This window comes from Bacillus sp. AFS012607 (assembly GCF_002558005.1).
GTDB lineage: Bacteria > Bacillota > Bacilli > Bacillales > Bacillaceae_G > Bacillus_A > Bacillus_A thuringiensis_S.
The window spans coordinates 115,344-173,014 of sequence record NZ_NTVM01000006.1; the positions used below are offsets into that span (position 1 = coordinate 115,344).

A 57,671-nucleotide genomic window follows, 5' to 3' on the forward strand; every position below is an offset into this window, starting at 1 on the left:
TAGGTTATGAAAATAATAATTAGGGATTGGGAAATATTAATAATTAACTCAATTTAACTTTTAAATTTGAAAATTAGGAGGTTCATAATGGGTAAACTATTAAATTTGTTTCGTGATATGAAAGTAGCAAAAAAGCTATTAATTTCATTCTTTGTAATTTTAATTGCGGCTGTGTCTATTATCGGAGGCATGTCTTATCAAACAGCCAAAAAGAATTTTGAATCACAAATTAAGAGTAGTGCCAACGACAATATAAAAATACTGGATAATTTAATCAATCAAATGATTGATGCAAAATTTAATGATGTGAATAATTTTGCACGGGTGATTCAGGGGAATATGTATCAAGGAGATAATCAGGATGAATTAAGAAAAATATTATCTCAATATATAAATTTAAATAAAGATGTTGAACAAGTATATGTTGCCGGAAATGATAAAAAATTTGTGCAAGAACCAAATATACAAATGGCAGCAGATTATGATCCAACAGCACGACCTTGGTATAAAGATGCAGTGGCAAAACAAGGTGGTATTGTTGTTACTGAGCCGTATAAGGCAAAAGGAAATGGACATATTGTCGTAACAATCGCAAAACAAACAGAAGATAAAAATGGGGTTGTTGCGCTAGATTTAAGTTTAGATAATTTATTAAAAACATCAAAGTTAATTAATATTGGTAAAAAAGGATATGCCTTCATTTTAGATGGAAAGCAAAAAATAATTGCTCATCCACAAGAAAAATCAGGAGAAAAAGCGGCTGATTCTTGGGCAAAGAAAATTTATGAAGATAATCACGGTGCTTTTTCATATTCTTATGGTGGTAGTGAAAAGAATATGGTATTTGCTACAAATGTAAAAACAGGTTGGAAAATTGGTGGGACTATGTACTCAAGTGAAGTAATTGAAGCTGCTCAACCTGTATTTTATAATATGTTAATTGTTATGCTTATCTCATTAGTAATAGGTGGAGCACTTATTTATTTTGTAACACTTTCAATTACGAAGCCTTTAAAGAGATTAGTTGTTACCTCTAAAGAAATAAGTGAAGGGGATTTAACGCAAACAATTGAAATTCATTCTAATGATGAAATCGGCCAACTTGCTAAAGGCTTTAATGAGATGACGAATTCGTTACGGACGTTAATCGGAAGAATTAACGATTCAGCTGGGCATGTTGCAGCGGCATCAGAAGAGCTAACTGCAAGTGTAAGGCAAGCAAGTGAAGCGACTGAGCAAATTACAATCGCAATGGATGAAATATCAAGTGGGGCAACGACGCAAACAACAAGCGTAGAAAATGGTGCTATGTTGCTATTTGATGTAACGGAAGGAATTCAGCATGTAGCAAATAGTTCATCATCTATTAATACGGCTTCCGCACATACTCGTGAAAAAGCAGAAGATGGTGGGAAACTAGTAGGAAGAACAGTAAACCAGATGCAGTCTATTGCAGAATCTGTGTCACAATCAGATGCAGTTATACAATTACTAAATAATAAATCAAAACAAATTGGTGATATTTTAGAAGTAATTCAAAATATTGCAGATCAAACAAACCTTCTAGCTCTAAATGCGGCGATTGAAGCTGCAAGAGCCGGTGAGCATGGAAGAGGTTTTGCGATTGTTGCAGATGAAGTACGTAAATTGGCAGAGCAGTCTAGCGTATCTTCTAGTGAAATTAGTAAATTAATATGTGAAATACAAGATGATATGGGTAAGACAGTCAAATCTATGAATCATGTAAATGAGGAAGTTCAATCTGGACTTGTTATCGCAAATGAAACGAAGCAAAACTTTGCTGAAATTTTACAATCTACAAATGAAATAGCTAATCAAATTAAGACGATGGTTGAAACGGCTAATGGAATGTCAAAAGGGGCAAATGAAGTATCTATTTCGGTAGGACAAATTGCAATGACAGCACAAAATAATGCAACAAGCACACAAAATGTTGCGGCTTCAGCTGAAGAACAGCTAGCTTCGATGGAGGAAATTGGATCCGCAGCGGGCACGTTATCTCAAATGGCTGAAGAGTTACAAGGACTAATTGACAGATTTAAAGTTTAACAGAGAACAGGCTGTCCCTAAAATAGAAGTATGTATTGGGAGAGTCTGTTTTATTATGTAAATTTAAATGTGGGATGTAGAGTCCTCTTATGACGTTTAAAATGGTATTTTGCATAATATTTGTCGAAAAATAGAGGTATTTGTTAGCTTTGTGTATAATTGTTAACCTATAGAATACAAATAAAAGGAGAGTATTATGGGAGTGTACTGGGGGACAAAAAGACATTCTTGGCTTAGTTACGTTTCATTTTGGCTAAGTATTTCATTTTTTATTGTTTTTCTAATTGAAGTGTTTATATTAAAAACACTTTCGAATAGCTCGGTGCAAATTGTTAAATATTTTTATTTTATACTTGTGCCAGTAAATATTTTTCTTAGTTTAAAGTTACTATTTAAGAAGAATGAAAAGAAAGCGTTACCTATTTTTAGTTTCATTGTCTCATTATTATTCGCAATTTTAATAATCGTATTAGTTTTAGCAGCTATAGGGAAGTTCTTTTAAGGGGAGTGGTATAAGTCACTCTCCTTTTTTATTTGTGTTAGTCTTACTATATGTAAAAGTGTGAATGCTGTAAGCTAATAAAAGCGGACAGTAGAGAATATTTGCATTGATTAAAGTCTGATGTTATTTGAACTTGTAAGAGAGTATGGAGTAATGAGGTAATATACATAATAATGGAGATAGAATTAGTTGTTTTATAAGTATGTATGAAGCAAATGAATACGGTAAGAACGGTGATATATGGTACAATAGCTATGGATAGTGATAGAGATAAAGGGTATATAAAATACTCATCGTTTTTAGTAAGAGAGGGGTTATCTTATGCTATACGAGGATTTGGAGACATTATTTCAAACAGCTCCGAAAGAAGATAGAGGCGGATGGAAATATATAATCCAAGAACAAAATGATACATATAAAATTGTTGATGAAATTCTGAAAAATCAAATGAGTGTCGAATTGTATTTTAATGAATACGATGAGGTGAAAATCACTTTATATAAAGATGGAATTCCCATTACGACTATGCAAAGAATTGCGATTTCAAAAGTTGAATTAGACGAAGATGAAGAGGGTATTCACTTTGTTTTAGAGCGCATGCCTAGTCGAATGATTCGGTTGCAATTAAAGCCATATTTAGCATTAGAAATGGGGCCGTACTGGGAAGTATGTGATGATTGTGAATGAACATAAAAAAGCATCCAATAACATGGATGCTTTTTTATGTTTTTTGAAGTTGTTTAAATGCAATGATTGGAAGTATAACAATACTTACCCATCCGATGATAGGATATAGAATGTGAAGTAAGTCACTGTAACCGATGTAACTAAAGCAATAACTAATTAGTAAAATAAAGAAAATAATATTGTTATTTTTCCACCCAGTAATAGATTGCATCTGTTTTGTCATTCCGAACACATTACCAACTAAAGTTGTGAAAACTTCACCGAAAATAATGAGAACGAAGAAGAAGTGAAAAGTTGCATTAAATCTTCTTATGACTTCAGCCATTGGGATGTTATATTGATAAAATTGATCGACTGATAAGATTGCTAAATGGCTGCATAATAAAATTAAAGAAAGTCCAGCACCCCCTAAAATCCCACCCCAAAAAATGGCTTTTCGATCCTTAACTTCACTGGCTAATGGGACGAGAACACTTTGGGCGAGAGAAAGATTTAAGGCGACATATGTAATAGGGCTAGTAATCCATTTCATATTCCAACTCTCTGCAGGAATAGTGTTATTAATGGAAGGTGTACCGTGAAAAAAGGTTGTAATAGCAAGTCCGATAATAAAAATCATCATAATAGGTACGACAAGTGTATTTACTTCAAAAACACCTTGTAATCCGCGGCTACTTATAATGAGACAAGCGATAACTGTAATGAGAATACCGAGTTGTCTTGGTAAGCGAAGTTGCTCTTCAAATACTGCACCAGCCCCTGATAACATAACGCTCGTTACGCCGAATAAAACGAGTAATAATAATGTGTTTACAACATTCCCAAATACATCCCCAAATAAATATTTGTTAAATTCTTGCGCTGAAAATGCCCCAATTTGCGATGAAAGTAACATCATCTTTGTGCCGAGCCAAATAAAAAAAAATCCACTTACACATATGCCAATTGTCCCATATAATCCATTCACTGTGAAAAATTCAACAATTTCTCGTCCAGTAGCAAATCCAGCTCCAACGACAGTTCCGATATAAGTAGCAGCTACTTTCTTTGCTACTTGCCATTGTTGATTGTCCATGTTATCCCTCTTTCTACTATGATGAGCTTGATGTACTATTATGCATATGTATGAGCTTGGACAATTAGACGTATGAAGTGTTTGAAAAAATACATGAATTAAATGATATTAGGGAAGTATTAAAGGTGTTAAAACTTTGTTACATATAAGCCGATTGTTCGAAAGGAAAGGGAATGTATGGTAAAATGTAATTAGGTTATTAAAAGATAAACATTACAAAATGATAAGAGGAGTGGGTTGTATGAGTACGAAAACAAATGTTGTTGAAGTATTAAACAAGCAGGTAGCAAACTGGAATGTGTTATATGTGAAACTACATAATTATCACTGGTATGTGACAGGGCCACACTTCTTTACATTACATGAGAAATTTGAAGAGTTTTATAATGAAGCTGGAACGTATATTGATGAGTTAGCAGAACGTATTTTAGCTTTAGAAGGTAAACCATTAGCGACAATGAAAGAATATCTCGCAACATCTAGTGTCAGCGAAGGGACAAGCAAAGAATCTGCAGAAGAAATGGTGCAAACATTAGTGAATGATTATTCTGCACTTATTCAAGAATTAAAAGAAGGTATGGAAGTTGCGGGCGAAGCTGGCGATGAAACATCAGCTGACATGTTGTTAGCAATTCATACAACATTAGAACAACATGTATGGATGCTAAGTGCATTCTTAAAATAACGATAAATATATAGAAACCCATTGAAAAATTATTTCAATGGGTTTTTTTATGATTTTTCAGTTTTCTTTTATGCTATAATATAGTAAAAAGGAGGCGATGCGATGTTTCGCTTTTTCAGAACTGGAAAAGAAGAGCGGGAAATTACGAAAGATGAATTAGAACAAGCGATGGCTCAGTTTTTAGAAACGAATGCTAATATTGTTTATACAGTATTAGTAAATGACGATTATACAGTGAATTATGATTTGTTAAAACCGTATTTACCTGCATTTCCAACAAATGATTTTCTCATAACGAAGGAAACGCTTGAGGTATTTGAACATACAGCAGAAAATTTAAACCTAGTGAAAGAAATTGATGTCGTACAAAAAGCAGTAGATCAATACGTAACAGAAAAAGAAATGTTCCCAATTGTTGAAGGTAGCGAAGATCGCCTCATATGCGGAATGAAACTAGGACCTTACTTAAATCGTAGCTTAAAAAGAGACTTATATATTTCAGAAAAACATTATTTAGTTTCAAGTAAACCAGATAGAAAAAAACAAAAGAGCGGGTAGATGTAATGAAAACAACAATACATATATTGTTGTCTTTTTTTGTTTGTTAAAATATTGATTTTTCAGTCTATTTTCATTTATACTAAATGTATTGGACAGGGAAGAGTAACAATTAAGCATCATTCTGAGAATAAGATATTGTTAGCGTAGGTTATACAAAGTGGTATAAAGATTCGCAAAAAAATATTATAAAAGGTTTCGGGGGAATTGGTACATGAAAAATAGTATGACTTACATTCAATTATTAAATGAAACGTTACGTTGTTATGCAAATAAAGGAAGTTTTGAAGCGTACAATTATATAATGGAAAATGCTACAGGTGTAATAGGGAATGAGGCGCAAATATATAATTTTAAGTATGCGCTCGCAAGTGCATCGGGACTTGAAAAAGAAGCATTACATTTAATGAGAGAGGCCATTATAGAAAAGGGATTCTGGTATGGAAATGAGTATTTAATTTCGGACGATGATTTAAAATCACTACATAAATTTGAAGAATTTCATACAATGGTTCAATTATGTAAAGAAAGAGAAGGATTAGCACATAAAACGGAAAGACCAGACGTGAAATATATATACAGCAAGAAAGAGGGAAATCTACTACTTACATTACATGGTGACCAAGAAAATATTCAAATAGTAGAGCCATATTGGAAATCAGTTTTGACACAAGATTACACGTTAGCTTTACCACAGTCTTCACAAATTCAGTTTTCAGATGGATTTGTTTGGGATGATCTAGAGAGAGGGAAAGGGGAATTAAAAGAGCATTACAATAAGTTTATAGAAAATCATACAGTAGAAAATGTAATAATTGGTGGTTTTTCTGCAGGGGCAAGAGTAGCTTTATATACGATTTTACAAAAAGATATAGATGTAGATGGTTTTGTTTTTATGGCACCCTGGCTTCCCAAGATTGAAGAATGGGATGAGTTGTTGAGTGTGCTGCAGGATAAACATATAAAAGGATATATAGTATGCGGGGATCAAGATGAAGATTGTTTCGAATCCGTGCAGCAATTTGTGCAACTATTAAGAGATAAGAATATAGAACATAAGTATAAAGTTGTGCCTGACTTAGATCATAATTATCCTATTAACTTTGATGAGCTATTAAAAGAAGCTATTGAATATATAGGAAATGAAAACAATAAGTAGTAAGAAAAAGAGATGCATCATATGTGATGCATCTCTTTTTAGAATTATAAATTAAAAGCATTTGCTAGTAAGCGATAAGACTTTAATTTATGTTCGAATTGATGAGTAATCGTGACAATCATAAATTCGTCAGTATTGTATGCTTTGCTTAAGTTTATTATTTTTTCTTTTACAGAAGACGGATCACCAACAATCATACGTTGACGATTTTCTTTTATACGGAATAAATCATAAGCGCTGTATGAATAATTTTGAGCAGTTTCAATAGAAGGTGTACCAGTAGTTCGTTTTCCTTGCTCTAATAATAAGATTGATAAATCTAAACTAGAAGCAATTTTTTCTGCTTCTTCATTTGTTTCTCCGCAAATAACAAAAATAGCAACGATTGACTTTGGTTTATCTCCTAAAAATGAGGGCTGATATTGTTCTTGGTAAGCCCTCATAACTTCAGGGCCTCCAAAGCCATTAATAAATTGTGCAAATGCGAAAGAAGCTCCGTTGTTTGCAGCAATTTTAGCGCTCTCTCCACTAGAACCGAGCATCCACATTTCAGGAGATGTTGGGATAACTGGAGTGGCTTTTAAGTTTGCATAGTGATGGTTTTCTGGTACTTGATCATGTATGTACATTGCAACGTCTGCAATTTGTTCTGGATATTGATCAAGTGAGACCATTTTCCCTTCTTGAAGTGCGCGAGTTGCTATTGGCATACCACCAGGGGCTCTACCAACACCGAGATCGATACGATTTGGATACAGTGCTTCTAAAACACGGAAATTCTCAGCGACTTTATATGGGCTATAATGCGGTAACATAACACCACCTGAACCGACTCTAATATGGTCCGTTTTTGCGGCAATATGAGAAATAAGTATTTCTGGACTTGAACCAGCTAAGCCTACGGAATTATGATGTTCGGATACCCAAAAACGTGTGAATCCGAGTTTTTCAACTTCTTGTGCAAGCGTAACTGTATGTGAAAAAGCTTGGGCTGCTGTGCTACCATCTGAAATAGGTGATTGGTCTAATACACTTAACTTGATCATAGAATATACCTCTCAATCTTAATGTACATCCTATTATATATTTACTTATGAAAAATGCGTAGTGAAATGCTCAAAATGAAAAGCGGATAATCTTATTTCCGCTTTTAATGAGAAAATCCGCGTTCATAATGATTCATTTCGACTAGATTTAAAATATATTCATAGTTGTCAATTTCACGTTTTAGCTGTTCACGTTCTTTTGCAGATAGTGTCATATTGCTAAGTTTTTTACATAAGTTTTGTTTCTTTAATTCTAAATGTTTTTTTGTAGCATGGTAGTCATAAGTATGTTTCATTTTTAACCACTCCTTCTTTGCAGTTGCTATATTATACGAAGCATAAAGAAATATGAAATCTGTCTCTTATGTATTTTTAGTGAATATTCAAATTGCAATGGTGTTATGTTTATGGAGATCTATGAATAAAATGCACTAAACCACTAACGTCCATTTGATGAAATAAGGGGTGGAATTGTGCAGAAAGATATAATGTATAACACTGAAATGGATGAAGCGTTAAAAGTTATAGATAAAGGATTGAAGAAGACGATAAGTCCAAAACAAATTATTGTAGTGGGAGCTGGTATGGCTGGATTAGTTTCAGCATCTTTATTAAAGGCTGCAGGACATGATGTGAAAATTTTTGAAGCAAACAACCGGGTAGGTGGCCGTATAGAGACAGTTAGAATGGAAGATACCGGATTATATTTAGATGTGGGAGCAATGAGAATTCCGTATACACATAGGTTAACGATGGCATATATAAGAAAATTTGGGCTACAGGTGAGTCCTTTTATTAATAGGAATGAGACGGATATTATTTATGTAAATGGACGGAAAACGACGTTGAAACAATATGAAAAGGATCCGAGTATTTTAAGGTATCCTGTGGAAATGAACGAAGTGGGAAAAACGTCTGAAGAACTATTGTTATTAGCAGTACAGCCGATAATAAATTTTATTAAAAGAAATCCAGAGAAAAATTGGGATGTTGTAGTGAAGGATTTTGGGAGATATTCCACAGGACAATTTTTAAAGTATCATCCTTATCAGTATAATACTTACTTTTCGCCAGTAACAATTGAGATGATCGGTGTTCTATTAGATTTAGAAGGTTTTTTAGAGCGGTCGTTTGTAGAGACTTTACGATTTCTATACATTATGCAAGAGGAGAGCGGATTTTGTGAAATTATGGGCGGGAATGATAGATTACCAAAGTCATTTTTACCGCAATTAGAAGAAAATATTATATATAATCAAAAATTAATGAAGTTACATCAACACGATAATGGTGTGACAGCTTTCTATCGGAACGAGGAAACTTTTGAATATAGTAGTATTACAGGAGATTTAGTTATTGTTACTATCCCGTTTTCGACAATGCGTTTTGTAGAAGTAGATCCGTTTGATTCTATATCTCATGAAAAATGGAAAGCAATTCGTGAATTGCATTACATGCCTGCGACGAAAATAGGAATTCAATTTAAAAGCAGATTTTGGGAAGAACAAGGGCAATTAGGTGGCAGAATTATAACAGATTTGCCAATTCGTTATGCCTATTATCCAAGTCATGGAATTGGAGAAAAAGGACCTGCTATGATGTTAGGTAGCTATACATGGTCTTACGATGCATTGTTATGGGATGGTTTATCAAAAGGCGATCGTATTTATTACGCCTTACACAACTTAGCAACAATATTAGGTGGTCAAGTGTATGATGAGTTCATATCTGGAATATCAAAAAGCTGGACATTGGATCCGTATGCGCTTGGAGGATTTGCGCTTTTTCAAGCAGGTCAAGAATCTGAGCTACAACCAGCGATTGTCAAACCAGAGGGGAGAATATTCTTCGCTGGAGATCATACAACGCTATATCACGGATGGATTCAAGGTGCGATTGAATCTGGAATTTTTGTAGCGATGGAAGTGAATGAGTAAAATGTTTTTAATTCAGAAAATTCTTTACTATATAAATTGAGATGGATATTATTATATATAAAAGAATTATAGGGAGTGTTTACAGTGAATCCGTTATTATTCGATTTTCCTTCTGAATTTTATACTGACAGGCTTTTTATTCGAATGCCGAAACCAGGAGATGGTAAAGTTGTATATGATGCAATTCAAGCTTCAATACAAGAACTAAAACCTTGGATGGCTTTTGCACAAAAAGAGCAAACAGAGGAAGAAATAGAAGAGAGTATTAGAAAATCGCATATTCAATTTTTGCAACGTGAGGATTTAAGATTACTAGTATTTTCGAAAGAAACAGGTGAATTTATTGCTTCTGCCGGATTACATCGTATTAATTGGGATATACCTCAATTTGAAATCGGATATTGGATTGATACAAGGTTTAGCGGAAAAGGCTATATGGTAGAGGCTGCGAAAGGTATAACGGATTATGCTTTTTCTGAATTGAAAGCAAACCGTGTAGAAATTCGTTGTGATTCTCTAAATAAAAAGAGTAGAGCGATACCTGAGAAATTGGGCTTTAAATTAGAGGGGATTTTAGAAAGTGCGAGTATTGCAGTAGATGGAAATGGATTAAGGGATATGTGTGTATTTGCAATGACGAGAAATACATATAAAAAAGAAGAGCTGTAAAGAAACAGCTCTTCTTTTTGTGTATTATGGTACAGGATGTCCATTAGAGCTTTCGAAAATTGTAAACCATTGTTGACGATCTAATTTAACGTTTGTAGCAAGAGCGGCCGTTTTTACACGATCTAATTTACCAGATCCAACGATTGGCATCATGTTAGCTGGATGCGCAAGTAACCAAGCATACATAACCGTATCGATACTAGTAACACCTAGCTCAGTAGCAACTTTTTGCACAGTTTCACGTACACGTACGGCGCGTTCTGATTGACCAGTAAAGATTTCCCCACCAGCAAGAGGTGACCAAATCATTGGATTGATTCGTTTTTCTTGGCATAAATCAATTGTCCCTTTTTCAAAGTGCTCAAGCTGCAATGCAGAAACTTCAATTTGGTTCGTAATAAGCGGGAAATCTAAGTAAGAACTTAACATATTAAATTGTGAAGGTAAGAAGTTAGATACACCGAAGTGACGAACTTTTCCTTCTTGTTTTAATTGTGAAAATGCCTTTGCCACTTCATTTGGATCCATAAAAGGGTCGGGACGATGAATAAGTAATACGTCAATATAATTTGTATGTAAATTTTTTAGTGATGCTTCTGCACTTTGAATAATGTGCTCTGCACTAGTATTGTAGTGAGCAACATATCGCTCTGGAAATTTTGGTGATGGGGGAGCGATTCCACACTTTGTAATAATTTGCATGTTTTCTCGTAAGGAAGGCTTTAATTGTAAAGCTTCGCCAAATAACCCTTCACACGTATATCCGCCGTAAATGTCAGCGTGATCAAAAGTAGTAATTCCCATATCCATACAATCTTCAATGAAAGAAAGTAATTCTTGTTTCGTCATATTCCATTCTGCTAAACGCCAAAATCCTTGAATAATACGAGAGAATTCGAGCGTTTCATTCATTTGAACTCGTTCCATTATAAGTACCCCCTTGATGAATGATTATTATTTTGAAAAGGCTTTCTTACTACGTATTATTATATAGTTTGGGGGGCGTACATACAATAAATATGTTTTGCTAAAAAAATGATTTTCTCTATATGCTATAATGTAGAAACATATAGCTATAAGGAGATGTAAGGAATGATTCCAGTAACAATATTAACTGGTTTTCTTGGATCAGGGAAAACGACTTTATTAAATCGTATTTTATCAGAAAATCACGGTAAGAAATTAGCGGTGATTGTAAATGAAATAGGGCAAATTGGCATTGATAATCAGTTGATTATGAATGTAGAAGAAGAAATTATGGAAATGACAAATGGCTGTTTATGCTGTACTGTACGTGAAGATTTACTTGTTGCTTTAAAACAGTTACTGGACGTAAAAGCAGAAGGGAAAATGGATTTTGATGGTTTAGTAATTGAAACGACTGGACTTGCAAATCCAGGGCCGATTATTCAAACATTCTTTTTAGATCCAGTCATTCAATCTGCATACCAAATTAACGGTGTTGTAACGGTGGTAGATAGTTATCATATACATAAACATTTTGAAAAAGGATTAGAGGCAAAAGAGCAAATTGCGTTTGCGGATGTCGTTTTAGTAAATAAATTAGATTTAATTGAAGAGAGTGAGAAAGAAAATCTCTTGCATGAAATTCAAGGAATTAACCCGACTGCAAAGTTAATTGAGGCGACTAACTGTGAGGTAGATATACCATCTTTATTACAAATCCAAACGTTTAAAACGAAAGATACGTTGCAAATTTACCCTCATAAAGAACATAATCACTTAGAAGGTGTGAAATCATTTGTATTACGTGAAGAACGTCCGCTGGATTTACAAAAGCTTAATGAGTGGATGTCAGCTGTCGTTCAAGAGCTAGGGGAATATTTATATCGTTACAAAGGAATTTTATCGATAGATGGAGTAGATAAACGTATCGTTTTCCAAGGTGTACATACTTTATTTGCCGCTTCGTACGATAGAGAGTGGCAAGAGGGTGAAGAGCGAGTAAGTGAAGTAGTTTTCATCGGAAGAGATATTAATAAAGAGTGGTTCCAAGAACATTTTCAGGAGTGTGTGAAATAAGTCTGCGTAAATTGCAGGCTTATTTTTTATGAACATTCTATTAGATTGCAAAACAGAATTAAATAAGGGAAAGAAATTAAAAATTGATAAATGTATAATAAAAAGCCTGTTTTCACAGGCTTGTATTTTCGTCTATTAGTAACTCCATTACGACACCTACAACTGGACCTTCATCATCAATATCACCATTTAAGCGGAAACCAAATGATTCATACAGTCCCATTGCAAGTTTGTTGTCTGGATGTAAACTTAAGTAAATTATTTTGCATTCAAATTTTTCTTGTAAGAATTGAATGAGTAAGCGAAGGAAACGTTTTGCGTATCCTTTTCCTTGATATTGTTGGTCAATCATAAAGCGATCGAGCCATACACTTTTATGTTTTACTGAATACCATCCATACATTGCATAACCTACAAGTGTTTCTCCATCATATAAACCTACTGACGTTCCGTTTCCTTCATATAATGATTCTGCTAAAGAAAACGCGTTACTTTCAATAAATTGTTGCTGATCTTTTGTGACGTTTAAAGCAACTACTGAACGCCAATTTTTTGCTGTTACTTCACAAATGTGAAGATTCATAATTCCAACTCACCTTCTAAATTAATATAGCTTTAAAGCTAATATGGATAATTTTACTTGTTATTTTGGTCAAGTCAAGGATAAATACATAAAAAGGCAGCTGAATACCAGATTCAGCTGCCTAGAAAATATAATGGATTAGTTTGTTGCTTCTTTCAATGTGTTTACGTTTTCTTCCATTAAAGTGAAGTAATCTTTATTATTTTTCGCATCATCTTCAGAAATAGTAGCTAAGTGATTTAAGCGTAAAACTTTTGTACCAGTTTCTTTTTGAATTACGGATGCTACTTTTGGAGTAGAGAACGTTTCGAATAAAATATATTTTAGACTATGTTCTTTTACTGTTTTTGTAATGTCAGCAAGCTGCTTTTGAGATGGTTCATCAGAAGCTGAAATTCCAGCGATAGGAATTTGTTTTAGGCCGTATCGTTGTTCCCAGTAACCATAGGCAGCATGAGAAACTAAAATTTCTTTCGTTTTTGCGTTCGCTACAGCTGCCTTAAATTGATCGTCTAAATCAGTAAATTTAGTTTGAAGTGCGGCGAAGTTTTTTTCGAATTCTTGTTTATGTTCAGGTTGTAATTCTACAAGTGCATTTTTAATTTTTTCCGCCTGTTTCATTGCTAGAGTAGGATCTAACCAAACATGCGGGTCTTTATCGTGATGATGTTCATCTTCTTTATGGCCATCTCCATGATCATGATGCTCTTCTTCAGTAGAAGCACGAAGCTCAATACCTTTAGATGCATTTACAATTTTAACATTTTCTTTTTGTAATGTTTTTTCCATTTTTTCAGCAAATGGTTCTAATTCAGCGCCGTTATAAACGAATAAATTAGCTTTTGCAACTTGTACTGTTTGTTTTTGACTTGGTTCAAATGTATGTGAATCTGCACCAGGTGGGTAAATTGCTTCAACATTTACATAGTCGCCACCGATTTTCTTTGCGAAATCAGCAAGTGGGAAAATCGTTGTATAAACTGTTAGCTTTCCATCTTTCTTGGCATTACTTTCTTTTTTATTTGAGCAGCCAGCGAAAATTAAGGTAAAAATAAGTAAGAATGAAAATATAGTCAATCTTTTAGGCATGAAGTTCTCCTCTTTTCTTTTTTACGGATATATTTTCCCCAATTATAGAAGAAAAATATCATTTTAATACAAAACGGAATAATTACGTTTTAGTTTGCGAACTTAGTATAATACATCTTTAATAAAGTTGCAATAAATAATAATCATTCCGATTTGTTTTTGTTATAAAGTTGTCAAATATAAGTGTATTATTTTTGCAAATGCATGCATATGTGACAACGCTGTTTTCATATATTGAAAAGGAGGTTAAAGAGGGGGGTGAGCGTTTGGGTTACTTAATGGAAGCTATTTTATTAATATTAGCGGTAGTATTGCCATTATCTTTTGTATTAATTTTTTTAAGAAGATTAATAAGTAATTTAGGGGACGCTACAACAATAACGAAATTACAAGAGAGAGATGAGAAAAAAGAGTAAGTAAAACACTATGCGTACNNGTACGCATAGTGTTTTACTTGTGGTAAAATAAGATCAGGAAACTCCTAAAGGTTGTATTTTACTGAAGGAGAGAAAAGTAAAATAAGAGGTATATGCATATATGAATAAGCGAACAGCGTTAATACTTGGTGCAAGTGGTTTAGTTGGACAAGAGATAACGCGTCTATTACTTGAATCAGATTACTATGATTCGGTTACTATTTTTGTAAGAGATCCAATGCAATGGCAACATGAAAAGTTACAGCAGAAACAAGTTGATTTTTCGGTATTAGAGGAATATAAAGAGTTCTTTGCTGTGGATGATGTTTTTAGTTGCTTAGGAACAACAATAAAAAAAGCAAAAACAAAAGCAAATTTTAAAAAAGTAGATTATGAATATACGTTACGAGCTGCTTGTTTAGCTGAAAAACAAGGGGTACAAAATTTCCTTGTTGTGTCTTCTATGGGAGCGAATCCTAAATCATTTTTCTTTTATTCACAAGTGAAAGGAAAAATGGAAGAAGAATTGCAAAAGTTAGTGATCGGTGGTATTCACATTTTTAGACCATCATTATTAGTAGGAAATCGACAAGAATTTCGTTTCGGTGAACGAATGGCTGAAAAGTTATCTCGTATTATTCCTTTTATCTTTAAAGGAGCTTTCAAAAAGTATAAACCAATTTCAGCTAAAGATGTGGCGAAAGGGATGTATATAACCGCGCTGCGAGAAGAATCGGGTATCCATACTTATAATTCAAATGAAATTACAACGATAGAATAAATAAAGCCGAGAAGAATGACTTCTCGGTTTTATTTATTCGTATGAATTTTTCCTGGTGCTCGCTTATATTGGTGAGGTTCTTGCAATTCAAAGCCAAGTTCATTGGCTGCTATTCTCGGGAAGTACGGGTTGCGAAGTAACTCACGTCCGATGAAAATTAAATCTGCTTCGTTATCATTTAAAATTTGCTCTGCTTGAGATCCAGTCGTAATCAATCCAACTGCACCAGTTGCAATCTTAGTATACTCTTTAATATGTTTGGCGTATTGTACTTGGTAACCAGGATACACATCAATATGTGCTGGTACAACTGCACCAGAACTACAATCGATTAAATCTATTCCCTGTTCTTTCATCCACTTTGTATACTGAACATAATCTTGAACTGTTAGTCCGTCAGGGTGATAATCATTTGCTGAAATACGAACGAATATTGGTCCGTCCCAAACTTTATTTACAGAGTCGATGATTTCGCGTAAGAAGCGATAGCGGTTTTCAGGTGAGCCGCCGTATTCATCCGTTCGTTTATTAGTAAGTGGTGATAGGAATTCATTGATAAGGTAACCGTGAGCGCCATGTAGTTCGATAACATCAAATCCGGCTTGTTTTGAACGTAACGCGGCCCTCTGAAAAGCTAATATAGTCTCTTTGATTTGCTGTATATTCATTTCTACTGGTATTTTCATCGTATCACTAAAAGGAATTGCAGAAGGAGCGAAAGCATTCGTACCTAATTCAGCTTTTCTTCCGGCGTGAGCGAGTTGGATGGCAGCTTTTGCACCGTTATCATGTATAAAAGTAGTCGTTTTATGTAAGCCTTCAATTAGGTTGTCATCCCAAATGCCTAAGTCTTTGTTAGAAATTCGTCCTTCAGCTAAAACGGCAGTTGCTTCAACCATAACTAAACCTACTTGGCCAGCAGCGCGAGTTCCATAATGAATGAGATGGAAATTCGTAACGCGGCCATCTTCATTCCCCGATGAATACATACACATAGGCGACATAACGATACGATTTTTTAGTGTAACGTTCTTAATTGTATAAGGTGAAAAAAGCTTGGAATTCATCAAATAGCCTCCTTGATTGAATTTTCTTATATTTTACCATTCTCTTTTTTGTTTCTCTAATAAAACGCTTATACGAAAAATTTTGTTTATTCGTGTTACAATGACTAATATGAACTGAATTGGAGGATGACATATGTACCAGGCTTATTATGAAAGCGAAGTAGGTTTGCTAGAAATTACAGCAAATCAAGAAGGCATTACGTCTGTTATATTTGTTGATGAACGACAAGAAGAGAATAAAAATGAAATGATAGAACAATGTATAAATGAGTTAGATGAATATTTTAAAGGGAAAAGAAAAGAGTTTACGGTCCCGCTGTCTGCGGAGGGAACCGCATTTCAAAAAAATGTATGGGATGCTCTTTATACTATTCCGTACGGCGTAAGTGCTTCATATTTAGATATTGCAGAGAAGGTTGGAAATACAAAAGCTGTACGGGCAATAGGAGGGGCAAATAGTCGGAATCCAATTTCAATAATCGTTCCATGTCACCGTGTAATAGGAAAGAGTGGAAAGCTTGTTGGATATGCGGGTGGTTTATGGAGGAAAGAGTGGTTATTAAAACACGAAGGTATTTTGAAATGACGTATGTATGGGAAGAGGGATTGTTTTGAAATGTATAAATTGTGGGCAACCTTGCGAGGAGGAACAGTTAAATTGTGCAAGTTGTCAGCGAAACTTGGATAATGAACAAGATGAAGGCAGCTCGTTAATAGATAAAGAACTAGAAGTATATGTAGGGAGACAATATCCGTATTACAAAAGGAAATGGGAGCTTGAGAATAAGCGGATTGCTAGGTGGAGCTGGAATGGTTGGGCTGCTATTTTCAATATAGGCTGGCTAGGATATCGTAAGTATTATGTACCAGCTGCTTTATTTATGTTGTTATTAGTAGCGTGTGATGCATTTTCGTATTATATGGGATTTAATGTAGCGTTGCCAATCATTAATATGGTACCTCTTACGTTTTTATTACTCATTTTTATTCTGTTTGGAATGGGGATTTTTGCAAATGGATTATACTATCAATTTGCGGAAAGACGTATATACCGAATAAAAGCAAGAGAAATAAAAGATAAATCAGTTGAAAACTATCTAATCAATGATAGCGGCGGAACGAGCAAAATGGGAGCGACAATTGTTACTATTTTAGCAGTTGCTAGCATATTTTTTAGTCATTTCTTTTTTCCGACTGATCGAGACGTTATTCAAAAGGTTCGTACAAGCTCGCTTTATGAATATCCTTTCTTTTCAATAGGTGAATCTTTCGAAAATTATTTTCAAAATTCAGGTTGGATATATTATCGTGGAACGGAAGGGTTAGAATTAGTAGAATTCCAAGGATATAACGCCGGAACGCCAAGACAAAAGGTGAAGATTCAATTTGTTGTCGATTATAAATTAGGTGAAGTGGAACCATACTCACTTATGGTTAATGGTGAATCTAAAACTGAAGAAGAGTTTTTGAAGCTGATGGAAGAAATATTTAAAGTTCAAAATCCATTTGATATAGAGGATGGATTACAAGTAAATGCTATTCAAGGAAGCGACTGGAAAGAAATTTCCGATCGCTTTTTTCTATGTTTGTTAAAATAAATATTTAAAATAATCAGAATCTTTTGTATAATAAAATATATTATATAGGATTTAACTTATACATATAGATTGGGGGAAGGAAGAATGAAGAGAAAGACAACAACAATTGCTGCACTTGCGTTAACGACGAGTGTATTGGTTGCAGGATGTGGGAATGGTGAGAAGGCTTCGACAACGAAGAAAGAATCGAATAAGGGAATGGCTGATAAACAAGTTTTAAATTTGCTAGAAACAGCTGAAATTCCTTCAATGGATACATCTAAATCAACGGATTCTGTATCTTTCCGTGTATTTGTAAATGCAATGGAAGGTTTATATCGTCTAGATAAAGATAATAAACCAACACCAGGTATGGCAAAAGATGTGAAGATTAGTGAAGATAAAAAGACATATACATTTGAATTACGTGATGCGAAATGGTCAAATGGTGATCCAGTTCGAGCACAAGATTTTGTATATGCATGGCAACGTACATTAGATAAAGCAATAGCGGCAGAATATGCATTCATTTTATTTGATGTGAAAAATGCACAGAAAGTAAATAAAGGTGAATTACCAGCAGATCAATTGGGTGTTAAAGCGAAGGATGATAAAACGTTGGTAGTAGAATTAGAGCAACCAGCACCTTATTTTCTTGAGCTTACGTCGTTCCCTACATTTTTCCCATTAAATGAAAAATATGTGAAAGAGCAAGGAGATAAATATGGATTAGAAGCAGATAAATTATTATATAATGGACCATTTACAATGAGTCAATGGAAACATGAACAAAATTATCAGTTAAAGAAAAATCCTAATTATTGGGATAAAGATACTGTAAAGTTAGACGAAATTAATGTAAGTATTGTGAAGGAAACAAGCACGGGAGTAAATTTATATGATAGTGATCAAGCAGATCGAGTTATTTTAACTTCTGAATTTGTTGATAAATATAAAAAGAATAAACCAGATGAATTTAAAACGAAGTTAGATCCACGCATATATTTCTTGCGTTTTAACCAAAAAAATGCAACATTTAAAAACCAAAAAGTACGTGAAGCAATTGATTTGGCATATGATAAAAAAGGAATTGCTGATGTCATTTTAAATGACGGTTCATTGCCAGCATATTTCTTAGTACCTGAAAAATTCACGACAGGTCCGGATGGAAAAGACTTCCGCTCTGTAAATAAAAACTTCCGTGATAGTAAAGATAATGCAGAGAAAGCAAAAAAATTATGGGAAGAAGCGAAGAAAGAGCTTGGTCAAGATACAATTACGGTTGAATTACTAAACGATGATAACGGTAGCCGTAAAAAAGTAGGCGACTTTATTAAAGAAGAACTAGAGAAAAACTTGCCTGGTATTAAAGTGAATTTGAAACAGCAACCATACAAGCAGAAGCTAGATTTAGAAAAGAAATTCCAATATGAATTCTCATTATCTGCATGGAGCCCTGATTATCCGGATCCAATGACTTATATTGATATGTTTGTTACTGGAAGCTCATTTAATGAAATGGATTATTCTAATCCGAAGTATGATGATTTAGTAGCGAAATCAAAAGGAGAGCTATTAAAAGATGATAAAGCACGCTGGAATGCACTTGCGGAAGCTGAAAAAATCTTAATTGGTCAAGACGCAGCAATTTCTCCTACGTACCAACAAAGTACAGCTTATTTAGAGAAGCCGTTTGTAAAAGGCATTGCTAACCATACGTTTGGCGGGGACTTCAGTTATAAATGGGCATATGTTACAAAAAAATAGTACAATAAAAGGTGAGTGAATTTTCGCTCATCTTTTATTTGTATAAGGAGGAATTATAGTTGTTAAGGGGAATCAATCATATTTGTTTTTCGGTATCTAATTTAGAAAACTCTATTATGTTTTATGAAAAAGTATTAGAAGGAGAATTATTAGTTAAAGGGAGGAAATTGGCGTATTTTAACATATGTGGAGTATGGATAGCGCTTAATGAAGAGACACATATTCCGAGAAATGAGATTCATCAATCTTATACGCACATTGCATTTTCTGTTGAACAAGAAGACTTTGAATATCTAATACAGCGATTAGAAGAAAATGATGTTCATATTTTAAAAGGAAGAGAACGTGATGTCAGAGATTGCGAATCTATATACTTTGTTGATCCTGACGGTCATAAATTTGAGTTTCACTCAGGGACACTGCAAGATCGTTTAAATTATTATAGAGATGAGAAACCTCATATGACATTTTATTAGGGAGGGATAGCATTTGCATGCACTTGTAATTGGTGGAACAGGAATGCTAAAGAGAGTTTCTATGTGGCTTTGTGAGCAAGGGTTTCATGTTTCTATTATCGGGCGAGATGAAGTGAAATTAGAAAATGTTAAGCGGATGAGTTCTACACTAGAAAATATTACATGCCTTTCGTTAGATTATCATAATGATGAAGATGTAAAGCTAGCTATTAAAAGTACAGTTGAGAAAAATGGCCCGATCACATTAGCTGTTGCATGGGTACACTCAAGTGCAAAGCATGCACTATCAAATATTTGTAAAGAACTAGATTTATCGTCTAAAACATATAGTTTATTTCATATTTTAGGTAGTAAAGCATCACGTATGACTGCACAAAAAATAGGGAGTACGCGATGTAGTTATCATAGAATTATTTTAGGTTTTATTTTAGAAGATACATATGGAAGATGGCTTACTCATGAAGAGATAGCTGATGGAGTTATAAAAGGGATTGAAAGTAAACGAGCGGAGTGGATTGTAGGGAGAGTTGAACCGTGGGAATTACGACCAACATGGTGAGGGGGAGTAAGAAATGAAAACAACTATATATGTAACAAGGCATGGTGAAACAGTGTGGAATGTAGTGAAGCGAATGCAAGGACGGAAAAATTCTGCTTTAACTGAAAATGGTATAGTTCAGGCGAAACAATTAGGGAATCGAATGAAAGATTTACCAATCCATGCGATCTATAGTAGTCCGAGCGAAAGAACACTTCATACGGCAGAGTTAATAAAGGGGGAACGTGATATACCCATTATAGCGGATGAGCATTTCTATGAAATCAACATGGGTATATGGGAAGGACAAACAATCGCGGATATAGAAAAGCAATTTCCAGAAGAAGTACATCTGTTTTGGAATGAGCCACATCTTTTTCAGTCAACATCAGGCGAAAATTTTGAGGCCGTTTATGAAAGAGTAATTGAAGGGATGCAGCTTCTTTTAGAGAAGCATAAGGGACAAAGCATATTGATTGTTTCTCATGCGGCAGCAGCAAAATTACTTGTAGGGCATTTCGCGGGAATTGAAATAGAAAATGTGTGGGATGATCCATTTATGCATAGTGCTAGTTTGAGCATAATAGAATTTGAAGAGGGTATTGGTAAAGTGAAACAATTTGCAGATATAAGTCACTTTCAATAAATGTAAAAAAGGCCGCAAAACGGCCTTTTTTTGGTGGTATAAAAACTAGCAGTTACGTTTTTTATACCAGAAGTGATCAAATTTCTTATTTTTGCAAGATGGGAATTTATGTCCGCCTTTGCAATCATTCCATTTGTGCCCATCATCGTGACAGTCTTTACCATGATCACATGAATCATCGCAAGAGCCGCCGTGTCCGTGAGGGAAGAATTCGCATTTTTTACAGTAACATCGTTTAGTCCAGTAAAATTTCTTTTCAAAACGTACACATTTTGTAACGAAAGTACAATGTTTTCTACGCGTACGTTTTGTAACTAAAACGCATTCTTTTCTACGTGTTACTTTCGTAACGAACGTCCATTTTTGAACGCGTACACGAGTACATTTCGTAACAAATGTCCACTTTTTAACGTGAGTACATTTTGTAACAAATGTACAATGTTTCACACGAGTACATCTTGTTCTTGGGCATTTACAATCGTCGCTACACTCAATTTTTGAAGAGCAATCGTCATCACATTCGAATGTGCTTGGATCTTGGTGTAAGAAATCCTCCATCCCAGCACTTTTGATTTCTTCAACAGCTTTTCTAATATCACGTTTCATAGAAATCCTCCTTATCATGTATTAAGTTGAAAAGGTATTCTTTTTCCTTAACATGATATGAGAGATGACGTCTTTCTGAACAGGACAAGAGTGTAATTTTCTATAAATAGATGATAGCGGATGTATGGACAAGACAAGGCGCATACATTGAATGAAGAGAACTGAGAAGGGATGAGAAAATATGTTACCTTCATATGATTTTTTTGTTCATCCAATGTACTTAGTGGAATTGAAAAAAGACATTTGGTCAGATAGTCCAGTGCCAGCAAAATTAACTTATGGAAAAAAGAAATATGACATTGATATCGTATACCGAGGAGCTCATATTCGTGAGTTTGAGAAAAAATCTTATCATGTTATGTTTTATAAACCAAAAAAATTTCAAGGTGCGAAAGAGTTTCATTTGAATTCTGAGTTTATGGATCCGTCTCTCATACGAAATAAACTATCGCTAGACTTTTTTCATAACATTGGTGTACTTTCGCCAAAATCACAACATGTATTTATAAAAATTAATGGTCAAATTCAAGGTGTGTATTTACAGTTAGAATCGGTTGATGAAAACTTTTTGAAAAATAGAGGATTACCGAGTGGTTCTATTTATTATGCGATAGATGATGATGCGAATTTTTCATTAATGAGTGAACGAGATAAAGATGTTAAGACGGAGCTCTTTGCGGGTTATGAATTTAAATATTCGAATGAAAATAGTGAAGAACAACTGAGTGAATTTGTATTTCAAGCGAATACTTTGACGAGGGAAGCCTATGAAAAAGAGATTGGGAAGTTTCTACATGTAGATAAATATTTACGATGGTTAGCAGGAGTTATTTTTACGCAAAACTTTGATGGTTTTGTCCATAACTATGCACTATATCATAACGATGAAACAAATTTATTTGAAGTTATACCGTGGGATTATGATGCGACTTGGGGGCGAGATGTACAAGGGAGACCGCTTAATCATGAATATATCCGCATTCAAGGGTATAACACGCTAAGTGCAAGATTGTTAGACATACCTGTGTTTAGAAAGCAGTATCGAAGTATTTTAGAAGAAATATTAGAAGACCAATTTACAGTTTCGTTTATGAGGCCGAAAGTAGAAGGATTGTGTGAATTGATTCGTCCATATTTACTACAAGATCCATATATGAAAGAAAAATTAGAAACATTTGATCAAGAGGCTGATATGATTTATGAATATATAAATAAAAGAAGAAAATATATACAAGACCACTTATATGAATTGGATTAATTTTGAAAGAGATTGAAACGTTATCAATCTCTTTTTTTTGTATAATAAAGATGTATCAATAAAAGTGAAGTAATATATTTGAAAGAGAATGGGGATGCGGATATATGACGATTAAATGGATTGATTGGGTAAAACAAATACAATCTATAACCCAAGCAGGTTTAACGTATTCTAAGGATGTGTACGATATAGAACGCTTCCAACAATTACGAGACATTTCGATTTCGATGATGTCACATTACACAAAAACTGATTGGGAAGTTGTAGAGAAATTATTTGCAAGTGAGACAGGCTATCAAACACCTAAAGTTGATATAAGAGCAGTTGTTTTTCAAAATGAAAAGTTATTATTTGTGAAAGAAAAAAGCGATGGGAAATGGGCATTGCCAGGTGGATGGGCTGATGTCGGTTATACGCCAACCGAAGTTGCAGCAAAAGAGGTTGTCGAAGAGACGGGTTATGAGGTAGATCATTTTAAGTTACTAGCTATATTTGATAAAGAAAAACATCAACCATCTCCATCGGCGACGCATGTATATAAGATTTTCATTGGATGCGAGATTATTGGTGGAGAAAAGAAAACTAGCATTGAAACAGAAGAGGTGGAGTTTTTTGGTGAAAATGAATTGCCTAATTTATCAATTGCTAGAAATACAGAAGACCAAATTAAAGAGATGTTTGCCTACATGAAAGACCCGCAGAAAGAGAAATTAATAGATTAATCCTGCTTGAATTGTACATATTGTTAAAATGAAGATATTGGCAGATTGCAGCCTTTATGTAATAATGGGATGGTATGTGAAGAAAAAAGGAGATAAAAAAGAACATGTTAGCAAACATAATAGATCAGTTATTGCAATTTTTTGCAAGCTTAGGTTACTTTGGAGTAGCTCTTGCTTTAATGATTGAAGTAATCCCAAGTGAAATTGTACTTTCGTATGCTGGCTTTTTAGTAGCGGATGGTAAAATTAGTTTTGTGGGTGCAGTTATCGCCGGAACGATTGGTGGTACTTTAGCCCAAATCTTTTTATACTGGCTTGGATACTACGGAGGGCGTCCGGTTGTAGAGAAATATGGGAAATATCTGCTTATTAATAAACACCATTTAGACATAGCGGAAGGTTGGTTTAAGCGTTATGGAGCTGGCGTAATATTTTCTGCGCGCTTTATCCCAGTAGTACGTCATGCAATCTCTATTCCAGCAGGACTAGCTAAGATGCCATTAAAACTATTTACGCTTTATACGGTTGTAGCGATCATTCCATGGTCAATTCTATTTATATACTTAGGTGAAAAACTTGGTGGGAATTGGCGACAAATTAAAGAGTATGCATCTGATTACACACATTACATAATTATAGGAGCTGTTCTTTTTATTGCTCTATACTTCGGTTTAAAATATTTGAAAAAGAAAAAAACAACACGCTAAAGTCAATGATAATTCATTGGCTTTTTTTATTTGTTTCGGTTCGGTTCTAAAAAAAAAGAGTTGTCCATAATGTATAATAATAAAGCGTAGCGGAGGAATGTGATGAAAGGGTCACCGTTTATACGTGGAACGATATTTTTAACGATGGCAACGATGATATCAAAAATGTTAGGGTTTATATATGTTATACCATTTACAGCAATGGTCGGTACGAGTGGGTATGTTTTATATACGTATGCATATCGCCCCTATACAATTATGCTCAGCATTGCGACAATGGGATTACCACTTGCAGTTTCAAAAATGGTATCAAAATATGATCAACTGAATGATTATCATACGGTTAAGAGAGTGTTGAAAAGTGGAATCGTGTTTATGTTTATAATGGGAGTCATTTCGTGTTTTACGTTATATATGCTAGCTCCGCATTTAGCTAAGCTTGTCATCGATGGAAATGATCAAACGGGGAATAGTGTAGGAGCGGTTACTACTAATATTCGAATTGTAAGTTTTGCGTTAATACTTGTGCCAGTAATGAGTTTATTAAGGGGCTTCTTTCAAGGATTCCAATCGATGGGGCCTTCTGCATTAAGTGTAGTTGTAGAGCAATTTTTTCGGGTTTTAACCATTTTAATAGGAAGCTTTGTCGTTTTATATGTTTTAAAAGCGTCTGTTTCATTAGCGGTTGGTATTTCAACGTTCGGTGCATTTATGGGAGCTGTAGGTGGATTAACTGTTTTAAGTGCATATTATATAAGAAGGAGAAGGCACTTAAAGAAAAAAGAGATGGCAAGTATACCACAAACAACAAAATCCTTTTTCTCATTGTATAAGGAGCTCTTTACATATTCTATTCCTTTTGTTGTGGTGGGCTTAGCAATTCCGTTGTATCAGACTATTGATACATTTACAATTAATAAACTACTTATACAAATAGGGTATATGCAAGGAGAAGCGGAAAAAATTAATGCGATAATTGGTCTTGTTCAAATGGTTGTGCTCATCCCGGTATCCGTTGCGACAGCTTTTAGTATGTCTCTCGTACCAGAGATGACGAAAGCTTACACAGCAGGAAATACGAAGCTATTGTACAAACATTTTACGAGAACAAATGTATTAGTAGTAGCGATTACGGTGCCGGCTGCAATTGGAATGATTGTGTTAGCCAAGCCTGTATATACTCTTTTATTCGGTGCTGGAAATGATCCAGAGATGGGGAGAATCATTTTACAGTATTATGCTCCTGCTTGCATACTATTTTCTCTTTTTACAGTAACGGCTGCTATGCTACAAGGAATCAATCAACAGCAGAAGACGGTGCTAGGACTAGTGATTGGAATTATTGTGAAAATAGTTTTAAATATTGTATTGCTTCCGTATTTCGATTATGTAAGTTTTATTATTTCAACATACGCGGGCTATACGATTTCAGTTGGGTTTAACTTGTGGATGCTTTCTAAATATGTTATAAAGGCAACATAAGCTTTTAAGGCAGAGAGCACTCTGTCTTTTTCTATGTTTATAATATTTTTCTTATAAAAACGTTTTCAAAATAATTTTTCTATTGAAATTTAAACGTATGTTTCATATGCTGAGAATGGCGGTTTAAAAACTGTGATTTAAGAGAGGTAGATTCCTACATGTAAAAAGAATCGGGGTGATAGTATGTTAAATATATATTTAACAGACCGAAACGGAAAACTACAAGAGATTGAGGAAATGCAAAAGGGGTGCTGGATTAATGTACTTCATCCAACAGAAGAAGAAATTCAATATCTAGTACAAACTTTAAATGTAGACTTAGATTTCATTAAAGACCCTTTGGATGATGAAGAACGCTCTCGTATTGAAAAGGAAGACAATAATACTTTAATTATCGTGGATATTCCGACAGTTAGACATGACGAAGAAGGAAATTCGATTTATGACACGATTCCAATAGGTATGATTGTGATGCCAGATTGCTTTGTGACAATTTGTTTAGAAGAAAACCCAATTTTTGAACGTTTTATTAATCAACGTATTAAAGAATTTTATACGTTTAAGAAGACGCGCTTTGCACTTCAGCTCTTATATACGATTTCTACTTATTATTTAAGATACTTAAAGCAAATAAATCGAAAAACAATTGATTTAGAGCATCAATTAAATCAGTCAATGAAAAATAAAGAGATTTTCACATTATTAGGCCTTGAGAAAAGTTTAGTATACTTTACAACGTCATTAAAGGCTAATAAAATTGTGATTCAAAAGTTAATGCGTAATAGTACATTTTTAAAAATGTATGAAGACGATCAAGATTTATTAGAAGATGTATTAATTGAAAATAAACAGGCTATTGAAATGGCGGAAATATATAGTCACATTTTAAGTGGAATGATGAATACTTTTAGCTCCGTTATATCAAATAATTTAAATAGTGTTATGAAACTGTTAACGTCAATTACGATCATTTTATCTTTACCGACGATGGTTTCTAGTTTCTTTGGAATGAACGTAAAGGTTCCGTTTGAAGGGGAAGCCCACGGTTTTGTAATTGTACTCATCATATGTGTAACACTATCTTTCACGTTAGCTTTTGTTTTTTGGAAGAAACGTTACTTTTAACGATAAAAAAGCTGCTCTAGCATAGTTATATAACTACGCTAGAGCAGCTTTTTTGCTATGAAATCTCAAATTTTGAATAGAATATAACTTGTACAATGTAATGTATATAAAGGGTATGTATTCCATATAAACCTTGTCCAATTAATGAAATGGGGTTAAAATTACATATTGTTAATGAAAAGTTGGAGGAAATACATCATGGAATTGTTTCAATTACCGAAAGCATTCCTGCAAATGAATACAATTTTTATCTCCATATTGATCGAAGCACTTCCTTTCGTGCTCATTGGTGTATTTATTTCAGGATTCATTCAAATGTTCGTGACAGAAGATATGGTAGCAAAATGGATGCCGAAAAACCGATTTCTGTCTGTTTTAGTAGCTACTTTTTTAGGGATGTTGTTTCCAGGTTGTGAATGTGGAATTGTTCCGATTGTAAGACGATTAATCGGAAAAGGGGTTCCGCCATATGCGGGGATTGCATTTATGTTAACTGGGCCAATTATTAATCCAGTTGTTTTATTTGCAACATACGTTGCCTTTGGAAGTAGTATGCACATGGTATGGTATCGTTCTATTGTAGCGATTATCGTAGCAATTATCGTTGGAATTATATTATCATTTATGTTTAGAGAACATCAATTAAGAGATGATCACTTCCCAGAAGTGAATCATAAGCGTCCATTACGTAAAAAAATGTGGGATGTATGTACGCATGCTGTTGAGGAATTTTTCTCGATGGGAAAATATTTAGTATTAGGTGCGTTAATTGCAGCTGCAGTTCAAACGTTCGTACAAACTTCAACACTTCTTGCTATAGGACAAGGGCCGTTCTCTTCACCAGCTGTTATGATGGGACTTGCTTACATATTATCACTTTGTTCAGAAGCGGATGCGTTTATTGCTTCATCATTCCAAAGTACATTTTCAACAGCATCACTTGTCGCGTTCCTTGTTTACGGACCGATGGTGGATATTAAAAATATGTTTATGATGCTTGCGACATTTAAAACGAAATTTGTAATTGTCGTTACAGTTACAGTTACACTTGTTGTTTATGCAAGCTCACTACTCATTTATGCGATGGGGTGGTAGGTTATGTTTCGAGCGTATATATTATTAGGTTTTACAATATTAATTGCGCAGCTTCATATTTCGGGTAACATTACGAAGTATATCAATATGAAGTATGCTTATTTATCAACAACAGCAGCAATTATTTTAGGTTTCTTAACGATTGTACAAATTATCGTCGTTTTCCAAAAAGAGCACCAAAAGGAAAAAGAGAAAAATGATTGCAGTTGTGACCATAGCCATTGCGGGCATGATCATTCAAAAGATGAGAATACATGGTGGAAAAAAGCATTTTCGTACTCATTGTTTTGTTTTCCGATTATCTCAGGCTTATTTTTCCCGATTGCAACGTTAGATTCAGATATTGTTAAGGCGAAAGGATTTCATTTTCCTGTTGCACAAGCAGAAAGTAAGGATCCATTTATGACAAGACAATTTCTAAGACCTGATACGAGCATTTATTACGGGAAAGAAGGATACCGCGGTGTAATGGAAAAAGGGAAGAAAGAGTTTGTTACGAAAGACAATATTAATTTGAAAGATGAAGACTTCCTAAAGGGTATGGAAACAATTTACAATTATCCTGGCGAGTTTACTGGGAAAAAATTATCTTTTAAAGGGTTTGTTTTTAGAGATGATTCTTCTAAAAAAGAACAATACTTCTTATTCCGTTTCGGTATTATACATTGTGTAGCAGATTCTGGTGTGTATGGTATGTTAGTGAAAAAACCAGAAGGTGTAGAATGGAAAAATGATGATTGGATTCAAATAGAGGGAGAAATTTCTACTGAATTTTATCAGCCGTTTCATGCGAATATTCCTGTATTAGAAGTAACGAAATGGAATAAAGTTGAACAGCCGAAAGAACAATATGTATTTAGAGGGGCCGATTGATAGGATCGGTTCTTTTTTGTGGACTAAAAGTTCTGAATGTTGTTAATATTAAACGTGTAGTTCATTTCGTATAGTGATTATTGAAATATTAGGGATAAATCATTAAAGGGGTGATAACAATGACAGAAGTAAAGGGGAAAACAGCCAATGAGTCAAGGGTGTTCAAAACGAGCCGAGTATTCCCAACAGATTTAAATGATCATAACACGCTATTTGGTGGGAAGATATTAGCGGAGATGGATATGGTTGCTTCTATTTCAGCATCCAGACATTCGAGAAAGGAATGTGTCACAGCATCTATGGACTGGGTCGATTTCTTACATCCTGTTCGTTCTTCAGATTGTGTTAGTTATGAATCTTTCGTAATTTGGACGGGAAGAACTTCAATGGAAGTGTTTGTGAAGGTAGTGGCTGAAGATTTAATCTCAGGTGAGAAGCGTATAGCGGCAACGTCATTCGTTACTTTTGTGGCACTTAGTAAGGAAAATAATCCAGTTCCTGTACCGCGTGTTATCCCTGAAACAGAAGAAGAGAAAGAATTACATCGTATTGCTGTGTTACGTGCAGAACAGCGTCATATACGTAAGGCAGAGAGTAAGAAAGTAGCCACATTGTTAACCTTTTGAGATGAATATTTAGCCATTTAATTTACTATAGTAGGCGGAAATGGTTTTAAAATGAAAAGCGGACACCTAAAAATAGGTGTCCGCTTTTATAGTTTTTTCATCCACATATCATATGACAGTAGCTACTTAGCAGAAGCAAGCAGCACCGACGATGATTAAGAGGATAAATAATACGACTAGTAGCGCAAATCCATTACCATGTGCGAAGCCCATTGTTATTTCCTCCTTTTATTTTAAGATACAACATACAATATGCAAATGAGCTATTGTTTGATATGGACATATATCATGCAATGACATATTTTCTTGAATGATAATGTAATAAAAAAGGGAAGATATAGAAATAACAGTAAGTGGAGAAAGGAATTTATCCATGAAGCACTTTTTCGCTATAATTCTTTGTTTAATAGGTGTATTCATTTGGATGAACATCGATGTGGAAATGGGGAAGGAAATGGCTAGTGAATATGAATTAGGACAAGTTCGATTAGGTGAATTTCAACTATATACGAACGGTGAAGAGTTATATAGAAAATTATTTGACGATATAAATGATGCAGAAAAGTATATATATATCCATTTTTATATTGTAGGAAAAGATGAAATAAGCCAAGAGTTTTTACAGTTATTAGAGAAAAAAGCATCTAGCGGAGTAGAAGTGAAATTGTCAGTCGATCGGATAGGCGGATATAAGTTGAAGAAAAAGGTAATTAGCCGATTAAAGGAAAACGGTGTGAAGTTTACATTTAGTAAAAAACTGAAACTGAAAAATGTGTTCTATTCTTTGCATCAACGGAATCATAGACGCATTGTTACCATAGATGGAAAGATATCATACGTCGGTGGCTTTAATATCGGAAAGGAGTACCTTGGACAAGATCCGAAGTTTGGGCCATGGCGTGATTATCACGTGCGCATCCATGGTGATGGTGCAGCGGATATGGAAAGAAAGTTCGCCGAAGATTGGAAAGAAGATACAGGAGAAAAAATGCCTATACATGAAAGTATACCTACATTAGGGAATGTGAAATATCAATATTTATTTTCAAATGGAAAAGGCTTATGGGAAAAGTATGGGACACTTTTAAAAAAGGCTAAAAAGTCTTTAATTATCGCTACACCATATTTTGTACCAAGTAAAGAAATGGTGAAAGAGTTAAAAGCTGCATTAAATCGTGGTGTTAATGTAAAAATTCTCGTGCCATTTAAAAGTGATGCCATATTGTTAAAACAAGCTGCCTATCCATATTTGAAAGATATGTTACATGCTGGAGCGGAGATTTATCAATATCGAAATGGATTCTTTCATGGGAAAGTAACAATCATTGATGGAGAAATTGTTGATATTGGGACAGCGAATTTTGATAATAGAAGTTTTTATTTAAATTGCGAGTCTAACTGTATCATATATGATAAAACAGTTGTTGATGAAGTATGGAGTCGATTACAGGTAGACTTTCATAAATCAAAACGATTTTCTGAAGAAGATTTTGAGAAAATTAGTGGATGGGATTGGTTTTTAGCAAGAATAGCGAATGTTTTAGCATCATATTTATAGCATATGGACAAAAGAGAAGGGAGGCGCTTTAATGGACTGTATGAAAGAATTAATGAGATATAGTTATATGCTAATATACAAGGTTGGAGAGTATGCTGGAAAGGTCAGAGACGAAGAATTAAAAAATCTATTACAGCACCATTTACCATATATGTTACAAGCATATAATGAACAAGTAAATTTTCAAGAAGGAGAGAATGTGCAGCATATAACCTGTGAAACAACGGAGTTTGATTTGCATGAAATGGAAAAGGAGACAGTTAGTAAATATACAGGGGATATTCATATTGCAACCTGTTATATTGCGCACTTGAAACGATTAGCTTTAAAGTTTGCTCAAGTTGCAGTGGAGGTTGCTAATCCGGAGTTTCGCTCATTTTTGGAAAATTGTTTCTTGAAAATGAACCGTTACGCTTATAGTGTGTGGCAATATGTTATGAAGAAGGAATATAAGATTACACATCTATATGAAAATGAAAAGTTTGCATGAGAAACTAAGGCGGAATGGTATGCGCCTTAGTTTTTTTACGTCCATTGAGAGGGAAAAACTAGTTTTATTGTGTATCAATTGGAAATGAAATATATAAATTTAAATTAGGTTTTGTTATCAGAAAATTTACAAAAATTTACCGTATATTTACTGTTTTTCAATCTCTTCTTTAAAAATAGAGAGTAATATGAGGTTGTACATATTCTATCACAAGGGGGAAACGCAAATGAATAAATGGGTTAAATCATTAACTGCTATGGCACTTGCAAGTTCTTTATTAATGGTAGGTTGTAGTAAAGGTGAGGACAAGAAGAAAGAAGACGAAACAACTACACAACAAGAGGACAAAAAGGATAAAGAAACAAGCGGAACTGAGAAGTCTACGGATTCTAAAGAAAAGAAATAATGTAATAATAGAGCTTCCTCTTTTATATGAGGAAGCTTTTTTGTTGTAAATTGATTGAGATTATTGAAAAATAGAAAGAGAATGAAAGAGGGGGAAAACAAATGAAAGTATGTATATTGGGAGCAACAGGACGAGTAGGTTCAAATATAATTAATTTAGCATTAAAGGATTCAGCTGAAGTGACTGCATTAGCGCGTGATTTAAATAGAATAGAAATACAACATGAAAGGTTACGAGTTATAGAAGGTAATGTATTGAACGAAAAGGATATAAAGAAAGCGATAGAAGGAAGTGATATAGTAATTAGTGCACTTGGAACGGATCAAAATAGAACATTAGCGAAGAGTATGCCACAAATTATAAAGCAAATGGAAGAAGCAGGGGTTCATAAAATTATTACAGTAGGAACAGCCGGTATTTTACAAGCAAGAACAAATCCAAATTTATATCGTTTCCAATCGACGGAATCCAAAAGGAAAACGACAACAGCAGCAGAAGATCATTTGGCTGCATATAAGGTACTAAGTAATAGTAATAATTTATGTTGGACAGTTGTTTGTCCGACACATTTAATAGATGGTGAGGCGACAGAGGTATATCGAACTGAAAAAGATATATTGCCAGAAGGTGGATCAAAAATTACAGTGGGTGATACGGCACACTTTGCATGGGATCTATGTAAGAAAAACATATATGAAAATAGCCGAGTAGGTATTGCATATTAAAAAACCATCCCGAAGTCGGGATGGTTAAAAGATGATATAACATACGAAGATGATAATCATAATGATTTGGAGAATTGCTTTCGCTACTGTACTGCTTAAAAAACCAACTACAGTAGCGACTCCAACTAGAAAGGCATCTTTTGGCGCTTTTTTATGCACTAGTTCTGTTATAAATACTGATAAGAACGGTATGATAATAAGTCCGAATGGTGGGAAGAAAAACGATCCAACAATGATAGAAATCATTCCGACACGTTCGCCCCATTTAGAACTACCGTATTTTTTTAAGAAATATCCATTTGCAATAAAATCAGCAACGAAAATGAAAAGAGTGAAAATGACTTGAATAATCCAAAAAGAAGTTGTTAATTCTCCTCCATTTATACCGAAATGGTAAATCAAATATCCAGCCCAGACAGCTAGTATGCCAGGGATAATGGGATAAATAAAGGCGAGAAATGAAACAATGAAACAGGCAATGATACAAATTGTTAATAAAACAGTCACTTTATAGCTCCTTTTTAATATCTAGTTTATGTACAGCAACTTTTTTGACTTGATGTCCATCAAGTTCTAATACTTTAAATTGAAAACCAGCATATTCAATGGAATAGCCAGCTTCAATATTTAAGTCAACTGCTTGAGAGAGAATCCACCCTCCGATTGTATCTAAATCACTATCATCAATATGTAGGCCAAACATATCATTTACTTCAGAAATAAGTACCTTTCCATCTACAACAGTAAGCTTAGGTGTACGTTTTTCAATCATAGGTGGTTCATCCGCATCGAATTCATCTTGAATTTCTCCAATGATTTCTTCAAGAATATCTTCCATCGTTAAAAGTCCGGCAGTGCCACCATATTCATCCATAACGATTGCCATCTGAACGCGATTTTTTTGAAGGTGGACTAACGTTTTACGAATTGGAACTGTTTCAAATACAGTTAGAACAGGATGTATATAAGATTCAAGTGGTTTATAAATACCTTTCGTTTGATCATGGAATACTTCTTTCGTATTGATCATCCCAATGATATCATCTTTATCTTTTTCAATGATTGGATAGCGTGTATATTTCTCAGTAGCGACGATATCCATATTTTCTTCTAACGTATTTTCAGTAGATAAGCAAATCATTTCGGTACGAGGAACCATAATTTCTTTCGCAACTCGATCATCAAATTCAAAAATGTTATTTACATATTTATATTCGGTTTGGTTTATTTCACCGCTTTTAAAACTTTCACCTAAAATGAGTCGCAATTCCTCTTCAGAATGAGCAAGTTCATTTTCTTTCGCAGGTTCTAATCCGAGTAGTTTTGTGAAAAATATAGCTGCACTATTTAGTAGCCAAATGAATGGATACATAATTTTATCAAATAAAATAAGTGGTCTTGCAAATTTGAGTGTGATTGCTTCTGCTTTTTGAATTGCGAAAGACTTTGGAACTAACTCACCTAATACAACGTGGAAAAATGTAATAACACTAAAAGCAATAACAAAAGATAAAGTGTTAGCCATTGTTCCAGTAATATTAATTTTTTCAAAGAGCGGTCGTAGTATATGCTCCACAGTCGGTTCACCAAGCCAACCAAGCCCTAAAGAAGTGATCGTAATGCCGAGTTGACAAGCTGATAAATAAACATCTAAATTAGATAGGACACTTCTTGCAGCTAAAGCTTGTTTATTACCTTCATTTGCAAGTTGGTCAATTCGACTTTTACGTACTTTTACAACAGCGAATTCTGATGCGACGAAAAAGCCAGAAATAAGAATAAGTACAAATATGAGAAAAATATTTAATATGTCCAAGTGTGTTCTCTATTCCAAGGTTTGGAATAAAGATGTCACCTCCTGCAATTATGTTATACTTTTATAATAAATCCAAATGAAAAGAATAGTCAAAGGAAAAGGGTAAATATTGGTATGTTTCTGTAATAGTTTTTGAATTTGCTGTTATTTTGTCCGCTATACAAAAGGAATAACCCCTTACTTTTAGATTATAGAGGGTAATTTCAAATTAAGGTTTTGGAACACTTCTTGTTAAAGTATATGACTGTTGCTTGGAGTAGTTTGTGGTCCATAGTGTTTGAAGAAAAGAAAGTATGCTATATGGGATATAGAGTAGTAATAAGCCTATTGTAACAATTATGGGTGAATTTCCGCCAAATTGAACGATAAATTGTAACAGTCCACTTGTATGAAAAACGCATTCCATAAAAACGAATGAAAGAATAATGGAACCTAAAATTGATTTATGATTCGAAGTAAGCGCCAAAAACAATGTATCCACAAGAAAAGAATCATGTTTTATTTCATATTCATTTGTGTTTTTCAAGAAAGGAATCCATTTTTTTATTGCTTGCATAACGATAATCATGGAAGTACTACATACGATGATAAAAGATGAGTAGTAAGGAAGGTTTATAAATTGTGCGACGTATAGAAGTAGTAATAAGACTGAACATTGTAATACTACAGTGCAAAAAGAGTAAGGTATCCAATTCAATACAGTAGTAAACTTTTTAAACGAGTTAGGTACTTTGAAAAATAAATGGCCGATACCCAAACTTATGAAAAATCCGATCGCAAGGGTAAAAGTAAAACGAACAATCGATATAAAATATATTTCCCATATGTAAGGGAATAATGGTGTTGAATGATTAGAAGTATGTATCATTTGATTTGCTGAGAAAAAGATAGATTCATGCATCCAATCAACCTTTGGAATTGATATAGAAGAAAGCTGTGCGAAGTTTTGAAAAATGCTAATAAATCCATTTTGATAAGAGTAATTGTGTGTAATAAAAAGAGCTGGAATTGGACTTATGGCAAAAATAACAATAACACCAATTATTAATTTGTATATATGTGAGCGTAATAAGGACATATAACCACCTACTCTTGGAATATTCAGAAAATTCTTATTCTTATTTTAGCCGTTTTTGGAGCAAGTTACAATATATTTTTCTTTAAGTATCGGTAGATGGATAGTTTTAAATTCTTTTTAGAAATCTATTTTATGTATGAAATATAAAGCAGAAACGGGTATGTAACAGTACGAATACAAAAAGCGTGAACAGTTTTGCATTTTCACACTTTTTGTATGGAATGAAGAGAAATGTAGGGAAGTGTCGAAAGGATTAAATAGATTTTTTTAATTTGAAAGTGATACCATGTAATTAAACGGTGTTTAAATCTTTGTTTAACTAATAAATTCTAGAGGGGGGATATAAATTGGAGGGAAATGAAAACGTATCAACGAAAGAAAAGATTTTAAATACAACATTGGAATTAATTAAAAAAGAAGGTTTTGAAAGGGTAACGATAAGAAAAATTGCAGCATTGTCAGATGTAAATATCGCGCTTGTAAATTACCATTTTGGTTCAAAAGAAAAGTTGATTAGTGAGACGATTAGAGTCTTATTAATTAGCTTTCAAGGCACTTTTTCTATTTTAGATAATATTACAGTGCCAGCAAAAGAAAGATTAAAAATATTTTTATTGGATTATGTACTAGTAATTCGGCAATATCCGAAGTTAGTTAGGAAGATTATTGCAATGGGAACTACGGCATTTACATCTCAATACGAATATGGGGATTTTTTGAAGAGGCTAGGTTTTAGTAAAGTGAAGAATATTTTGAGCGAAATAACGAATGAAACGGATCAGGAAATTTTAATGATGATGACAGTACAAATATTTGGATCTATTTTTCTTCCCACATTAATGATGCCAATTCTCGAATCAGGGGCAGATATAAAAGTACCATCTGTAGAAAAACAGATTGATTTCCTAATTGAACGCTATTTTTATAAAAATTGAGATAGTGGGTGATAGAGATGGCTAGTTTCTTTAGAAAGCATTGGTGTGATATAGGATTAGTGGTCGCTATTGTTGTCGTAGTTTGTTTAGTCGCGAATTTGGGAGAAATGAGTGAAATGAAAGTACTGTTATGGTTAAGTTTTGTGGCCATTTTAGTGCATCAATTTGAAGAGTATCGTTGGCCAGGTTATTTTGCTGGTCTATTTAATGTAGTTATATTTAAAAGTGATATACCAGATCGCTATCCATTAAATACGCAATCTGCTATGGTAATAAATATTTTGATTACGTATGTTTTTTATTTACTCCCGGTTTTCTTTCAAAATATAATATGGCTTGGGTTGGCACCTATTTTAATGGGATTTTTTCAATTCATATGGCATGGTATTTTTGCGAATATAAAAGCTAAAACAATATATAATCCGGGATTAGGTGCGGTTGTATTACTACATGTTCCAATTGGTTATGTATATATGAGATATATTCTTTTACACAATCTGGCTACAAATTTGGATTGGTTATTTGGGGTGATCTACTTTCTAATAGCTACCTATTTTTTAATTATAAAAGGAAATATATTAATGAAAAGTAAGGAGACAAATCATTACTTTTCTAAAAAGCAACTAGGTCCGTACAAATGATACATTGAAGTGATTCAGAATTCAGAGGAAGGGTTTTAGATGCTGAAGAAAGTGCAAGTGAAGGATTCATGAATAAATTATGACAAGAAAATGGAAAATTTTCAGAAAAATAAAATAAATTATTTATTTTTTTCTGAAAATATAATATAGTTATGGCACAGAAAGTATTTTAACATAAGGAGGCTTTTTATGAGGATTAAAGGGAATTACGTGCCGAAAAGGGAAGTTTTACTGTGCTCAAGTTCGATTACGATAGGGGAAGCGTTAGAGCATTTAAATAAAACGGGGTATCGTTGTGTACCAGTTTTAGATGAAAAAAAAGAGAAATTTTTAGGGAATATATATAAAGTAGATATTTTAGAATATAAAGGATCGCTTGATGAGAGTGTAATACAATTATTAAACGATAAAGAAGGATTTGTGAGAGAAGATTCATCTTTCTTTAAAGTATTTTTTACAATAAAAAAATTGCCATATTTATCAGTAGTTGACGAAAAAGGGATTTTCCTTGGAATTTTAACGCATAAAAAAGTTTTTGAGTTATTAGAGGATGCATGGGGCGTTCACTCTAGTAAATACTCTGTCATGATTGGAACGCAAGACTATAATGGAGCAATTCAAAAGTTATCGACAGTTTTAAAGAAATACACTGGTATTCAAAGTTTGATGACTTTTGATAATGATGCCTTATTAGTTCGTAGAATTATGTTTACATTAGGAGAAGAGTTTAACGACGGTGAATTAGAGACATTATTGAAAGATTTAGAAGATCACGGATTTAGAGTTGTGTATGTGGAAGAGATGAAAAATCCACGTGAAGTTGAAACGATAGAGTAACATACAAAAGCCATCTAATTATCTTGGATGGCTTTTGTTATGTTACGTGTGTAAAGTTATTTGAAAATAACGATAGGATAATAGGAGAGATTGTAACAATATTTGTGTAAGAGAATAAAAATTGTAGATAATTTCGATTTTCAAAAAAATCAATTTGAAAATATGTTTTTATTTTGCAACTAAATATGTTACTATATGTGTGATAAAAACAAAGAGGTCTGACAACTATACTCCACGTAATAACACTCTAATGATTTAAAAATTCAAAAAAATCAAAATTCGAAAATAACAATTGTATTAATGATTAGAGTAAAAATAAGGGGAATGGAGAAATTATGGAGAAAGACACTGCTTTGTAAGGGGCATATTTTATCATCTTGAGCAGAGAGGAGGATGCATAGCATATTGTAAAATATAGAGATAAACAATGGAAAAGTGCTATGCAAATGAAGAGCATGAAGGGACGTTTAAGGCCAGGTGATACGGTAGCAATTGGTTTAATGCTATTTGCATTATTTTTAGGAGCAGGAAATTTAATTTTTCCGCCAGTTTTAGGTCAACAAGCAGGAGAGAATGTTTGGATTGCTACAATAGGATTCCTTGTAACGGGAGTCGGATTACCCCTACTAGCTGTAACAGCTGTCGCGTTTGTAGAGGGGGACTTGAAAGCGCTGTCTTCTAGAGTCCACCCTATATTTGCGTTTATTTTCCCATTGATTAGTTATTTAGCAATTGGACCATTTTTCGCAATCCCGCGTACTGGAGCTGTTTCGTTTGAAATGGGTATGAAGCCGTTTTTATCAGAGGCAATGGTTTCAGAGTGGTACATGCTATTTCTTTTCACGATAGTTTTCTTCGGAATAACGTGGTATTTATCATTAAATCCATCTAAGTTAGTGGATTGGTTCGGAAAGTTTCTTACGCCACTATTGGTATTAATTGTCGCTGTTATTGTCGGAAAGGCAATTATTGATCCAATTGGAGAGCCAGCTGCGCCGTTAGCTGCTTACAAAGAAAATGCTTTCTTTGGTGGATTTATTCAAGGATATTTAACGATGGATGCAATTAGTGCTCTCGTATTTGGAATTGTCGTTGTACAAGTTATTCGCTCTAAAGGGATAAAAGAGAGTAGTCAAATTGCAAAAATAACAGTCGTATCAGGTATTATTGCTGTACTTGGTTTAACGTTAATTTATTTATCACTTGCTTATCTTGGTTCAACAAGTACATCACTTGGTGTCTCAGAAAACGGTGGTCTTATTTTAACGAATGTTGTAAATGAGCTATATGGGACGAGTGGTAAAATTTTATTGGGGCTTGTTATTATACTCGCTTGTTTAACAACTTCTGTTGGGTTAACATCTGCGTGTGCGGGTTTCTTTACAAACTTATTCCCAAAACTTTCACATAAAACGATTGTAACAATGGTATGTGTATTTAGTTTAATTGTATCTAACCTAGGTTTAACACAATTAATCGCCGTAACATTACCTGTGTTAATGATCATTTATCCAGTTGCAATTGTATTAATCGTACTTTCGTATTTCCATAAGTGGATTGGGAAGCGTAATACAATTTATATTGGAGCTATTTTAGGTGCATTGTTAATTAGTTTCTTTAACGGTTTAGAAAGTGCGAACATTAAAATTGACGTGATTTCTAATGTACTACAAATGTTACCGTTATATAACGAAGGAATCGGATGGTTAATTCCATCATGTATTGGCGGGATTCTCGGTTTCTTCCTCTATAAATCAAATGAATCAAGTAAATTACAAAAGAAAGGTGCTTAGGCACCTTTCTTTTTTTGAAGGGGATTTTTATATTTTGTCTAAGTAATAATTGGGAGGAATGATAAAATGGCTAATTTTGAAGATTTTTTAAATTTGGATTTGCGAATTGGAACTGTAATACATGCAGAGGAATTTAAAGAAGCGAGAGTTCCAGCGATTAAACTAGAAATTGATTTTGGAGAAATTGGGATAAAGCAGTCAAGTGCTCAAATTACGAAAAGGTATAGCCCAGAAGGTTTAGTCGGTCAACAAATTGTTGCTGTTGTAAATTTCCCGCCAAAGCGTGTAGCTGGATTTAAATCGGAAGTGCTTGTGCTTGGCGGCGTTCCTGAAGCTGATGATGTTGTGTTGCTTCAGCCTAATATGGAATTGCCAAATGGAACAAAAATTAGCTAGGGTGAAGGCAGGGGCTAATATGGGTATCGGACGAGAATATTTACAATGTGCGATTTCGAACTTTAAAGCAACAAAGAAGCAAGGGGAACGGGCACTTTCTCAATTATCATACGAACAAATACAATGGTCTTCTCATGAAGAAACAAATAGTATAGCGATTATTATAAAGCATCTGCATGGTAATATGCGTTCTAGATGGACGGATTTTTTAACATCTGATGGTGAAAAAGTTGATCGTGACCGAGATGGTGAATTTGAAGGAGGCTATTCTTCAAAGAAGGAAGCCCTTGCAGCGTGGCAAGAAGGATGGGAATACGTTTTTAATACGATGAATACGATATTGCCGGAACATCTATTGAAGACGGTATACATTCGTGGTGAAGCTCATACGGTCCTGCAAGCAATTGAAAGGCAAATTTCTCATTATGCATTGCATATTGGACAGATTATTTACATCGGTAAAATGTTAAAAGAAAATGAGTGGCTATGTTTAAGCATTCCTAAAGGACAGTCAACTCGTTATGTAGAGAAAAAACGTTCAACATAATAATAAGAAAGAAACCGATAAAAAATGGGGAAAAAGAAAGTCAGCCAAATAATAGATGGTTCTGTAATCATAAGAATACTGCCAAAAATAAGTCCATATACAATAAGAAAGAAATTGAAAAGTGTATTCACAGGGAGAAACCGTGAGATGAACACTTGCTGTCGTTTAAAACAATCACTGTGAAATAAATAAAAGCGGAAGCACCATGTGGCTGTAATAAGATCTTTCTTTCTTACAATTCTTTTTTTGCATGTATGACAGATAAATGGTGGTTGCATTTCATTACGCTCCATTTTTTATTTTCATAATAATGTGAGACAAAAGTAGGTACAAAGTGTAAGTTCCTATATACGCTCCTGCAATAAGGAAAAATGGATTCAGTAAAATTCCATGAATGCTTGTCATGAAAACTAAATCTTGTATTAAAACATCGTATATATTAATGGAAATAATTGTACCGAGTACATACAGTGCCAAGTACGCAGAAATATGTAGCACAATAGAGACTTTTGGATGCTTAGCGGACAAATAAAAAATGAATGATAGAGCGATTGGTAATATTCCTATTAATAGCTTCAATTCATTTCACCTCATTAACAATATAGCCGAAATTTTAACGGTCTATTCTCTAGGGCTTGTACATAACTTGAAATAGAGAGGTGATAGTATGAATCGGGGCTTTTTTTTTATGAAGTTTACAAGCATGCGTAAGTTAGTTTTATTTGTTATTACTACAGTGCTAGCGACTTTTTTTCTTATTAGTATGATGGTAACCTCTATGAAAGAGACGAAGTCAATGTATTTATATAATTGGTTAAATGAGTTATCGATGAATGGTTACATGTATGTACTTGGAAAAGAGAATCATTATTTTACACAGGAGTATCGAAATTTGAATCAAGATTTTTCAATTTCTTCTTTTCTCTTTTCTATGGCTACAAATATTCGCTTTAATGATGTACGCAGTTTTGTCGGGAAAGAGCTCCCTGGGTTTGGTAAGTACGATACAGAAATTGTTATTGCGGGTGAGGGTACAAATTATTCTAACTTACCGATAGAGTCGAGTGTCCCTCTTGAAGAAGTAGTGAAGGAACGGACTAGTGGAACTGGACAAGCACCTAAACAAGATACGAGTAAAGAGAAAAAACAGCCGTCCCAAACGACCGGGAAAAGACAAGTTGCGTTTATTTATCATACACATAGCTGGGAATCCTATTTACCTTTACTTAACTTAACGAATGACCCGAATCCGAATAAAGCAACGAGTTCTGTATCGAATATTTCTATATTAGGAGACCGTTTCCGTGAACAACTAGAAGGTGAAGGAATTGGCGCCACTAACGATAAGAGTGATGTTGGTCAAAAGTTAATAAGTAAAGGTTTAAACAGTAATAGTTCGTATAAGATGTCACGAGAAATTGTGCAGCAAGCTATGGCTGGAAATAAAGATCTTCAATACTTTTTTGATTTGCATCGTGATAGTGCCCGAAAGAATGTAACGACAAAAACAATTGGAGATAAATCATATGCAAAGCTTGCATTTGTAGTAGGGAAAGGAAATAAAAACTATGAAAAAAACTTACAATTAGCGACAGCTTTACATGAGGCGATTAATAAGAAATATCCAGGAGTGAGTCGTGGGGTCATTCAAAAAGGGTTCCAGACAGGAAATGGAATCTATAATCAAGACCTATCAGGACAAGCGATATTAATAGAAGTTGGCGGTGTAGATAATACAGAGGAAGAATTGAATCGATCAATTGATGCACTTGCTAAAGCATTTGGTGAATATTTTTGGCAGGCAGAAAAAGTGAATGGATAAAGTGAAATTTAAATTGGTGAGAGACCTCACCTGATGAAGATGAGTTCACAGTATTTTTGAAAAAACGTAAGTGTAATGCTTGCGTTTTTTCTTTGTAATGATGAGACGTCACAGAATAGACATAATTTGTCGTTGTTATAGTAATATCGAAATTTGTCAATTTATAGTAGGAGATTTACAAAGGGATTTTCGGGAAAGTAGAGAAAATCTTTTTATAAGGAAAACTTTTTATTATGAAACTGGTAGGGTGATTGAAGTGATTAGGGAAATCGAAATAGAAGATGCAGCATCATTTTTGCAATTAAGTAAGCAATTAGATGAAGAAACGAAGTTTATGTTATATGAACCAGGAGAAAGAAAAACTACAGCTGAGCAACAAGAAAAAATGATCCATCGCTTTATAGAAAATGAATATGCAACAATATTTGTAGCAGTTGAAGATGAGAGGATAGTAGGTTTTATATTAGTGAATGGAAATAACATTCAAAGAAAGAGGCATGTAGCAACCATTGTAATTGGTATTTTGCAAGAGTATAACGGGCGAGGTATTGGGACGAGATTGTTTAAAGAGGTTGAGAAGTGGGAAAAATTACATGATGTATGGCGTTTAGAATTAACAGTAATGGCCCACAATACAAGAGCTCAGGCACTATATAAAAAAGCTGGATTTGAGAAAGAAGGTGTCAAAAAAGCTGCTCTTATTATCGATGGAAAGGGCATCGATGAGTATGAAATGGCCAAATTATTAAAATAAGAGGTCGTTATATGAAAAAAAGATGGGCACTACTTGGTATCATAGCTGCAATAATTATTGTTGGAGTAGCAGGAATCAATTATAAAATGTATAAGGATAAGCAGGCGCGGGAAGTAAGTGTAAATAGCATATTTCCGAAAGCAAAAGAAACGATTGCTAATATGGATGGGGATATTGCGGTAATTAATAATCCGAATTCAATGCTTGTACTTGTGAATAAAAGTAGGCGTTTACCAGATGGGTATAGACCGCCAGATTTAGTTATTCCGAAAGTGCGCTACTCTAGTGAAGGTGATCAAGAAAAGAAAAAGATGAGAAAAGAGGCAGCGAGGGCGCTTGAGGATATGTTTCAGCAGGCTGACAACGAGCGTATTTTCCTGTTTGCAGTTTCTGGATTTAGATCTTTTGATCGACAAAAAGCATTAAATACGATGTATAAAAAACAAGATGGAGAAGCAAAAACAGCAATGTCTAGCGCGGTTCCTGGTACAAGTGAGCATCAAACTGGACTAGCTATGGATATTACGTCTCAATCTGCTAAATTTCAGTTAGAGACGGTTTTTGGGGAAACGAAAGAAGGTCAGTGGCTTTCTGAAAATGCCCATAAATTTGGTTTTGTGATTCGATACACAAAAGCGAAAGAGACGATTACGGGCTATCGGTATGAACCATGGCACGTAAGGTATGTGGGAAATCCACAAGCTACATATTTGTATGATAATCAACTGACGCTTGAAGAAGTAACAGAGTGAACAATTGAGGGGAGAGGCGTACAATGACGATGTTATATAAGAAAAAAGTACATGCATATATTACAAGAGAAAAAGAGGGGGTTATGCAATTACTTGTTTTTAAACATCGTGATATACATGAAGCTGGTATTCAAGTGCCAGGGGGAACGGTTGATGAAGGTGAAACGTTAGAAGCGGCTATATTGCGTGAAGTACAGGAAGAATCCGGATTGCGTCATTTATGCATAGAGCGTTTTTTAGCAGATTACATTATACATATGAAAGAAAAACAGGAATATGAAAAACGCCACTTTTTCCATGTAACTTTACTAACAGATGTAAAGGATACTTGGGAACATATTGTAAGTGCTGGTGAGGAAGATAAAGGATTAGTATTTTGCTACGAATGGATTAATATTGCAAAATGCCCTGAATTAGCTGGGAAACAAGGTGAGTTTTTACATTTGTTAGATGAAGTATACGCACAGTAATGTAAGAGTCTGAAGCGAAGGTTAATCCGTTTCAGACTTTTTTTATTTTTCGGGAAATTAAAGGTGTTTAAATAAGGAAATTGAATTTCTTTAAAGGGATATTAATTTAGGATGTGTTGAGGTGAAAAAATGAAAAAGTAAGGGGTATACGCTAAAAAAGTTCATATAAGGGAGAATATAAATGGAAATTCAGTTTAATCCAATCTTAAAAACGGAACTAACAATTCAAGATATTCAAAATGAAATGGAATCTGGAAAGTTAACTTCAAAAGAGCTAGTGATGTATTATCTCTATAGAATCGCAAAGTATGATCAAGACGGACCGAAAATCAATTCAATTTTAGAAATCAATCCAGATGCTATTTTTATTGCAGAAGCGTTAGATCATGAAAGAAAGACAAAGGGTGTAAGGGGTCCGCTACATGGTATACCTGTTTTGGTTAAGGATAATATTGAAACGAATGACTCCATGCATACAAGTGCAGGTACGATTGCTCTAGAACAAAATATAAGTAGTGAAGATGCATTTCTCGTTACTAAACTGCGAGAAGCAGGGGCCGTGATAATAGGAAAAACGAATATGACAGAATTAGCAAATGCAATGTCTTTTAAAATGTGGGCTGGATATAGTGCAAGAGGTGGTCAAACAATTAATCCATACGGAACGGGTAAGGATGGTATGTTTGTTGGGGGCTCAAGTACAGGCTCTGCGATAGCAGTTGCCGCTAACTTTACAGTAGTATCTATTGGGACAGAAACCGATGCTTCTATTTTGAGCCCCGCTGTTCAAAACTCTGTAGTTGGCATTAAACCGACTGTCGGTCTAATTAGTCGTAGAGGAATTATTCCATTCACTTATTCGCAAGATACAGCTGGACCATTTGCTAGAACAGTAACAGATGCCGCTATTTTACTAGGGAGCTTAACTGGAGTGGATGAGAAAGATGTAGCAACTCGTAAAAGTGAAGGTAGGGCATATCAGGATTATACATCTTACCTTGATGCTAATGGTTTAAATGGAGCGAAAATTGGTGTGTTTAACGACGCACCAAAAGATTATTACGAAAATGGTGAGTATGATGAAAAATTGTTTAAAGAAACGATCCAAGTATTACGTAATGAGGGAGCGGCAGTAGTAGAGAATATTGATATTCATTCTTTTCATAGAGAATGGAGTTGGGGAGTTCCGCTTTATGAACTGAAGCATAGTTTAGATAACTATCTTTCTAAATTACGTTCTATTATTCCGGTACATTCTATTTCGGAGTTAATGGAGTTTAATAAAAACATGGCAGAAAGAGCTTTAAAATATGGACAAACTAAGTTAGAGGGAAGAAAAGATTTTCCTAATACGTTACGAAATCCAGAATATTTAAATGCGAGATTAGAAGATATATATTTTTCTCAAGAACAAGGCATTGATTTTGCATTGGAAAAATATAATCTTGATGCGATACTGTTTCCTTCCTATATAGGTTCTACTATATGTGCGAAAGCGGGTTATCCGTCTATAGCAATACCAGCAGGGTATATGGAAAGCGGGAGACCTTTTGGAATTACGATTGCAAGTACTGCCTTTAGTGAAGGGATATTAATTAAGCTAGCTTACGCTTTTGAACAGGCGACAAAACATAGAAAAATCCCGAACTTGTCATGAACAGAATAAACAAAAAGGACAGGGAATTCCTGTCCTTTTTGCTGTGTTGACTACAGTGATAGATTATTCTAATCTGGTTTATAATATTTTAATAAACTGAAAGATAAACAAGCGGAACATAAAATAAGAATAGAAGCGATTATATAAATTGTACGGACACCGAACATATCAGTAATAATGCCAACGCTAAGCATAGAAAGACCAGAAGTTGTTGAAAGAAGGGCGCCATGTACCGTATACATTTTTTATAATAAAGAAGGGGCGACACTTGATTGTAAAACTGTCGTTTGAGAAATATCTCTAATTTGATAACATGGTCCCATTAGAACACATAGAAAAAGCGCAATAAATCCGCTGCTCGTCATACCATATAAAAATGTAAGAATGCTAAACATAAGAGAGCCAATCGACATGGATCGTATTAAATTGTTTTGAATATAGGAACTCATTTTCCATGCTAATAGACCACCGATTAACGTACCAACATAATAACTTGTATTAATATATCCCCACCATTCTTCGCTTTTATGAAGAATAGACGTAACATATGCCATTGTAATAGCACCAATCCATATTGTCCCTGCGAAAGTTTCAATTAAGTCCATATATGTAACGGTACGGAGAGAAGGATTTTGAAATAAGAGTTTCCAACCTTCCGATAAAGCAGTACTTTTTGAAGAGGGAGGGTCTGCTATTCGTTCAGTATGTATGGTATGTAATGAAAAGTGTAATGCAATGCATCCAAAAATCATCAACATGTTATTAATCATGAGTGTAGATGTAGCGCCAATGAGAAGAACGATAACACTCGTAAATGAATAAGCGGCGGCTTGCGCAATTTGTGTTGAAAAGGAAAAGATACTATTTACTTTTACTAATTTTTCTTTTGGTGTAAGGCGCGGAAGAATGCTGTATAGTAATGGAGCACTCCATCCACTACATAATGAAATGAAAAAAATAAAAGTTAATAGAGCTATAATATTTGTGGATAAGACCGGAAATAAAATCATTAATAATAGTAAAAAGACTGTTTTTAGCCATTGTAGCGTATATAACAACGTATAAGGTGGAAAACGATTTACTATAAGAGGTGCAGAGATGTTAGCAATTAGATTTGTGATAACTTGTAATAGTGGAAAAAGAGCAGTAATAGTAGCTGATTTAGTTGCTATATAAATATGAGTTGTAATAATCATTACATATACGATGTCAGCAAGAGTAATGCATATTTTGGAACCTAAGTAGTAAGTTAGTGACTGGTTTTTCAATAAGAATACCACCTCTAAAAAATAGTATTTAGTAATTAGAATAATTGTAGTTTAAAAATTAAAATTTTTAAAGAATTTCATTTTTTGTCACTTTTTGAAAGGAATTTTCATGTATAATGAAGAATATATTGATATAGTATTATATTAATAATCATTGTAACAGTGAGTATGTACAATAGCTTGTAGCAAACGCCCAAGTGTAAGAAAGGGCGGATAAACCATTCTTTTCTTCATATACATATAGAAAATGAGAAAGAAAGTGAGGGTTGCATATGGCTGCTTGGGTAATTTGGTTTATAATAGCTGGTATTTTATTTATCGCAGAAATGTTGTCGATTACATTTTACATGCTTTGGCTTGGAATTGGGGCTGTTGTCGGAGGTCTTATTGCTTTGTTTGCTCCTGATGCACTACTGTTACAAGTTACTGTTGGTGCAATTGTAAGTTTAACTTTGACATTCTTTACGAAAAGAATTTCAAAAAACTTTCGAGAAGCAAAAGGTTTTACTGATACAGTAGATATGCTTGTTGGTAAAAAAGGGATTGTTATGCAAGCGATTACAAATGAAGCGAATGGTATTGTAAAGGTGGATGGAGATACTTGGACAGCTATTGCAGATTCTTCAATTGATGCTGGAGAAAAAGTCGTTGTTATAAAGAGGCATAGTACTATATTACAAGTGAAAAAGGAGAGTGAATAAATATGGTAGCATTAACGTTAACGATTATATTCGCACTAATTGTAGTTACATTTATCGCATTAACAATTAAAATTATTCCTCAGCAAAAAGTTGGGGTTGTTGAAAGATTTGGTAAGTTTCAACGTATCATGCACCCTGGGTTAAATATTTTAATACCAATTGTAGATCGTGTCCGTGTATATCATGACTTACGTATTCAACAAACGAATGTACCACCGCAAAAGGTAATTACGAAAGATAATGTTCAAGTAGAAATTGATACAATTATTTTCTATCAAATTGTTGAACCAGAACTTGCGACATATGGTATTTCAAACTATGAATATGGTGTTCGTAATATTACTTCAGCAACGATGCGTCAAATCATCGGTAAAATGGAACTAGATGAAACGTTATCTGGTCGTGAAAAAATTTCAACAGAAATCCGCTTAGCGCTTGATGAAGCAACAGAAAAATGGGGCGTACGTATTGAACGTGTCGAAGTTGTTGATATTAACCCGCCAAAAGATGTGCAAGCATCAATGGAAAAACAAATGAAGGCTGAGCGTAATAAACGTGCGATTATTTTAGAAGCTGAAGCAGCAAAACAAGATAAAGTTCTTCGCGCTGAAGGGGAAAAGCAAAGTAAAATCTTGATGGCTGAAGGGGATAAAGAAGCGCGTATTCGCGAAGCTGAAGGTTTAAAAGAAGCGAAAGAATTAGAAGCGCAAGGGGAAGCAAGAGCAATTGAAGAAATCGCAAAAGCAGAACAAAACCGTATTGAATTGCTTCGTGAAGCGAATATAGATGAACGTATACTTGCTTATAAATCATTTGAATCATTAGAAGAAGTTGCAAAAGGACCAGCAAATAAAGTCTTTATTCCGTCTAATGCAATTGAAACACTTGGTACTCTTGGGGCAATTGGAGAAATATTTAAAGAAAAACAAGCGAAGAAACTACCTTCAAATGATACAGGAAAAGAACAATAAAAGTGAGGAAGAGAAATGGGATACCATTTCTCTTTTTTTGTGCGTATATTCCGAAAAGCTTGTACATATCCATGTATAAAGAAGGTGATGCAGTGAAAAAGTATGCAACTCGAATACGTGGGAAGAAACTAATTTCGTTACTCCTTTTATATGCGCTAATAGTAATTATGATAGCGTCGATTCTGACGTCACTTTTACATACAATGAAATCGAATTATGCAAATCAATGGTTTGGAAAAGTATCGATGCAAGGTTTTGTTCAAATGATAGAAAGTGAGAATCGCTATTATGGATTTGATTATTTTAAGCAGAATAAACGAGAGTCAGTTGGGAATTTAATGTTCTCTATTGCGACAGATTTGAAGATTAAAGATTTAAGAACATTTGTCGGTAAAGAAGTACCTGGTATGTCAAAGTATTATTCTAACATTATCGTAGCTGGGGAAGGGACAAACTTGACGAATATCCCAAATGAATCTAGTGTACCGATTGAAGAAGTAACGAAAGAGCGGAAAGTAGCAAAAGATAAAGTTACAGAAGCGGAAAAGAATAATCCGGTTCAGAAAAAGAACGGAGCGAAAAAAGGTGAGAGTGCAGTATATATTTATCATACACATAGCTGGGAATCCTTCTTTCCATTATTACCAGGGGCAACTGATCCATCTAGCCCAGATGTAAATGTGTCCTTACTAGGAAAACGTATGAAGGAACAACTTGAGGGGCAAGGAATTCCAGTAATTCACGATAAAACGAATATGGGTGATTTATTAGCGAGTAAAAAGTGGGTATGGTATCAGTCATATAAAGCGTCTCATGAATATGTAAAAGAAGCATTAGCACAAAATAATAAAATTGCGTTTCCGATTGATATACATCGTGATGACCAGCGTAAGAAAGTAACAACAAAAGTAATTAACGGGAAATCGTATGCAAGATTATATTTTATAATTGGGATGGAAAATGAAAGGCGTGCTGAAAATGAAAAAATTGCAAGAGCAATCAATAGTTATTTAGATGAAAACTACTACGGATTAAGTAGAGGGATTTTTCCAAAGTATAAAAAAGATGGAAATGGCGTTTATAACCAAGATTTATCGAAAAATGCGATGTTAATTGAAGTTGGTGGTGTTGATAATACGTTAGATGAATTATATAACACAATTGATGTGTTAACAGAAGCGTTTAGTAAATATTATTGGAATGATGCGGAAAAAGTGAATGGATGAGGGACGGGAGACCGTTCCTTTTTTATTTTGAAATCTTAAAATGTGATATAATGGAATTTTATGAATGTTAAATAAAGGGAGAGAGAAACATGCAAATACTACTAATACGCCACGGAGAATCAGAAGCTGATATTTTACATGTGCATGAAGGACGAGCTGATTTTGAGTTAACTGAAAAAGGGAGACAACAAGTACAAAAACTTGTACAGAAAGTGAAAAAAGATTTTGCACCAGATTTCATTTGGGCAAGCACATTAAAACGTGCTCGTGAAACGGGTGAAACATTAGCAGAAGTAATTGGTTGTCCAATTCAATTAGAAGAGGAATTAATGGAGTTTAATAATGGAATACAAGCTGGCTTATCATTTGAAGAAGCAAAGAAATATCCAGAACCAAAGTTTCTTCATGACCGTTTTGAAAACGGAGAGTCATTTATTGAGTTTCGAATGAGAATAGAAGGGATTTTTTCTAAAATTGTGACAGAGAATACATATGATCGAATTGCGATTGTTGCCCATGGAGGCGTAATTAATAGTCTATTACGTGCATTTTTCAATATGCCAATTTCAATGGACTACTATTTCAAAATGGGAGATACGGGAATAAGTTTAATTGAAATTGAGGGTGAACAAAAAACGGTGCATTTCATTAATGATACGAATCATTTGGACGGGATGTAAAGACTTATGTACAAAGTTGCATTTTTTGATGTTGACGGTACGCTTTTAAGCGAGATTGATAGAAGTATGCACGAAAGTACAAAAGAAGCGGTACAAAGATTAATAGATAAGGGGATTCACGTAGTTGTTACAACAGGGAGACCATATAGTTTATGCTCACAATTTAAGGGGTTAGGCATAAATACGTATATTTCTGCAAATGGTGCACATATAAAATGTGGGGAAGAAGTTATACATAAATCAGTACTTTCAAGCGAAATCGTTCATGATATTTCAAATTTTGCTGAATTACATGGTCACAGTGTTTCTTACTTTACAGAAGAATTTGCAATGAATGATATTGCCTCCAAAGATGAACGTGTCATACAAGCGTTAAATGAAACTTTAAATTTAGAGCGGTATCCTGACAAAGTTAAAAACTTGTCAGATGAGATGTATTGCATATGTCTGTATGCCGATGAAGCAGAAGCTCAAAAATTCATTGAAAGATATCCAGCACTTACGTTTGACCGTTTTCATGGTTACGTTATAAATGTATTGGAAGATAGTAAAGTATCGAAGCTAACTGCAATTCAAAAAGTATTGGAACATTTAAATATTAGTAAATCAGAAGCCATTGCTTTTGGTGATGGTGGAAATGATATTGAGATGTTGCAGTATGTAGGATTAGGAGTTGCGATGGGAAATGGTGGAGAGGAGTTGAAGAGAAGGGCTGATTTCGTTACAACGAAGGCGAGTGAAGGCGGAATTTCTTATGCCTTAAAGAAGTTACGCATTATTTAAAACTGATAGCTAGTCAGTGTGAAAAATCCTGTTTTAATAATAGGATTTTTTTGTTCAACAATGTGCTTGCGATAAAAGGAAAAATATGAGTATAATGAGAAAGTAATTAGGTAAGCTAATTATTTAACGAGAAAGGAGAGTGAAGATGAATGGATTCAAGAAAAGATTCTCTTCCTTTAGGGATTGAGCCGTACGCAGAGTTAATCAAAAAGACAGCATCAGCGGAAACGGATCCAATCGCAGCAAAACTTGGTTTGTTAATGTTATGGACGTCTGATAATGTTCTTGATGCTGTTGACGTAGATTTAGCTCCACTTGGTATTTCAGAGAGTAAATTAGATTTTTTACTATTGTTTATTTTGCGTGAAATGGAAGCGAATGGGGAAGAAGTGAACATGAGTCCTTCGGATATTGCGAGTCGATTAGGGATTACACGTGCTTCTGTCACTGGCTTATTAGATTGGATGGAGAAACGAGAGTTAATCGTAAGATTCCACCATTCTAAAGATCGAAGAAGATTAAAGGTGAAAATTACTCCGAAAGGAAAAGAACTAGTTACACATTCTTTACCAACTTTTTGGTTATCTTGCGCTTCGTTAGTTGATGGCTTTAATCAAGAAGAGCGTCAAGTTTTAGAAAAGCTATTAAATAAAATGCAAGCAACTATGCAGGTGAAATTAGGAGAAGGTAGGTAAATAAGTTGATTATGAAGATCAACTTATTTATTTGGACATATAATTAGCTTGTCTTATTATATGTTTAACTAACTTTTTGTACGGTGATAATTTTTGCTATGTAATTAAAATAAATAAGAGTTAAAGGAATGCTATTTTAGTGATCTAGAGGTTTTAAACTAATAAAAATAAATGGTAATAAGGGAGAGAGTTTATGATGGAAATAGGAAAGGAAGTAAATAGTGAAAAGAATTATACAATAATGACAGCTGTATTATGTTGGTCGGGTATGGTAGTTATGTCTAGCCTATATGTAACAATACCTTTAATCTCTCTATTTTCAAACATTTTTAATACGTCATTAACACACTCGGCAGCTACAGGAAGTATATTTTCTGTTGGCTTTGCTATAGGGTGTTTGTTATTTGGGGCAATCTCTGATAAATATGGACGAAAAAAAGTGATTTTTATTGGATTGCTTGCACTGTCGATAGTTTCTTTTTGCTTAGGGTTTGTAGATAGTTTATTTTGGCTTGTTATTTTTAGAGGTATACAGGGGATAGCCGCAGCTACATTTTCTCCAGTAGCGTTAGCCTACGTTGTAGAAATGTTCCCAGTAGAAAAAAGGGTTACAACAATAGGGTTTGTTAGTACCGGTTTTTTAGTAGCTGGAATTGTAGGGCAGGTAATAAGTACTGCTGTTAGTCAGCATTTTGGATGGCATATGGTTTTCTTTCTTCTTAGCATTGTCTATATAAGTACTGCTATATGGGTTTATTATTCTCTTCCGAAAGGAGAGACGTCTCAATCCTATACTGATATTTTGGGACCAATTAAACAGATGGGTAAAGTTTTTACAAATAAAAGCTTAGTATTAAGCTATATAATTGCATTCGTTTTATTAATGGCTTTTGTTAATATGTATACTGTTTTAGGGAATTATTTGAGCTCTCCTACTTACAATTTAACTGCGGAACAAATCCTTTATTTTCGCTTAGCAGGGCTGTTTGGTATGTTGCTGTCACCACTTGCAGGTCGTTTAACAAAGAGGTTTGAAATAAGGAAAGTTCTTCAAGGAGGATTGTTGATTGCTATTTTTAGTCTAAGTTCAATGGGCTTTGTTTCGTATCTATTTCTACTTGTAATGATGAGTGTCTGTTTTGTAATAGGTATTGCTATATCCGTTCCGTCTTTAGTTTCTCTTGTAGGTCAATTAGGAGGGAAAGCAAGGGGAATAGCGGTATCTATTTATACTTTTATTTTATTTTTAGGTACTAGTATAGGGCCTATCATTTCTATTTATCTTATGAAAATAGGAGGTTATGCTCAAACATTTATTTTATTAGGAATGATACTTTTTATTGGTTTTGTAGCTTCTCTATTTATAATTAATGAATGAGTGGAAAATCACTCAAATAAAGGAATGCGAGGATCTTTCATATGCTCGCATAATAAAATATGAATTTGTCCACGATGATGATAAAAGTGTGCAACGATTTCAAGTAACCATTCAAAGCGCGAATAAGAAATCCCCCAATAGGCAGTCATAACTTCTGCTAATTCTATTTGGGGGTAGGAAAGAAATGTTTTAGAGAGAAGGTTGTATCCTTCAATCATCGTTTGTTGCATGTGAGCAACTGTTACGGGCGTATGTTCTATATAAAAGGTATGTAATTCTTTTTCTGAAATACCATTTAAAATGAGTAAATCAGCATGACAAATAAGAGAAAGATGTGCATACATTTCAAATAATGATCGTTTTGAGTGAATCGGTTGTATTTTTAAATCGTTTTCACTATATTGGTTAAGCATATCAATAGAAGTATCAATAGCAACTTTTAGTTGATGTAATGCAGATTGAACAAACATTGTAATTCTCCTCGTCTCCGTATATAATAGTTTCTTGAGGATATTATATCATACTCAAAATTCCGAAAATTCTAGTAGTTTGACTAGCATAATGAAAAGTATTATATTGTAAAAGGTCATATGAAACGTGAAATAGAATGGAATGCAATTATTGAGTTAGGAGTTAGACCAATGAGTTTGAAATATGGAAGAGATACAATTGTAGAAATTGACTTAAATGCTGTAAAACATAATGTAAACGAATTTAAAAAACATGTAAATGATGAAAAAATTAAGATGATGGCTGCTGTAAAAGCGAATGGGTATGGCCATGGGGCAGTTGAAGTTGCCAAAGCTGCAATTGAAGCAGGAATAAATCAACTTGCAGTTGCATTTGTAGATGAAGCGATAGAATTAAGAGAAGCAGGAATTACTGTGCCGATTTTAATTTTAGGATACACACCAGTTGCGGCTGTAGAAGATGTAATTCAATATGACGTTATGATGACTGTTTATAGAGTAGAAGATTTACATGGTATAAATGAAATTGCAAACCGTCTTCAAAAGAAAGTACAAATTCAAGTGAAAATTGATACAGGAATGAGTCGTATCGGTTTACAAGAAGAAGAGGTTAAACCATTTTTAGAAGAATTAAACCGTATGGAGTATGTAGAGGTAGTAGGGATATTTACGCATTACTCTACGGCAGATGAAATCGATAAATCATATACGAATATGCAAACAAGTTTATTTGAAAAAGCTGTTAATACAGCGAGAGAATTAGGAATTCAAATACCATATATTCATAGTTCAAATAGTGCAGGATCAATGGAATTAAGTAACACATTTCAAAATATGGTACGCGTTGGAATAGGAGTATACGGTATGTATCCGTCAAAAGAAGTGGATCATACAATCGTTTCTTTACAGCCTGCGTTGTCGTTAAAATCAAAAGTAGCTCATATTAAACATGCGAAGAAGAATCGCGGTGTAAGTTATGGGAATACGTATGTAACAACTGGTGAAGAATGGATTGCGACTGTACCAATTGGTTATGCTGATGGTTATAATCGTCAATTATCTAATAAAGGCTATGCGTTAATTAACGGGATTCGAGTACCTGTTATCGGCCGTGTTTGTATGGATCAGTTAATGCTGGATGTTTCAAAAGCGATGCCAGTACAAGTAGGAGACGAAGTAGTATTCTACGGTAAACAAGGTGAAGAAAATATCGCAGTAGAAGAAATAGCGGATATGTTAGGTACAATAAACTATGAAGTTACATGTATGCTAGATAGAAGAATTCCGCGTGTCTATAAAGAAAATGACGAAACAACTGCAGTTGTAAATATATTAAGAAAAAACTGAATCATTTCGATTCAGTTTTTTTATTTTTGGCAAGTGAAAAATGCTCTATTTGTACCGTGGAATTGAATGTTCTTAAAACCTACAGATTCCAATGAAGAAATTATTTCTTCATTGGAATAACAAGCTTCTTCAAAAGAAAAGTCACTTCTTGTCCAATTATTATCTATGTCATGGTGAAATAGTATAAAGTTCATTTCTGCTTTTTTATTTTCATTATTATATGTAGAATCAATCGTACAAACATATTCTTTCTCTGAAATATGAAACGAAGCAATCCAGTTTTTAAGAAATCCTTTTTCCATATTCATATCAAATGCGAATATACCCTCGTTATGTAATACGGAGTAAACTTTCTGAAACACACTTTTTAGTTCATCTAAATTCATAATATGGTTTAAACTATCACCGGCAGAGATGACGTAGTGGAATTGCTCATTTATATTGAAATAGCGAGCGTCATCGACGATAAAGGTTGCATCTGGCGCATTTTTACGTGCATACTCAATCATTTGAGTAGAACCATCTATACCAGTTACTACAAAATTATGATCAAGTAGTTTCCTAGTAAGATGACCAGTCCCGCAACAAAGATCTAAAATATGAGAACGTGGTTGTGCATATTGTAAAACGAGTTGTTCAAAAGCTGGATAGGAGTGTTCAGAAAAATGTCCCCAATGTTTATTATAAATAGATGCGAAAATATCATAATTAGAATAAATAAGTTTTTTAGACATAAATATTCTCCTTGCTATTCATTAAATTATAATAATCATGCTTCATCATAATTTCAAAACCGCATTGTGTATAAAGCTTCAAAGCATTGTTATTCTTTGTTTCAACTTGTAATTCAATTGTTGTAGCACCATTTGTGAAGAGCTTATGTGTCATATAGTTTAAAATAGCTTTACCGTAGCCTTTACCTTGATAGGAAGGGTGGACAGCGAATCCTGATAATATAGTAGAATGATCTTGCTCAGTAACTGTAATCGTTCCTATCATTTTTTTATCGACAAGAGCACTGTAAACTTTATGAGAAGGTGAAGTCATCATTTTTTGTAACCATGTAGCCGTATTTTCTACTGAATCACCAAAAGCTTTACTAGAAATTTCAATAAGATCAAGAAGTGATTCTGAAGTTGCAAGAGTAAGCTGTATATTATTATCTGTTGTTTTTTGAAGTTCGTTTGTCTTGAACTCCATACTATATTCACTATATAAATATGGTAACTTCATATGTTTTACAAATTCATTCCCAGAAATAGAATCCCCATTGATAATAAGAAGAGCTTCATCTGTCTCTCTATTTTGTATTTCTTTCATTGCAGTTTGTAAAAGGATAGTTCCGAAACGTTGTTTTCTAAAATGAGGATGTACAAAGCCTATTAGTTCAAGCTTTGTTGGTCTTTCAAAATCATACATATTTAAAGCGCCAATTAATTGAGTGCCGTTATAAAGAAGAAAATCGTTTATATAATCTTCATTTCGATTTTTTAAAAAGTTGATATGTAAATCTGAAGAGTAATCAAGGTTGTCTTGTTGCCCGCAAATATAAGCCAAATCCTTCATTTGCTGTATTTCACTTTCTGTTACAGAACGCTTTTTCCGAATAT

At 34.1% G+C, this 57,671-nt stretch carries 65 protein-coding genes and 2 pseudogenes (1 of these 67 only partly in view); 49 read left to right on the forward strand and 18 right to left on the reverse strand.

The genetic code is table 11. The features are described from left to right. Positions 1–189 precede the first annotated feature (189 nt). From CN409_RS32745 to CN409_RS05255, 4 genes and pseudogenes are all read left to right on the forward strand, one after another. Positions 190–1,128: pseudogene (locus CN409_RS32745) on the forward strand (HAMP domain-containing protein); the annotation flags it as partial. A gap of 123 nt (positions 1,129–1,251) precedes the next feature. Beyond that, entirely contained in the window at positions 1,252–2,070 is an 819-nt protein-coding gene (locus CN409_RS32750) for a methyl-accepting chemotaxis protein (RefSeq protein WP_406741423.1), read from the forward strand. 196 nt (positions 2,071–2,266) lie between these two features. Then, positions 2,267–2,572 carry a hypothetical protein gene (locus CN409_RS05250; protein WP_000539571.1) on the forward strand — a complete coding sequence of 102 codons (306 nt, stop codon included), beginning with the start codon at positions 2,267–2,269 and terminating at the stop codon, positions 2,570–2,572. 321 nt (positions 2,573–2,893) lie between these two features. Then, positions 2,894–3,259 carry a DUF3979 family protein gene (locus tag CN409_RS05255; protein ID WP_097980841.1) on the forward strand — a complete coding sequence of 122 codons (366 nt, stop codon included), beginning with the start codon at positions 2,894–2,896 and terminating at the stop codon, positions 3,257–3,259. A gap of 34 nt (positions 3,260–3,293) precedes the next feature. Here CN409_RS05255 and CN409_RS05260 read toward each other — a convergent pair whose 3' ends face one another. Next, positions 3,294–4,334 carry a YkvI family membrane protein gene (locus CN409_RS05260; protein WP_000370209.1) on the reverse strand — a complete coding sequence of 347 codons (1,041 nt, stop codon included), beginning with the start codon at positions 4,332–4,334 and terminating at the stop codon, positions 3,294–3,296. 241 nt (positions 4,335–4,575) lie between these two features. On the opposite strand from CN409_RS05260, the gene CN409_RS05265 reads away from it, so the two are divergent. From CN409_RS05265 to CN409_RS05275, 3 genes are all read left to right on the forward strand, one after another. Further along, positions 4,576–5,019: a Dps family protein gene (locus tag CN409_RS05265; protein ID WP_000105199.1), complete on the forward strand. Its 444-nt coding sequence runs from the start codon at positions 4,576–4,578 to the stop codon at positions 5,017–5,019. Between the two features lie 102 nt (positions 5,020–5,121). Then, entirely contained in the window at positions 5,122–5,577 is a 456-nt protein-coding gene (locus tag CN409_RS05270) for a DUF3939 domain-containing protein (RefSeq protein WP_000488205.1), read from the forward strand. 214 nt (positions 5,578–5,791) lie between these two features. Next, positions 5,792–6,736: an alpha/beta hydrolase gene (locus CN409_RS05275; RefSeq protein WP_000798311.1), complete on the forward strand. Its 945-nt coding sequence runs from the start codon at positions 5,792–5,794 to the stop codon at positions 6,734–6,736. Between the two features lie 44 nt (positions 6,737–6,780). On the opposite strand, the gene CN409_RS05280 is transcribed toward CN409_RS05275, so the two are convergent. Both CN409_RS05280 and CN409_RS05285 read right to left on the reverse strand, forming a co-directional pair. Beyond that, entirely contained in the window at positions 6,781–7,782 is a 1,002-nt protein-coding gene (locus CN409_RS05280; protein ID WP_000594036.1) for an LLM class flavin-dependent oxidoreductase, read from the reverse strand. A gap of 104 nt (positions 7,783–7,886) precedes the next feature. After that, positions 7,887–8,078, reverse strand: coding sequence for a DUF3896 domain-containing protein (locus CN409_RS05285; protein WP_000683363.1), 192 nt, complete (start codon positions 8,076–8,078; stop codon positions 7,887–7,889). Positions 8,079–8,255: 177 nt separating this feature from the next. Here CN409_RS05285 and CN409_RS05290 point away from each other — a divergent pair, with 177 nt between their 5' ends. Both CN409_RS05290 and CN409_RS05295 read left to right on the forward strand, forming a co-directional pair. Beyond that, positions 8,256–9,719: a flavin monoamine oxidase family protein gene (locus tag CN409_RS05290; protein ID WP_001168122.1), complete on the forward strand. Its 1,464-nt coding sequence runs from the start codon at positions 8,256–8,258 to the stop codon at positions 9,717–9,719. Positions 9,720–9,803: 84 nt separating this feature from the next. Continuing rightward, positions 9,804–10,388: a GNAT family N-acetyltransferase gene (locus CN409_RS05295; protein ID WP_001068739.1), complete on the forward strand. Its 585-nt coding sequence runs from the start codon at positions 9,804–9,806 to the stop codon at positions 10,386–10,388. A 24-nt stretch (positions 10,389–10,412) separates the two neighbouring features. On the opposite strand, the gene CN409_RS05300 is transcribed toward CN409_RS05295, so the two are convergent. Next, entirely contained in the window at positions 10,413–11,315 is a 903-nt protein-coding gene (locus CN409_RS05300) for an aldo/keto reductase (RefSeq protein ID WP_000442823.1), read from the reverse strand. 165 nt (positions 11,316–11,480) lie between these two features. On the opposite strand from CN409_RS05300, the gene CN409_RS05305 reads away from it, so the two are divergent. Further along, a complete protein-coding gene (locus tag CN409_RS05305; RefSeq protein WP_000613427.1) occupies positions 11,481–12,431 on the forward strand; it encodes a CobW family GTP-binding protein in 951 nt (316 codons plus the stop codon). Between the two features lie 112 nt (positions 12,432–12,543). Here the strand turns inward: CN409_RS05305 and CN409_RS05310 are convergent, their stop codons facing one another. Continuing rightward, a complete protein-coding gene (locus CN409_RS05310) occupies positions 12,544–13,014 on the reverse strand; it encodes a GNAT family N-acetyltransferase (protein ID WP_001048684.1) in 471 nt (156 codons plus the stop codon). Positions 13,015–13,152: 138 nt separating this feature from the next. Continuing rightward, entirely contained in the window at positions 13,153–14,103 is a 951-nt protein-coding gene (locus tag CN409_RS05315) for a metal ABC transporter substrate-binding protein (protein WP_001126157.1), read from the reverse strand. 266 nt (positions 14,104–14,369) lie between these two features. On the opposite strand from CN409_RS05315, the gene CN409_RS31690 reads away from it, so the two are divergent. Then, entirely contained in the window at positions 14,370–14,519 is a 150-nt protein-coding gene (locus CN409_RS31690) for a hypothetical protein (protein WP_000540932.1), read from the forward strand. Between the two features lie 121 nt (positions 14,520–14,640). Continuing rightward, complete coding sequence (locus CN409_RS05325; RefSeq protein WP_001042730.1) at positions 14,641–15,300, forward strand: oxidoreductase; 660 nt, start codon at positions 14,641–14,643, stop codon at positions 15,298–15,300. Positions 15,301–15,329: 29 nt separating this feature from the next. Here the strand turns inward: CN409_RS05325 and namA are convergent, their stop codons facing one another. After that, entirely contained in the window at positions 15,330–16,367 is a 1,038-nt protein-coding gene (gene namA / locus CN409_RS05330) for an NADPH dehydrogenase NamA (RefSeq protein ID WP_001086172.1), read from the reverse strand. Between the two features lie 133 nt (positions 16,368–16,500). Here namA and CN409_RS05335 point away from each other — a divergent pair, with 133 nt between their 5' ends. From CN409_RS05335 to CN409_RS05360, 6 genes are all read left to right on the forward strand, one after another. Then, positions 16,501–16,953 carry a methylated-DNA--[protein]-cysteine S-methyltransferase gene (locus CN409_RS05335; protein WP_000283913.1) on the forward strand — a complete coding sequence of 151 codons (453 nt, stop codon included), beginning with the start codon at positions 16,501–16,503 and terminating at the stop codon, positions 16,951–16,953. A gap of 7 nt (positions 16,954–16,960) precedes the next feature. Next, complete coding sequence (locus CN409_RS05340) at positions 16,961–17,965, forward strand: DUF2628 domain-containing protein (RefSeq protein WP_017763053.1); 1,005 nt, start codon at positions 16,961–16,963, stop codon at positions 17,963–17,965. Positions 17,966–18,049: 84 nt separating this feature from the next. After that, complete coding sequence (locus CN409_RS05345) at positions 18,050–19,711, forward strand: peptide ABC transporter substrate-binding protein (protein ID WP_000824270.1); 1,662 nt, start codon at positions 18,050–18,052, stop codon at positions 19,709–19,711. A 59-nt stretch (positions 19,712–19,770) separates the two neighbouring features. Next, a complete protein-coding gene (gene fosB, locus CN409_RS05350; protein ID WP_000943764.1) occupies positions 19,771–20,187 on the forward strand; it encodes a FosBx1 family fosfomycin resistance bacillithiol transferase in 417 nt (138 codons plus the stop codon). Positions 20,188–20,200: 13 nt separating this feature from the next. Further along, on the forward strand, positions 20,201–20,746 hold the full coding sequence (locus CN409_RS05355; protein WP_000543153.1) for a short-chain dehydrogenase: 546 nt from the start codon (positions 20,201–20,203) through the stop codon (positions 20,744–20,746). A gap of 13 nt (positions 20,747–20,759) precedes the next feature. Beyond that, a complete protein-coding gene (locus CN409_RS05360; protein WP_097980842.1) occupies positions 20,760–21,371 on the forward strand; it encodes a phosphoserine phosphatase 1 in 612 nt (203 codons plus the stop codon). Between the two features lie 45 nt (positions 21,372–21,416). Here CN409_RS05360 and exsB read toward each other — a convergent pair whose 3' ends face one another. Beyond that, on the reverse strand, positions 21,417–21,977 hold the full coding sequence (gene exsB / locus CN409_RS05365) for an exosporium protein ExsB (protein ID WP_000817480.1): 561 nt from the start codon (positions 21,975–21,977) through the stop codon (positions 21,417–21,419). A 181-nt stretch (positions 21,978–22,158) separates the two neighbouring features. Here exsB and cotH point away from each other — a divergent pair, with 181 nt between their 5' ends. The 8 genes from cotH (at position 22,159) to CN409_RS05405 (ending at position 29,865) form a co-directional block, all read left to right on the forward strand. After that, entirely contained in the window at positions 22,159–23,235 is a 1,077-nt protein-coding gene (gene cotH / locus CN409_RS05370) for a spore coat protein CotH (RefSeq protein ID WP_000938005.1), read from the forward strand. A gap of 104 nt (positions 23,236–23,339) precedes the next feature. Continuing rightward, positions 23,340–23,957, forward strand: a complete 618-nt coding sequence (locus CN409_RS05375) for an NUDIX hydrolase N-terminal domain-containing protein (protein WP_000153595.1) — start codon at positions 23,340–23,342, stop codon at positions 23,955–23,957. Between the two features lie 104 nt (positions 23,958–24,061). Then, positions 24,062–24,664: an undecaprenyl phosphate transporter UptA gene (uptA, locus tag CN409_RS05380; RefSeq protein WP_000880690.1), complete on the forward strand. Its 603-nt coding sequence runs from the start codon at positions 24,062–24,064 to the stop codon at positions 24,662–24,664. A 102-nt stretch (positions 24,665–24,766) separates the two neighbouring features. Beyond that, positions 24,767–26,146: a putative polysaccharide biosynthesis protein gene (locus CN409_RS05385; RefSeq protein ID WP_000678844.1), complete on the forward strand. Its 1,380-nt coding sequence runs from the start codon at positions 24,767–24,769 to the stop codon at positions 26,144–26,146. 183 nt (positions 26,147–26,329) lie between these two features. Continuing rightward, positions 26,330–27,271 (forward strand): magnesium transporter CorA family protein, encoded by a 942-nt coding sequence (locus CN409_RS05390; RefSeq protein WP_000932389.1) that lies wholly within the window; start codon positions 26,330–26,332, stop codon positions 27,269–27,271. Positions 27,272–27,469: 198 nt separating this feature from the next. Next, on the forward strand, positions 27,470–28,366 hold the full coding sequence (locus CN409_RS05395) for a permease (protein WP_000418726.1): 897 nt from the start codon (positions 27,470–27,472) through the stop codon (positions 28,364–28,366). A gap of 3 nt (positions 28,367–28,369) precedes the next feature. Further along, entirely contained in the window at positions 28,370–29,239 is an 870-nt protein-coding gene (locus tag CN409_RS05400; RefSeq protein WP_000488058.1) for a TIGR03943 family putative permease subunit, read from the forward strand. 119 nt (positions 29,240–29,358) lie between these two features. Further along, positions 29,359–29,865: an acyl-CoA thioesterase gene (locus CN409_RS05405; protein WP_000141164.1), complete on the forward strand. Its 507-nt coding sequence runs from the start codon at positions 29,359–29,361 to the stop codon at positions 29,863–29,865. Positions 29,866–29,991: 126 nt separating this feature from the next. Here the strand turns inward: CN409_RS05405 and CN409_RS05410 are convergent, their stop codons facing one another. Then, positions 29,992–30,078 carry a YjcZ family sporulation protein gene (locus tag CN409_RS05410; protein WP_000505094.1) on the reverse strand — a complete coding sequence of 29 codons (87 nt, stop codon included), beginning with the start codon at positions 30,076–30,078 and terminating at the stop codon, positions 29,992–29,994. A gap of 160 nt (positions 30,079–30,238) precedes the next feature. Here CN409_RS05410 and cls point away from each other — a divergent pair, with 160 nt between their 5' ends. The 4 genes from cls to CN409_RS05430 all read left to right on the forward strand — a co-directional run bounded on the left by cls (position 30,239) and on the right by CN409_RS05430 (position 33,044). Beyond that, positions 30,239–31,423, forward strand: coding sequence for a cardiolipin synthase (gene cls, locus CN409_RS05415; RefSeq protein WP_000680093.1), 1,185 nt, complete (start codon positions 30,239–30,241; stop codon positions 31,421–31,423). Between the two features lie 31 nt (positions 31,424–31,454). Further along, positions 31,455–31,913, forward strand: a complete 459-nt coding sequence (locus tag CN409_RS05420; protein ID WP_000340541.1) for a spore coat protein — start codon at positions 31,455–31,457, stop codon at positions 31,911–31,913. A gap of 226 nt (positions 31,914–32,139) precedes the next feature. After that, a complete protein-coding gene (locus CN409_RS05425) occupies positions 32,140–32,319 on the forward strand; it encodes a hypothetical protein (protein WP_001045962.1) in 180 nt (59 codons plus the stop codon). Between the two features lie 101 nt (positions 32,320–32,420). Then, complete coding sequence (locus tag CN409_RS05430; RefSeq protein WP_000861642.1) at positions 32,421–33,044, forward strand: NAD(P)-dependent oxidoreductase; 624 nt, start codon at positions 32,421–32,423, stop codon at positions 33,042–33,044. Positions 33,045–33,068: 24 nt separating this feature from the next. On the opposite strand, the gene CN409_RS05435 is transcribed toward CN409_RS05430, so the two are convergent. The 3 genes from CN409_RS05435 to CN409_RS05445 form a co-directional block, all read right to left on the reverse strand. Continuing rightward, on the reverse strand, positions 33,069–33,551 hold the full coding sequence (locus CN409_RS05435; protein ID WP_000217335.1) for a DUF456 domain-containing protein: 483 nt from the start codon (positions 33,549–33,551) through the stop codon (positions 33,069–33,071). Between the two features lies 1 nt (position 33,552). Next, positions 33,553–34,860, reverse strand: coding sequence for a hemolysin family protein (locus tag CN409_RS05440; protein WP_000353734.1), 1,308 nt, complete (start codon positions 34,858–34,860; stop codon positions 33,553–33,555). Between the two features lie 208 nt (positions 34,861–35,068). After that, the gene (locus CN409_RS05445; protein WP_000055306.1) at positions 35,069–35,938 is read right to left on the reverse strand and encodes a hypothetical protein; all 870 of its coding nucleotides are present in this window, start codon (positions 35,936–35,938) and stop codon (positions 35,069–35,071) included. Positions 35,939–36,285: 347 nt separating this feature from the next. On the opposite strand from CN409_RS05445, the gene CN409_RS05450 reads away from it, so the two are divergent. The 6 genes from CN409_RS05450 (at position 36,286) to CN409_RS05475 (ending at position 41,087) form a co-directional block, all read left to right on the forward strand. Next, positions 36,286–36,873: a TetR/AcrR family transcriptional regulator gene (locus CN409_RS05450; protein ID WP_097980843.1), complete on the forward strand. Its 588-nt coding sequence runs from the start codon at positions 36,286–36,288 to the stop codon at positions 36,871–36,873. Between the two features lie 17 nt (positions 36,874–36,890). Further along, positions 36,891–37,514, forward strand: a complete 624-nt coding sequence (locus tag CN409_RS05455; RefSeq protein ID WP_000135769.1) for an HXXEE domain-containing protein — start codon at positions 36,891–36,893, stop codon at positions 37,512–37,514. Between the two features lie 189 nt (positions 37,515–37,703). Next, positions 37,704–38,351, forward strand: a complete 648-nt coding sequence (gene cbpA / locus CN409_RS05460; protein WP_001220522.1) for a cyclic di-AMP binding protein CbpA — start codon at positions 37,704–37,706, stop codon at positions 38,349–38,351. 455 nt (positions 38,352–38,806) lie between these two features. Next, the gene (gene brnQ4, locus CN409_RS05465) at positions 38,807–40,144 is read left to right on the forward strand and encodes a branched-chain amino acid transport system II carrier protein BrnQ4 (RefSeq protein ID WP_395939124.1); all 1,338 of its coding nucleotides are present in this window, start codon (positions 38,807–38,809) and stop codon (positions 40,142–40,144) included. Between the two features lie 66 nt (positions 40,145–40,210). Next, positions 40,211–40,540, forward strand: a complete 330-nt coding sequence (csaA, locus tag CN409_RS05470; RefSeq protein WP_001263021.1) for a chaperone CsaA — start codon at positions 40,211–40,213, stop codon at positions 40,538–40,540. Next, on the forward strand, positions 40,521–41,087 hold the full coding sequence (locus CN409_RS05475; protein WP_000435822.1) for a DUF1572 domain-containing protein: 567 nt from the start codon (positions 40,521–40,523) through the stop codon (positions 41,085–41,087). Before csaA ends, CN409_RS05475 begins: the two co-directional genes overlap by 20 nt. Here the strand turns inward: CN409_RS05475 and CN409_RS05480 are convergent. Together CN409_RS05480 and CN409_RS05485 are read right to left on the reverse strand one after the other, a co-directional pair. Then, the gene (locus CN409_RS05480) at positions 41,060–41,365 is read right to left on the reverse strand and encodes a hypothetical protein (RefSeq protein WP_043333388.1); all 306 of its coding nucleotides are present in this window, start codon (positions 41,363–41,365) and stop codon (positions 41,060–41,062) included. The genes CN409_RS05475 and CN409_RS05480 overlap by 28 nt on opposite strands. A 4-nt stretch (positions 41,366–41,369) precedes the next feature. Further along, positions 41,370–41,666, reverse strand: coding sequence for a hypothetical protein (locus tag CN409_RS05485; protein WP_000770731.1), 297 nt, complete (start codon positions 41,664–41,666; stop codon positions 41,370–41,372). A gap of 88 nt (positions 41,667–41,754) precedes the next feature. Here CN409_RS05485 and spoIIP (CN409_RS05490) point away from each other — a divergent pair, with 88 nt between their 5' ends. From spoIIP (CN409_RS05490) to CN409_RS05510, 5 genes are all read left to right on the forward strand, one after another. After that, the gene (gene spoIIP / locus CN409_RS05490) at positions 41,755–42,909 is read left to right on the forward strand and encodes a stage II sporulation protein P (RefSeq protein ID WP_097980844.1); all 1,155 of its coding nucleotides are present in this window, start codon (positions 41,755–41,757) and stop codon (positions 42,907–42,909) included. Positions 42,910–43,165: 256 nt separating this feature from the next. Beyond that, the gene (locus CN409_RS05495) at positions 43,166–43,663 is read left to right on the forward strand and encodes a GNAT family N-acetyltransferase (RefSeq protein ID WP_141527687.1); all 498 of its coding nucleotides are present in this window, start codon (positions 43,166–43,168) and stop codon (positions 43,661–43,663) included. 11 nt (positions 43,664–43,674) lie between these two features. Further along, positions 43,675–44,415: a M15 family metallopeptidase gene (locus tag CN409_RS05500; protein ID WP_000747643.1), complete on the forward strand. Its 741-nt coding sequence runs from the start codon at positions 43,675–43,677 to the stop codon at positions 44,413–44,415. 23 nt (positions 44,416–44,438) lie between these two features. Continuing rightward, the gene (locus CN409_RS05505) at positions 44,439–44,885 is read left to right on the forward strand and encodes an NUDIX hydrolase (protein WP_000178282.1); all 447 of its coding nucleotides are present in this window, start codon (positions 44,439–44,441) and stop codon (positions 44,883–44,885) included. A gap of 181 nt (positions 44,886–45,066) precedes the next feature. After that, positions 45,067–46,542, forward strand: coding sequence for an amidase family protein (locus tag CN409_RS05510; protein WP_000405403.1), 1,476 nt, complete (start codon positions 45,067–45,069; stop codon positions 46,540–46,542). A 68-nt stretch (positions 46,543–46,610) separates the two neighbouring features. Here the strand turns inward: CN409_RS05510 and CN409_RS05515 are convergent. Then, a pseudogene (locus tag CN409_RS05515) lies at positions 46,611–47,810 on the reverse strand (MFS transporter). Between the two features lie 272 nt (positions 47,811–48,082). On the opposite strand from CN409_RS05515, the gene CN409_RS05520 reads away from it, so the two are divergent. The 7 genes from CN409_RS05520 (at position 48,083) to CN409_RS05550 (ending at position 54,244) form a co-directional block, all read left to right on the forward strand. Further along, a complete protein-coding gene (locus tag CN409_RS05520) occupies positions 48,083–48,511 on the forward strand; it encodes an NfeD family protein (RefSeq protein WP_000741974.1) in 429 nt (142 codons plus the stop codon). A 2-nt stretch (positions 48,512–48,513) separates the two neighbouring features. Beyond that, entirely contained in the window at positions 48,514–49,482 is a 969-nt protein-coding gene (locus CN409_RS05525) for an SPFH domain-containing protein (protein ID WP_000226256.1), read from the forward strand. Between the two features lie 20 nt (positions 49,483–49,502). Then, on the forward strand, positions 49,503–50,708 hold the full coding sequence (gene spoIIP / locus CN409_RS05530) for a stage II sporulation protein P (protein ID WP_430793628.1): 1,206 nt from the start codon (positions 49,503–49,505) through the stop codon (positions 50,706–50,708). Between the two features lie 89 nt (positions 50,709–50,797). Continuing rightward, complete coding sequence (locus CN409_RS05535) at positions 50,798–51,388, forward strand: histidine phosphatase family protein (RefSeq protein ID WP_001166447.1); 591 nt, start codon at positions 50,798–50,800, stop codon at positions 51,386–51,388. A gap of 6 nt (positions 51,389–51,394) precedes the next feature. Next, entirely contained in the window at positions 51,395–52,171 is a 777-nt protein-coding gene (locus CN409_RS05540) for a Cof-type HAD-IIB family hydrolase (RefSeq protein WP_097980846.1), read from the forward strand. Between the two features lie 149 nt (positions 52,172–52,320). Further along, the gene (locus CN409_RS05545; protein WP_000378334.1) at positions 52,321–52,866 is read left to right on the forward strand and encodes a MarR family winged helix-turn-helix transcriptional regulator; all 546 of its coding nucleotides are present in this window, start codon (positions 52,321–52,323) and stop codon (positions 52,864–52,866) included. Between the two features lie 196 nt (positions 52,867–53,062). Then, positions 53,063–54,244, forward strand: coding sequence for an MFS transporter (locus CN409_RS05550; protein ID WP_033668968.1), 1,182 nt, complete (start codon positions 53,063–53,065; stop codon positions 54,242–54,244). A gap of 8 nt (positions 54,245–54,252) precedes the next feature. Here CN409_RS05550 and CN409_RS05555 read toward each other — a convergent pair whose 3' ends face one another. Continuing rightward, a complete protein-coding gene (locus CN409_RS05555) occupies positions 54,253–54,714 on the reverse strand; it encodes a DinB family protein (RefSeq protein WP_097980847.1) in 462 nt (153 codons plus the stop codon). Positions 54,715–54,885: 171 nt separating this feature from the next. Here CN409_RS05555 and alr point away from each other — a divergent pair, with 171 nt between their 5' ends. After that, positions 54,886–56,061 carry an alanine racemase gene (alr, locus tag CN409_RS05560; protein ID WP_014895227.1) on the forward strand — a complete coding sequence of 392 codons (1,176 nt, stop codon included), beginning with the start codon at positions 54,886–54,888 and terminating at the stop codon, positions 56,059–56,061. Between the two features lie 20 nt (positions 56,062–56,081). Here the strand turns inward: alr and CN409_RS05565 are convergent, their stop codons facing one another. Further along, positions 56,082–56,795: a class I SAM-dependent methyltransferase gene (locus CN409_RS05565; RefSeq protein ID WP_000038499.1), complete on the reverse strand. Its 714-nt coding sequence runs from the start codon at positions 56,793–56,795 to the stop codon at positions 56,082–56,084. Next, positions 56,788–57,671, reverse strand: partial view of a GNAT family N-acetyltransferase gene (locus tag CN409_RS05570; protein WP_000354633.1) — the 3' portion only. It continues 4 nt past the right edge of the window; 884 of the gene's 888 nt are visible here — the last part of the coding sequence; its start codon lies off the right edge, out of view; the stop codon is at positions 56,788–56,790. Before CN409_RS05570 ends, CN409_RS05565 begins: the two co-directional genes overlap by 8 nt.

Excerpts from the sequence above, each read along its gene's own strand:
- CN409_RS32750 (WP_406741423.1), top strand. The coding sequence starts at position 1,252 with ATGGATGAAATATCAAGTGGGGCAACGACGCAAACAACAAGCGTAGAA.
- CN409_RS05250 (WP_000539571.1), top strand. The coding sequence starts at position 2,267 with ATGGGAGTGTACTGGGGGACAAAAAGACATTCTTGGCTTAGTTACGTT.
- CN409_RS05255 (WP_097980841.1), top strand. The coding sequence starts at position 2,894 with ATGCTATACGAGGATTTGGAGACATTATTTCAAACAGCTCCGAAAGAA.
- CN409_RS05260 (WP_000370209.1), bottom strand. The coding sequence starts at position 4,334 with ATGGACAATCAACAATGGCAAGTAGCAAAGAAAGTAGCTGCTACTTAT.
- CN409_RS05265 (WP_000105199.1), top strand. The coding sequence starts at position 4,576 with ATGAGTACGAAAACAAATGTTGTTGAAGTATTAAACAAGCAGGTAGCA.
- CN409_RS05270 (WP_000488205.1), top strand. The coding sequence starts at position 5,122 with ATGTTTCGCTTTTTCAGAACTGGAAAAGAAGAGCGGGAAATTACGAAA.
- CN409_RS05275 (WP_000798311.1), top strand. The coding sequence starts at position 5,792 with ATGAAAAATAGTATGACTTACATTCAATTATTAAATGAAACGTTACGT.
- CN409_RS05280 (WP_000594036.1), bottom strand. The coding sequence starts at position 7,782 with ATGATCAAGTTAAGTGTATTAGACCAATCACCTATTTCAGATGGTAGC.
- CN409_RS05285 (WP_000683363.1), bottom strand. The coding sequence starts at position 8,078 with ATGAAACATACTTATGACTACCATGCTACAAAAAAACATTTAGAATTA.
- CN409_RS05300 (WP_000442823.1), bottom strand. The coding sequence starts at position 11,315 with ATGGAACGAGTTCAAATGAATGAAACGCTCGAATTCTCTCGTATTATT.
- CN409_RS05305 (WP_000613427.1), top strand. The coding sequence starts at position 11,481 with ATGATTCCAGTAACAATATTAACTGGTTTTCTTGGATCAGGGAAAACG.
- CN409_RS05310 (WP_001048684.1), bottom strand. The coding sequence starts at position 13,014 with ATGAATCTTCACATTTGTGAAGTAACAGCAAAAAATTGGCGTTCAGTA.
- CN409_RS05315 (WP_001126157.1), bottom strand. The coding sequence starts at position 14,103 with ATGCCTAAAAGATTGACTATATTTTCATTCTTACTTATTTTTACCTTA.
- CN409_RS05325 (WP_001042730.1), top strand. The coding sequence starts at position 14,641 with ATGAATAAGCGAACAGCGTTAATACTTGGTGCAAGTGGTTTAGTTGGA.
- namA (WP_001086172.1), bottom strand. The coding sequence starts at position 16,367 with ATGAATTCCAAGCTTTTTTCACCTTATACAATTAAGAACGTTACACTA.
- CN409_RS05335 (WP_000283913.1), top strand. The coding sequence starts at position 16,501 with ATGTACCAGGCTTATTATGAAAGCGAAGTAGGTTTGCTAGAAATTACA.
- CN409_RS05340 (WP_017763053.1), top strand. The coding sequence starts at position 16,961 with ATGGGAAGAGGGATTGTTTTGAAATGTATAAATTGTGGGCAACCTTGC.
- CN409_RS05345 (WP_000824270.1), top strand. The coding sequence starts at position 18,050 with ATGAAGAGAAAGACAACAACAATTGCTGCACTTGCGTTAACGACGAGT.
- CN409_RS05360 (WP_097980842.1), top strand. The coding sequence starts at position 20,760 with ATGAAAACAACTATATATGTAACAAGGCATGGTGAAACAGTGTGGAAT.
- exsB (WP_000817480.1), bottom strand. The coding sequence starts at position 21,977 with ATGAAACGTGATATTAGAAAAGCTGTTGAAGAAATCAAAAGTGCTGGG.
- cotH (WP_000938005.1), top strand. The coding sequence starts at position 22,159 with ATGTTACCTTCATATGATTTTTTTGTTCATCCAATGTACTTAGTGGAA.
- CN409_RS05375 (WP_000153595.1), top strand. The coding sequence starts at position 23,340 with ATGACGATTAAATGGATTGATTGGGTAAAACAAATACAATCTATAACC.
- uptA (WP_000880690.1), top strand. The coding sequence starts at position 24,062 with ATGTTAGCAAACATAATAGATCAGTTATTGCAATTTTTTGCAAGCTTA.
- CN409_RS05385 (WP_000678844.1), top strand. The coding sequence starts at position 24,767 with ATGAAAGGGTCACCGTTTATACGTGGAACGATATTTTTAACGATGGCA.
- CN409_RS05390 (WP_000932389.1), top strand. The coding sequence starts at position 26,330 with ATGTTAAATATATATTTAACAGACCGAAACGGAAAACTACAAGAGATT.
- CN409_RS05395 (WP_000418726.1), top strand. The coding sequence starts at position 27,470 with ATGGAATTGTTTCAATTACCGAAAGCATTCCTGCAAATGAATACAATT.
- CN409_RS05400 (WP_000488058.1), top strand. The coding sequence starts at position 28,370 with ATGTTTCGAGCGTATATATTATTAGGTTTTACAATATTAATTGCGCAG.
- CN409_RS05405 (WP_000141164.1), top strand. The coding sequence starts at position 29,359 with ATGACAGAAGTAAAGGGGAAAACAGCCAATGAGTCAAGGGTGTTCAAA.
- CN409_RS05410 (WP_000505094.1), bottom strand. The coding sequence starts at position 30,078 with ATGGGCTTCGCACATGGTAATGGATTTGCGCTACTAGTCGTATTATTT.
- cls (WP_000680093.1), top strand. The coding sequence starts at position 30,239 with ATGAAGCACTTTTTCGCTATAATTCTTTGTTTAATAGGTGTATTCATT.
- CN409_RS05420 (WP_000340541.1), top strand. The coding sequence starts at position 31,455 with ATGGACTGTATGAAAGAATTAATGAGATATAGTTATATGCTAATATAC.
- CN409_RS05425 (WP_001045962.1), top strand. The coding sequence starts at position 32,140 with ATGAATAAATGGGTTAAATCATTAACTGCTATGGCACTTGCAAGTTCT.
- CN409_RS05430 (WP_000861642.1), top strand. The coding sequence starts at position 32,421 with ATGAAAGTATGTATATTGGGAGCAACAGGACGAGTAGGTTCAAATATA.
- CN409_RS05445 (WP_000055306.1), bottom strand. The coding sequence starts at position 35,938 with ATGTCCTTATTACGCTCACATATATACAAATTAATAATTGGTGTTATT.
- CN409_RS05455 (WP_000135769.1), top strand. The coding sequence starts at position 36,891 with ATGGCTAGTTTCTTTAGAAAGCATTGGTGTGATATAGGATTAGTGGTC.
- cbpA (WP_001220522.1), top strand. The coding sequence starts at position 37,704 with ATGAGGATTAAAGGGAATTACGTGCCGAAAAGGGAAGTTTTACTGTGC.
- brnQ4 (WP_395939124.1), top strand. The coding sequence starts at position 38,807 with ATGAAGGGACGTTTAAGGCCAGGTGATACGGTAGCAATTGGTTTAATG.
- csaA (WP_001263021.1), top strand. The coding sequence starts at position 40,211 with ATGGCTAATTTTGAAGATTTTTTAAATTTGGATTTGCGAATTGGAACT.
- CN409_RS05475 (WP_000435822.1), top strand. The coding sequence starts at position 40,521 with ATGGAACAAAAATTAGCTAGGGTGAAGGCAGGGGCTAATATGGGTATC.
- CN409_RS05480 (WP_043333388.1), bottom strand. The coding sequence starts at position 41,365 with ATGCAACCACCATTTATCTGTCATACATGCAAAAAAAGAATTGTAAGA.
- spoIIP (WP_097980844.1), top strand. The coding sequence starts at position 41,755 with ATGAATCGGGGCTTTTTTTTTATGAAGTTTACAAGCATGCGTAAGTTA.
- CN409_RS05500 (WP_000747643.1), top strand. The coding sequence starts at position 43,675 with ATGAAAAAAAGATGGGCACTACTTGGTATCATAGCTGCAATAATTATT.
- CN409_RS05505 (WP_000178282.1), top strand. The coding sequence starts at position 44,439 with ATGACGATGTTATATAAGAAAAAAGTACATGCATATATTACAAGAGAA.
- CN409_RS05510 (WP_000405403.1), top strand. The coding sequence starts at position 45,067 with ATGGAAATTCAGTTTAATCCAATCTTAAAAACGGAACTAACAATTCAA.
- CN409_RS05520 (WP_000741974.1), top strand. The coding sequence starts at position 48,083 with ATGGCTGCTTGGGTAATTTGGTTTATAATAGCTGGTATTTTATTTATC.
- CN409_RS05525 (WP_000226256.1), top strand. The coding sequence starts at position 48,514 with ATGGTAGCATTAACGTTAACGATTATATTCGCACTAATTGTAGTTACA.
- CN409_RS05535 (WP_001166447.1), top strand. The coding sequence starts at position 50,798 with ATGCAAATACTACTAATACGCCACGGAGAATCAGAAGCTGATATTTTA.
- CN409_RS05540 (WP_097980846.1), top strand. The coding sequence starts at position 51,395 with ATGTACAAAGTTGCATTTTTTGATGTTGACGGTACGCTTTTAAGCGAG.
- CN409_RS05545 (WP_000378334.1), top strand. The coding sequence starts at position 52,321 with ATGGATTCAAGAAAAGATTCTCTTCCTTTAGGGATTGAGCCGTACGCA.
- CN409_RS05550 (WP_033668968.1), top strand. The coding sequence starts at position 53,063 with ATGGAAATAGGAAAGGAAGTAAATAGTGAAAAGAATTATACAATAATG.
- CN409_RS05555 (WP_097980847.1), bottom strand. The coding sequence starts at position 54,714 with ATGTTTGTTCAATCTGCATTACATCAACTAAAAGTTGCTATTGATACT.
- alr (WP_014895227.1), top strand. The coding sequence starts at position 54,886 with ATGAGTTTGAAATATGGAAGAGATACAATTGTAGAAATTGACTTAAAT.
- CN409_RS05565 (WP_000038499.1), bottom strand. The coding sequence starts at position 56,795 with ATGTCTAAAAAACTTATTTATTCTAATTATGATATTTTCGCATCTATT.